This window comes from Lentzea sp. NEAU-D7, assembly GCF_026242055.1.
In the GTDB taxonomy this organism is placed as follows: domain Bacteria; phylum Actinomycetota; class Actinomycetes; order Mycobacteriales; family Pseudonocardiaceae; genus Lentzea.
Genome location: NZ_JAPJDL010000012.1, coordinates 99,064 through 154,549, shown reverse-complemented (window position 1 = coordinate 154,549; position 55,486 = coordinate 99,064). Strand labels below are relative to the sequence as shown.

The 55,486-nt window shown below is 71.1% G+C and carries 56 protein-coding genes; 31 read left to right on the top strand and 25 right to left on the bottom strand.

Features of this window, described 5'->3' with window-relative positions:
- The first annotated feature begins 492 nt into the window (after positions 1–492).
- From ORI60_RS44630 to ORI60_RS24535, 3 genes are all read left to right on the top strand, one after another.
- Positions 493–1,725, top strand: a complete 1,233-nt coding sequence (locus ORI60_RS44630; protein WP_323055936.1) for an AfsR/SARP family transcriptional regulator — start codon at positions 493–495, stop codon at positions 1,723–1,725.
- A complete protein-coding gene (locus ORI60_RS44625; protein ID WP_323055937.1) occupies positions 1,644–3,332 on the top strand; it encodes a tetratricopeptide repeat protein in 1,689 nt (562 codons plus the stop codon). Before ORI60_RS44630 ends, ORI60_RS44625 begins: the two co-directional genes overlap by 82 nt.
- Before the next feature lie 87 nt (positions 3,333–3,419).
- Positions 3,420–3,992: a hypothetical protein gene (locus tag ORI60_RS24535; RefSeq protein ID WP_266040159.1), complete on the top strand. Its 573-nt coding sequence runs from the start codon at positions 3,420–3,422 to the stop codon at positions 3,990–3,992.
- 9 nt (positions 3,993–4,001) lie between these two features.
- On the opposite strand, the gene ORI60_RS24530 is transcribed toward ORI60_RS24535, so the two are convergent.
- Positions 4,002–7,514, bottom strand: coding sequence for an AAA domain-containing protein (locus ORI60_RS24530; protein ID WP_266040158.1), 3,513 nt, complete (start codon positions 7,512–7,514; stop codon positions 4,002–4,004).
- A 213-nt stretch (positions 7,515–7,727) separates the two neighbouring features.
- On the opposite strand from ORI60_RS24530, the gene ORI60_RS24525 reads away from it, so the two are divergent.
- Complete coding sequence (locus tag ORI60_RS24525) at positions 7,728–9,884, top strand: tetratricopeptide repeat protein (RefSeq protein ID WP_266040156.1); 2,157 nt, start codon at positions 7,728–7,730, stop codon at positions 9,882–9,884.
- Here the strand turns inward: ORI60_RS24525 and ORI60_RS24520 are convergent.
- A complete protein-coding gene (locus ORI60_RS24520; protein ID WP_266040155.1) occupies positions 9,833–10,222 on the bottom strand; it encodes a MerR family transcriptional regulator in 390 nt (129 codons plus the stop codon). The genes ORI60_RS24525 and ORI60_RS24520 overlap by 52 nt on opposite strands.
- Before the next feature lie 52 nt (positions 10,223–10,274).
- Here ORI60_RS24520 and ORI60_RS24515 point away from each other — a divergent pair, with 52 nt between their 5' ends.
- Positions 10,275–11,069 (top strand): SDR family NAD(P)-dependent oxidoreductase, encoded by a 795-nt coding sequence (locus ORI60_RS24515; RefSeq protein ID WP_266040153.1) that lies wholly within the window; start codon positions 10,275–10,277, stop codon positions 11,067–11,069.
- Between the two features lie 3 nt (positions 11,070–11,072).
- Here ORI60_RS24515 and ORI60_RS24510 read toward each other — a convergent pair whose 3' ends face one another.
- Positions 11,073–13,178: a beta-L-arabinofuranosidase domain-containing protein gene (locus tag ORI60_RS24510; protein ID WP_266040151.1), complete on the bottom strand. Its 2,106-nt coding sequence runs from the start codon at positions 13,176–13,178 to the stop codon at positions 11,073–11,075.
- Between the two features lie 18 nt (positions 13,179–13,196).
- Between ORI60_RS24510 and ORI60_RS24505 the strand changes: the two genes are divergently transcribed.
- Entirely contained in the window at positions 13,197–13,895 is a 699-nt protein-coding gene (locus ORI60_RS24505; RefSeq protein WP_266040150.1) for an SDR family NAD(P)-dependent oxidoreductase, read from the top strand.
- Between the two features lie 45 nt (positions 13,896–13,940).
- Here ORI60_RS24505 and ORI60_RS24500 read toward each other — a convergent pair whose 3' ends face one another.
- The 3 genes from ORI60_RS24500 to ORI60_RS24490 all read right to left on the bottom strand — a co-directional run bounded on the left by ORI60_RS24500 (position 13,941) and on the right by ORI60_RS24490 (position 16,072).
- On the bottom strand, positions 13,941–14,819 hold the full coding sequence (locus tag ORI60_RS24500) for a helix-turn-helix domain-containing protein (RefSeq protein WP_266040149.1): 879 nt from the start codon (positions 14,817–14,819) through the stop codon (positions 13,941–13,943).
- Positions 14,820–14,903: 84 nt separating this feature from the next.
- A complete protein-coding gene (locus ORI60_RS24495) occupies positions 14,904–15,911 on the bottom strand; it encodes a TerC family protein (RefSeq protein WP_266040147.1) in 1,008 nt (335 codons plus the stop codon).
- 20 nt (positions 15,912–15,931) lie between these two features.
- The gene (locus ORI60_RS24490) at positions 15,932–16,072 is read right to left on the bottom strand and encodes a hypothetical protein (protein WP_266040146.1); all 141 of its coding nucleotides are present in this window, start codon (positions 16,070–16,072) and stop codon (positions 15,932–15,934) included.
- A 122-nt stretch (positions 16,073–16,194) separates the two neighbouring features.
- On the opposite strand from ORI60_RS24490, the gene ORI60_RS24485 reads away from it, so the two are divergent.
- Together ORI60_RS24485 and ORI60_RS24480 are read left to right on the top strand one after the other, a co-directional pair.
- Positions 16,195–16,686 (top strand): hypothetical protein, encoded by a 492-nt coding sequence (locus ORI60_RS24485; protein WP_266040145.1) that lies wholly within the window; start codon positions 16,195–16,197, stop codon positions 16,684–16,686.
- A gap of 64 nt (positions 16,687–16,750) precedes the next feature.
- Positions 16,751–17,200 (top strand): helix-turn-helix transcriptional regulator, encoded by a 450-nt coding sequence (locus ORI60_RS24480; protein ID WP_266040143.1) that lies wholly within the window; start codon positions 16,751–16,753, stop codon positions 17,198–17,200.
- A 43-nt stretch (positions 17,201–17,243) separates the two neighbouring features.
- Here the strand turns inward: ORI60_RS24480 and ORI60_RS24475 are convergent, their stop codons facing one another.
- Positions 17,244–18,464, bottom strand: coding sequence for a hypothetical protein (locus ORI60_RS24475; RefSeq protein WP_266040141.1), 1,221 nt, complete (start codon positions 18,462–18,464; stop codon positions 17,244–17,246).
- Positions 18,465–18,701: 237 nt separating this feature from the next.
- On the opposite strand from ORI60_RS24475, the gene ORI60_RS24470 reads away from it, so the two are divergent.
- From ORI60_RS24470 to hypE, 7 genes are all read left to right on the top strand, one after another.
- Positions 18,702–19,295 (top strand): lipocalin family protein, encoded by a 594-nt coding sequence (locus ORI60_RS24470; RefSeq protein WP_266040140.1) that lies wholly within the window; start codon positions 18,702–18,704, stop codon positions 19,293–19,295.
- Positions 19,292–19,690 (top strand): hypothetical protein, encoded by a 399-nt coding sequence (locus tag ORI60_RS24465; RefSeq protein WP_266040139.1) that lies wholly within the window; start codon positions 19,292–19,294, stop codon positions 19,688–19,690. The genes ORI60_RS24470 and ORI60_RS24465 overlap by 4 nt, the downstream gene beginning before the upstream one ends.
- A 37-nt stretch (positions 19,691–19,727) precedes the next feature.
- Positions 19,728–19,937, top strand: a complete 210-nt coding sequence (locus tag ORI60_RS24460; RefSeq protein WP_266040137.1) for a hypothetical protein — start codon at positions 19,728–19,730, stop codon at positions 19,935–19,937.
- A gap of 354 nt (positions 19,938–20,291) precedes the next feature.
- Positions 20,292–22,484, top strand: coding sequence for a carbamoyltransferase HypF (gene hypF, locus ORI60_RS24455; protein ID WP_266040135.1), 2,193 nt, complete (start codon positions 20,292–20,294; stop codon positions 22,482–22,484).
- Positions 22,484–22,729, top strand: coding sequence for a HypC/HybG/HupF family hydrogenase formation chaperone (locus ORI60_RS24450; protein ID WP_266040133.1), 246 nt, complete (start codon positions 22,484–22,486; stop codon positions 22,727–22,729). Before hypF ends, ORI60_RS24450 begins: the two co-directional genes overlap by 1 nt.
- On the top strand, positions 22,726–23,823 hold the full coding sequence (gene hypD / locus ORI60_RS24445; protein ID WP_266040132.1) for a hydrogenase formation protein HypD: 1,098 nt from the start codon (positions 22,726–22,728) through the stop codon (positions 23,821–23,823). The genes ORI60_RS24450 and hypD overlap by 4 nt, the downstream gene beginning before the upstream one ends.
- A complete protein-coding gene (hypE, locus tag ORI60_RS24440; protein ID WP_266040130.1) occupies positions 23,820–24,845 on the top strand; it encodes a hydrogenase expression/formation protein HypE in 1,026 nt (341 codons plus the stop codon). The genes hypD and hypE overlap by 4 nt, the downstream gene beginning before the upstream one ends.
- Before the next feature lie 21 nt (positions 24,846–24,866).
- Here the strand turns inward: hypE and ORI60_RS24435 are convergent, their stop codons facing one another.
- Positions 24,867–25,277 (bottom strand): Hsp20/alpha crystallin family protein, encoded by a 411-nt coding sequence (locus tag ORI60_RS24435; RefSeq protein ID WP_266040128.1) that lies wholly within the window; start codon positions 25,275–25,277, stop codon positions 24,867–24,869.
- Between the two features lie 155 nt (positions 25,278–25,432).
- On the opposite strand from ORI60_RS24435, the gene ORI60_RS24430 reads away from it, so the two are divergent.
- The 7 genes from ORI60_RS24430 (at position 25,433) to ORI60_RS24400 (ending at position 30,792) form a co-directional block, all read left to right on the top strand.
- Positions 25,433–26,506 carry a 4Fe-4S dicluster domain-containing protein gene (locus tag ORI60_RS24430; RefSeq protein ID WP_266040126.1) on the top strand — a complete coding sequence of 358 codons (1,074 nt, stop codon included), beginning with the start codon at positions 25,433–25,435 and terminating at the stop codon, positions 26,504–26,506.
- Complete coding sequence (locus tag ORI60_RS24425; RefSeq protein WP_266040124.1) at positions 26,503–26,964, top strand: cyclic nucleotide-binding domain-containing protein; 462 nt, start codon at positions 26,503–26,505, stop codon at positions 26,962–26,964. The genes ORI60_RS24430 and ORI60_RS24425 overlap by 4 nt, the downstream gene beginning before the upstream one ends.
- Positions 26,961–27,743, top strand: coding sequence for an FAD/NAD(P)-binding protein (locus ORI60_RS24420; protein WP_266040122.1), 783 nt, complete (start codon positions 26,961–26,963; stop codon positions 27,741–27,743). Before ORI60_RS24425 ends, ORI60_RS24420 begins: the two co-directional genes overlap by 4 nt.
- Positions 27,743–28,495 carry an oxidoreductase gene (locus tag ORI60_RS24415; RefSeq protein WP_266040120.1) on the top strand — a complete coding sequence of 251 codons (753 nt, stop codon included), beginning with the start codon at positions 27,743–27,745 and terminating at the stop codon, positions 28,493–28,495. The genes ORI60_RS24420 and ORI60_RS24415 overlap by 1 nt, the downstream gene beginning before the upstream one ends.
- Positions 28,492–29,787, top strand: a complete 1,296-nt coding sequence (locus tag ORI60_RS24410) for a Ni/Fe hydrogenase subunit alpha (protein WP_266040118.1) — start codon at positions 28,492–28,494, stop codon at positions 29,785–29,787. Before ORI60_RS24415 ends, ORI60_RS24410 begins: the two co-directional genes overlap by 4 nt.
- Positions 29,784–30,209 carry a hydrogenase maturation protease gene (locus ORI60_RS24405; RefSeq protein ID WP_266040116.1) on the top strand — a complete coding sequence of 142 codons (426 nt, stop codon included), beginning with the start codon at positions 29,784–29,786 and terminating at the stop codon, positions 30,207–30,209. Before ORI60_RS24410 ends, ORI60_RS24405 begins: the two co-directional genes overlap by 4 nt.
- A gap of 241 nt (positions 30,210–30,450) precedes the next feature.
- Complete coding sequence (locus ORI60_RS24400) at positions 30,451–30,792, top strand: spore germination protein GerW family protein (protein WP_266040114.1); 342 nt, start codon at positions 30,451–30,453, stop codon at positions 30,790–30,792.
- 117 nt (positions 30,793–30,909) lie between these two features.
- Here ORI60_RS24400 and ORI60_RS24395 read toward each other — a convergent pair whose 3' ends face one another.
- Positions 30,910–31,506 carry a hypothetical protein gene (locus tag ORI60_RS24395; RefSeq protein WP_266040112.1) on the bottom strand — a complete coding sequence of 199 codons (597 nt, stop codon included), beginning with the start codon at positions 31,504–31,506 and terminating at the stop codon, positions 30,910–30,912.
- Positions 31,507–31,931: 425 nt separating this feature from the next.
- Between ORI60_RS24395 and ORI60_RS24390 the strand changes: the two genes are divergently transcribed.
- Positions 31,932–32,630, top strand: coding sequence for a calcium-binding protein (locus ORI60_RS24390; protein WP_266040109.1), 699 nt, complete (start codon positions 31,932–31,934; stop codon positions 32,628–32,630).
- A gap of 121 nt (positions 32,631–32,751) precedes the next feature.
- On the opposite strand, the gene ORI60_RS24385 is transcribed toward ORI60_RS24390, so the two are convergent.
- The 3 genes from ORI60_RS24385 to ORI60_RS24375 are packed head-to-tail and all read right to left on the bottom strand — an operon-like array spanning position 32,752 to position 34,806.
- The gene (locus ORI60_RS24385; protein WP_266040108.1) at positions 32,752–33,219 is read right to left on the bottom strand and encodes a DsrE/DsrF/DrsH-like family protein; all 468 of its coding nucleotides are present in this window, start codon (positions 33,217–33,219) and stop codon (positions 32,752–32,754) included.
- A gap of 19 nt (positions 33,220–33,238) precedes the next feature.
- A complete protein-coding gene (locus ORI60_RS24380) occupies positions 33,239–33,556 on the bottom strand; it encodes a TusE/DsrC/DsvC family sulfur relay protein (protein ID WP_266040106.1) in 318 nt (105 codons plus the stop codon).
- Positions 33,557–33,567: 11 nt separating this feature from the next.
- Positions 33,568–34,806 carry an NAD(P)/FAD-dependent oxidoreductase gene (locus ORI60_RS24375; RefSeq protein WP_266040104.1) on the bottom strand — a complete coding sequence of 413 codons (1,239 nt, stop codon included), beginning with the start codon at positions 34,804–34,806 and terminating at the stop codon, positions 33,568–33,570.
- 107 nt (positions 34,807–34,913) lie between these two features.
- On the opposite strand from ORI60_RS24375, the gene ORI60_RS24370 reads away from it, so the two are divergent.
- Entirely contained in the window at positions 34,914–36,644 is a 1,731-nt protein-coding gene (locus tag ORI60_RS24370; protein WP_266040102.1) for an aminotransferase class V-fold PLP-dependent enzyme, read from the top strand.
- Here ORI60_RS24370 and ORI60_RS24365 read toward each other — a convergent pair.
- Positions 36,611–36,874: a metal-sensitive transcriptional regulator gene (locus tag ORI60_RS24365; protein WP_266040100.1), complete on the bottom strand. Its 264-nt coding sequence runs from the start codon at positions 36,872–36,874 to the stop codon at positions 36,611–36,613. The genes ORI60_RS24370 and ORI60_RS24365 overlap by 34 nt on opposite strands.
- A 106-nt stretch (positions 36,875–36,980) precedes the next feature.
- Between ORI60_RS24365 and trxA the strand changes: the two genes are divergently transcribed.
- Both trxA and ORI60_RS24355 read left to right on the top strand, forming a co-directional pair.
- Positions 36,981–37,340 carry a thioredoxin gene (gene trxA / locus ORI60_RS24360; protein WP_266040098.1) on the top strand — a complete coding sequence of 120 codons (360 nt, stop codon included), beginning with the start codon at positions 36,981–36,983 and terminating at the stop codon, positions 37,338–37,340.
- Between the two features lie 12 nt (positions 37,341–37,352).
- Complete coding sequence (locus ORI60_RS24355; protein ID WP_266040096.1) at positions 37,353–37,751, top strand: DUF302 domain-containing protein; 399 nt, start codon at positions 37,353–37,355, stop codon at positions 37,749–37,751.
- Here ORI60_RS24355 and ORI60_RS24350 read toward each other — a convergent pair.
- Both ORI60_RS24350 and ORI60_RS24345 read right to left on the bottom strand, forming a co-directional pair.
- Positions 37,735–39,030: a HAMP domain-containing sensor histidine kinase gene (locus ORI60_RS24350; RefSeq protein ID WP_266040092.1), complete on the bottom strand. Its 1,296-nt coding sequence runs from the start codon at positions 39,028–39,030 to the stop codon at positions 37,735–37,737. The two genes, ORI60_RS24355 and ORI60_RS24350, sit on opposite strands and share 17 nt — an antisense overlap.
- Before the next feature lie 22 nt (positions 39,031–39,052).
- The gene (locus tag ORI60_RS24345) at positions 39,053–39,742 is read right to left on the bottom strand and encodes a response regulator transcription factor (RefSeq protein ID WP_266040090.1); all 690 of its coding nucleotides are present in this window, start codon (positions 39,740–39,742) and stop codon (positions 39,053–39,055) included.
- A gap of 144 nt (positions 39,743–39,886) precedes the next feature.
- On the opposite strand from ORI60_RS24345, the gene ORI60_RS24340 reads away from it, so the two are divergent.
- Positions 39,887–40,549, top strand: coding sequence for a DUF2202 domain-containing protein (locus ORI60_RS24340; RefSeq protein WP_266040088.1), 663 nt, complete (start codon positions 39,887–39,889; stop codon positions 40,547–40,549).
- Here ORI60_RS24340 and ORI60_RS24335 read toward each other — a convergent pair.
- From ORI60_RS24335 to ORI60_RS24325, 3 genes are read right to left on the bottom strand one after another with little or no spacing between them, the layout of a single operon-like run.
- Complete coding sequence (locus ORI60_RS24335; protein ID WP_266040086.1) at positions 40,539–41,414, bottom strand: sulfite exporter TauE/SafE family protein; 876 nt, start codon at positions 41,412–41,414, stop codon at positions 40,539–40,541. The two genes, ORI60_RS24340 and ORI60_RS24335, sit on opposite strands and share 11 nt — an antisense overlap.
- A gap of 5 nt (positions 41,415–41,419) precedes the next feature.
- Positions 41,420–41,995, bottom strand: coding sequence for a rhodanese-like domain-containing protein (locus tag ORI60_RS24330; protein ID WP_266040085.1), 576 nt, complete (start codon positions 41,993–41,995; stop codon positions 41,420–41,422).
- Entirely contained in the window at positions 41,992–43,383 is a 1,392-nt protein-coding gene (locus ORI60_RS24325) for an MBL fold metallo-hydrolase (RefSeq protein ID WP_266040084.1), read from the bottom strand. The genes ORI60_RS24330 and ORI60_RS24325 overlap by 4 nt, the downstream gene beginning before the upstream one ends.
- Before the next feature lie 423 nt (positions 43,384–43,806).
- Here ORI60_RS24325 and ORI60_RS24320 point away from each other — a divergent pair, with 423 nt between their 5' ends.
- Positions 43,807–43,929, top strand: coding sequence for a hypothetical protein (locus tag ORI60_RS24320; RefSeq protein ID WP_266040082.1), 123 nt, complete (start codon positions 43,807–43,809; stop codon positions 43,927–43,929).
- Between the two features lie 574 nt (positions 43,930–44,503).
- On the opposite strand, the gene ORI60_RS24315 is transcribed toward ORI60_RS24320, so the two are convergent.
- From ORI60_RS24315 to ORI60_RS24305, 3 genes are all read right to left on the bottom strand, one after another.
- Positions 44,504–45,628, bottom strand: coding sequence for a Gmad2 immunoglobulin-like domain-containing protein (locus tag ORI60_RS24315; protein ID WP_266040081.1), 1,125 nt, complete (start codon positions 45,626–45,628; stop codon positions 44,504–44,506).
- A 182-nt stretch (positions 45,629–45,810) separates the two neighbouring features.
- A complete protein-coding gene (locus tag ORI60_RS24310; RefSeq protein WP_266040080.1) occupies positions 45,811–46,557 on the bottom strand; it encodes an ABC transporter ATP-binding protein in 747 nt (248 codons plus the stop codon).
- Positions 46,554–47,609, bottom strand: a complete 1,056-nt coding sequence (locus ORI60_RS24305) for an ABC transporter permease (RefSeq protein ID WP_266040079.1) — start codon at positions 47,607–47,609, stop codon at positions 46,554–46,556. Before ORI60_RS24305 ends, ORI60_RS24310 begins: the two co-directional genes overlap by 4 nt.
- A gap of 166 nt (positions 47,610–47,775) precedes the next feature.
- On the opposite strand from ORI60_RS24305, the gene ORI60_RS24300 reads away from it, so the two are divergent.
- Together ORI60_RS24300 and ORI60_RS24295 are read left to right on the top strand one after the other, a co-directional pair.
- The gene (locus tag ORI60_RS24300; RefSeq protein ID WP_266040078.1) at positions 47,776–48,975 is read left to right on the top strand and encodes a sensor histidine kinase; all 1,200 of its coding nucleotides are present in this window, start codon (positions 47,776–47,778) and stop codon (positions 48,973–48,975) included.
- Complete coding sequence (locus tag ORI60_RS24295) at positions 48,972–49,613, top strand: response regulator transcription factor (protein ID WP_266040077.1); 642 nt, start codon at positions 48,972–48,974, stop codon at positions 49,611–49,613. Before ORI60_RS24300 ends, ORI60_RS24295 begins: the two co-directional genes overlap by 4 nt.
- Here the strand turns inward: ORI60_RS24295 and ORI60_RS24290 are convergent.
- The 4 genes from ORI60_RS24290 to ORI60_RS24275 are packed head-to-tail and all read right to left on the bottom strand — an operon-like array spanning position 49,597 to position 54,185.
- On the bottom strand, positions 49,597–50,568 hold the full coding sequence (locus ORI60_RS24290) for a carbamate kinase (RefSeq protein WP_266040076.1): 972 nt from the start codon (positions 50,566–50,568) through the stop codon (positions 49,597–49,599). The genes ORI60_RS24295 and ORI60_RS24290 overlap by 17 nt on opposite strands.
- Positions 50,568–51,560 (bottom strand): ornithine carbamoyltransferase, encoded by a 993-nt coding sequence (gene argF / locus ORI60_RS24285; RefSeq protein ID WP_266040075.1) that lies wholly within the window; start codon positions 51,558–51,560, stop codon positions 50,568–50,570. The genes ORI60_RS24290 and argF overlap by 1 nt, the downstream gene beginning before the upstream one ends.
- 13 nt (positions 51,561–51,573) lie before the next feature.
- On the bottom strand, positions 51,574–52,818 hold the full coding sequence (locus ORI60_RS24280; RefSeq protein ID WP_266040073.1) for an arginine deiminase: 1,245 nt from the start codon (positions 52,816–52,818) through the stop codon (positions 51,574–51,576).
- A complete protein-coding gene (locus ORI60_RS24275) occupies positions 52,815–54,185 on the bottom strand; it encodes an APC family permease (RefSeq protein WP_266040071.1) in 1,371 nt (456 codons plus the stop codon). The genes ORI60_RS24280 and ORI60_RS24275 overlap by 4 nt, the downstream gene beginning before the upstream one ends.
- Positions 54,186–54,376: 191 nt before the next feature.
- On the opposite strand from ORI60_RS24275, the gene ORI60_RS24270 reads away from it, so the two are divergent.
- The gene (locus tag ORI60_RS24270; protein ID WP_266040069.1) at positions 54,377–55,414 is read left to right on the top strand and encodes a zinc-dependent alcohol dehydrogenase family protein; all 1,038 of its coding nucleotides are present in this window, start codon (positions 54,377–54,379) and stop codon (positions 55,412–55,414) included.
- Positions 55,415–55,486 lie beyond the last annotated feature (72 nt).

Sequence of the window (55,486 nt, the reverse complement as noted above, 5' to 3'; positions counted from 1 at the left end):
TGAAAGCGGCGAGGAGGCGTTCAAGCCCGTTCAGGCCACACGAATCCACGCCGTGGACGGCGTGGCGATCGCGTGAGCACCGGTCGCGGGCATCATCAGAAGCGACAGCGCGAAAACTGCGGTGACGACAATTCTTCACATCATGTTTCCCCCTTTTTCTCGCTGCGGAAGTAATCAGTGGTAGGGCTTCACCCAGCAGCAACGCGAGTGCGACGACGAACGGCGTGCCGATCATCGTGATCTTCTTGCAGGTTCGGGTGGCGTTGTCCTTCATGCCTATCCCCCTTTCGTCCGAATGCGCATACGCGGTGGAGGTGGAACCGCAGAACCCCCACGTCCTCCTTCGCCGCCGGTCTCGTCGGCTGATGCGGACGTGGTGAACACGATGGGTCCCTGTTGTGTCGTGCCGTCACCCCGTCTGGCAATCGCCTGGTCAGCGGTCGTGAAGCGGTGCGCGGGCGGAGTAGGAAGGTGGCCGGGGAGGTGAGCATCGTGGCAACAGAGCTGCGTGTGCTCGGACAGGTCGAACTGCGGGTCGACGGCCAGCCGGTGGAGGTCGGTCCCGCACGGCAGCGATGTGTGCTGGCGATCCTGGTGGTGGAAGCGAACCGGCTCGTCACGGTGGAGCAGTTGCTGGAGCGGGTGTGGGCGGATCAGGTGCCCCACAGGGCCCGGTCGGTGGCCAGGAACTACGTGTCGCGGCTGCGACAGGCGCTGACGGGTGAGGTCACCGTCGTGCGGCGGGGCGGCGGCTACGTGCTGGAGGTGGATCCGGAGGCAGTGGACCTGCTCCGGTTCCGCCACCTCGTGCAGCAGGCCCGCAGCGCGGACGACGCGCGGGCGCTGACGCTGCTGGAGGAGGCGGCGGGGCTGTGGCGGGGTGAGCCGTTCGCCGGGTTGGACACCCCGTGGCTGGCCGCGGTGCGCACCGGCCTCGAGCAGGAACGCATCGCCGCCCGGCTGGACCACGTCGACGTCGCGTTGCGCTGCGGCCGGCACACCGAGGTCCTGCCCGAGCTGTTCGCACTGGCGGAGCAGGAAGACGTGGACGAACGCGTCGCCGCCCAGTTCATGCTCGCGCTGCACCGCGCCGGACGCACCACCGACGCGCTGGCCCACTACCGGCGACTGCGCGCCCGGCTGATCGACCAACTCGGCACCGGGCCCGGTACCGAGTTGCAGGACCTGCACCAGCGCATCCTCGACGCCGACCCCGCCCTCGTCCCACCCTCGGCAGCGACCGCGCGAGAGACAGCGGCGAAGGCGGAACAGCCGGTACCCCGGCAACTGCCCGCACCACCGCGGTGGTTCACCGGCCGCAGCGACGAACTGGCCCGCCTGGACCACGCCCTGTCGGACGGTGCGAGAACACCGGCGGCGACAGTGGTGATCTCGGCGATCGGAGGGGCGGGCGGGATCGGCAAGACCTGGCTCGCGCTGACGTGGGCGCACCACCAGGCCGGGCGGTTCCCCGACGGGCAGCTGTTCACCGATCTGCACGGTTCAGCCCGACGCAGGAGCCGATGGCTCCCGAGGTCGCGGTGCGTGGCTTCCTCGACGCCCTGGGAGTGGAGCCCGGCCGCATTCCGACCGACCTGGACGCGCAGGCGGCGCTGTACCGGAGCTTGGTGGCGGGAAGGCGGATGCTGGTCGTGCTGGACAACGCCGCCACCGCCGAGCAGGTGGTCCCGCTGCTGCCGGGCAGCCCGACCTGCACCGTGTTGATCACCAGCCGCGTCAGGCTCGCCTCCCTGATCGACCGGCACGGCACCAGCCATCTGCAACTGGACGTGCTGTCGCGGCAGGAGGCTCGCGCCCTGCTGTCCGCACGCCTCGGCACGGGTCGCGTCGCCGCCGAATCCGACACCGTCGACGAGCTGGTCGAGCTGTGCGGCGGTTACCCACTGGCCCTGTCCATCACCGCCCGTGTCGCTGCCACCCGCCCCGGTCTCCCCCTGGCCGAGGTCGCCGCCGAGCTGCGCGAGCTCGGCTTGGAGATGCTCGACCACCACGCCGACCCGGCCGCGAGCCTGCCCGCGGTGCTGTCGTGGTCGCTGCGCCGGCTCACCGACGAGCAGCGCACCACGTTCGAGCTGCTGGGTGTCGCGCCCGGCCCTGACACCACCCTGCCCGCCGTGGTCGCTCTCACGAGCCTGTCCTCGGCCCTCGCGCGCAAAGCGCTGTCAGCACTGGAGGAAGCGTCTCTGCTCGAACGGCGACCGGGCGGCCGGTACGTGATGCACGACCTGGTCCGGGCGTATGCCGCCACCTCCGCCGCCCACGACCTGCCCGGTGACGGGATGGAGGCGGCATTGGTGCGGGTGATGGACTTCTACCTGCACACCGCCTTCGCCGCGGACCGCCTGCTGTATCCCGAACGGCCACTCGTACAGCCCGACCCGTCCGCACCCGGCGTGCACCCACATCCGCTGCCCGACCCCGTGGCCGCGGCGAGCTGGCTCCAGGCCGAGCACCCCACCCTGCTGGCCGCCCAGCACGCCGCCGCAGCCCTGGGCCGCCACCACGTCGTCTGGCACCTGGCCTGGACACTGCACACCTTCCTCTTCTGGCGGGGGCACCTGCGCGACGCGGTCGCCATGTGGCAAAGCGCGCTGGACGCCGCCGTCCACCTGCCCCAGCCCGCCACCCGCAGTCGCGCTCACCGGCTCCTCGGTACCGTCTGCGCCATGCTGGGCCTGCACGACGAGGCCACCGGGCACCTGGACCAGGCCCTCGCCCTGGCTGTGCGCCACCACGACCTCACTGAACAGGCACACACCCAGGAGACGCTCGCACGCGCCTGGGAGCTGCGGGGAGACGACCGGCGGGCGCTGGACCACGCCCGGGACGCCCTCGACCTCCGCCGCGCACTCGGCCAGCCGGTGTGGGAAGCGAACACGCTCAACACCGTCGGCTGGTACGCGGCGCGCGTAGGCGACTTCGACACCGCCCGCGATCACTGCCAGGCCGCCCTCGCACTGAACCGGCAGCACCACGACTCACGGGGTGAGGCCGGCACCCTGGACAGCCTCGGGCTCATCGCGCACCGCACCGGCGACCACCGGCAGGCCGTCGACCACTACCAGCAGGCCGTCACCCTGTATCGCACGCTCGGCAACACCTACTCCGTCGCGGACTCCCTCGACAGCGCGGGCCGTCCCCACGCCGCACTCGGACAACACGACCAGGCCCGCGCGGTCTGGCAGGAGGCACTGGCGCTGTACCAGGACCAAGGCCGCGACGACGACGCCGCGCGGGTGCAACGACAGCTCGACGGCCTTGGTCCAGCACTGGAACCGATCAGGCCGTCAGGCGCGGTCGAGACGACATAGCGCGCTGCGTGCCGAAACCGCGGCCAGCCAGGGCGAGCGGCCGATGCCTGTCGTGGCGCCGCGTCGCAGCACGGGCATACTCGCGGCATGGTGGAGGATCTTTCGCTCACCGACTACCAGCTCGGGCTGCGCGCGCGGTTCCTCGCGGCGCCCGTGGTGGCGCCGCCGCAGCCTTGGCGGCCTGCCGAGTCCCCTGTGGTCGCAGTGGGCGGGCTGCTCGGAGTCGGGTTCGGCGTCGATCCTGGTGGTGGGCGCGATCTGGTGCTGGTGGCGTCCTCGCAGGGGCTCGGGTTGCTCGACGGCGTGACCGGGGAACGGGTGGCCCGGGACCGCGAGGCTGATCTGGGATGGCCTGACAACGACCTGACCTGCCAAGGGATCGGGGTGCTCGCAGGGCGTCGCGTGCCGATCGCCGGGCTGGCAGGCGGTGGGTTGCACAGCGGGGCCGACAGGTGGTCGGTGGACGTGGTCAGTCCTGACTGGCCGCACGACAGGGTGTTGTTGTCGAGCGGAAGTCTGCACAGCGGTGAGCACGGCGTGGACTGGTGGCACATCTTTCATTCACGCCACTCCGAGTTGCGCGCTGCTGGGTTCTCACCTTCCGGGAGGACGTTGGTGGTGGCCACCAGCAGCGACGTCACCCTGTGGACCCGGGCCTGACCTCACCGCTCAGGCCGGGTCGGTGCGGTCCAGCTTCGCCGCCAGCACCCTGAAGTGGGGCAAGGTGGACCACGCCTCGTGGTCGCCGATGACGTACAGGCGGTGCTTCGCCCGGCTGACCGCCACGTTGAGCAGGTTGGGTTTGGACGCCGCCCACCTCCGGGCGCCGGGCCGGTCGGGCGCGCCGCCCAGTACGAGGACGACGACGTCCGCCTGCTTGCCCTGGACGGCGTGCACCGTGCCGGCCACCAGGCCCCGGTGCCTCTCGGTCCGGGTCGCCACCTGGCGGGCGATGTCGCGGAACGGGCCAATCACCAGGACGTCGGACATGTCGAAGTCCAGTTTCGCGAGCGTGTCGAGGACGCGGTCGAGCCGAACGCCTTCGCCGGGGATCCAGTGGCCCTGGGCGGCGTCGCCCGGTACGTCGATCCACTTCGACTCCGGCAGGCTCGGGTACTTCTCGGCGAACCGCCTGCCCGGCGCCGGTGCGGTGCCGTCGATCATCAGGCCGTCGTAGGCGACGGCGTTGACGATCTCGAACATCGGCTGGTCGCAGCGGCGGTGCACGGTCAGCGGAATCCCGACCCAGGTGGGGGCGTCGTCACCGGGCAGCGAGGTGCCGAGCTGGGTGAGCCGGTCAGCCAGTCGCTGCACGGAGGTGTGGCTGGTCAGCCACTGCTCGTCGACGCCGAACTCCTGCCGGATTGCCTGTTCCGCGCGGAACGGGAGGGCGTTGATCGGCTCCAGCTGGAGGGGATCGCCCACGACGACGGCCCGCCGCGCCCGCCACAACGCGCCCGCGGCGTTCTGCGGCGCCGCCTGGCCCGCCTCGTCGATCAACAGCCACCCCAGCGCCTCCCGGCCGAGGTGGCCGAACAGCCGAGCGTAGGAGGCGAACGTCGTCGACACGACCGGGACCACGAAGAACAGGCTCTGCCACGCGGCGAGCACCGCGTCGGGGTCGACGTCGCGGGGTACCTCACCGCTGACCACGTCCACGGCCGCCTGGAGGCTCTGCCGCATCTCTGTGGGCCTGTGGCGCAGGAACGCCTTGTGCAGAGCCAAAGCCGCTATGAACAGGGCGCTTCGCGCGGTGTTCCACTCGGCATCGGTCCACAGGGCGGCGAGCTCCCGGCGGTCGCGGTCGTGCCACCACGTGGTGTCGGGGTAGTGCCGGCCGAGTGCCGCGGCGGCGTCGGAGAGCCGGCCACCGAGAACGCCGAGTTCCTCCTCCAGTGCCTGCAGTTTCGCCTCGGCGTGGGCCTGGGCGTGTTCAGCCGAGGTCCGTTCCCGGTTGGCGGCCGCGACCGCGCGCCGTGCCGTCTCCAACGGCTCGTGGTGGACCTCCGGCACGGGTATCCCGGCGGCCAGCTTTCGCCGCACGGATTCCGCGTCGTGCGCGGCGGCGTCGAGGTCCCGCAGGGCTGCGTCGATCTCCCACTGGACCGCGGCGAGCTCCTGGTGCGCGGAGGCCAGGTCGTGTTGGGCGGCGACGACCTGCTGAGCCAGCCATCTGTCCTTTGTGGACCACGTGCGCTTCGCGCCGCCCAATGTGCACAGGGTCGCCAGCCATCCCGGCCGGGTGTCCTGGTGGGCGCCGTGAGCGTTCCAGCGCTCGGTGGTTTCGCGCTCGTGCGACTGGACTTTGCGTTCCGCGGCGGCACGGCGCCCGGACCTGAGCCGCTCGACGACGCCCTTCCGGTCGCGGGCGACGTCCTCGGCGGCGGCCAGGCGGTCACGTGCCGACTGTTCGTCCTTCGCCTGCTGGAGCAACGCGATGCGGTCGGCCTCCGCTTCGCGCACGCGTTCGGCGGCGGCCGACTCGGCACACCGCGCCCGCGCCGCGTCGAGGCGCCGCCCGGCTTCAGCGACCGCTTCCCGCTGGTCCGCCACCCCGGCCGCCAGAACGCCGTGGCGTTCGAGCGCCTGGTGCACGGCGGCGCGCTCGGTCCGCAGTTCCTCGACCCGCGCCTCAGCGTTCCTGAACTCCTCGACGGCGGCCGCCCACGTGGTGTCCGGCGTCTCCAGCTCGTACTTCTTCAGCACCAGCATCATCCCGCACCAGTCGTCGGGCTTCTTGTCGTCCGGCTTGTGGAACCAGAAGCTGTCGACGAACCGGCCGCGGTTCTTCTTGTTGCCCAGCTTGGCCGCGACCAGTGCCCAGCCCACGGGATCCTGGCCGGCGGCGGACGTGTCCTCCGGCTCGCTCTCCGCGTCTGGCGCGAGCAACGCGGTGGCGATGTCCGCGAAGTAGTCCACCTCGGCGGCGCGCTCCCGCCAGGAGTCGTCGATGGCGTCCGCGGAGGGGATCTCGTCGGTCACGTTCTCCACGGCGACGTTGTTCGTCGAAGCCAGGACCATCTCGAACCCGGTCAGCTCGGGATTCCACTGGTGGATCACACGTTTGCGTTCGCCGGTGCGCCAGTTGAACCGGCGGCCGGTGAAAGCCTTCCCCGGTTCCGGCAGGGCCGCGAGACGCTGCGCCCTCGTCACGACCAGGTGCGCGACGAGGTCGCGGAGCATCGTGGTCTTGCCCGTTCCCGGCGGCCCGTTGACCCCGATGAGCCCTTCCTCGTCCTGCAGACCCGAGGCGGTGATCACGGCCAGCTGCTGGCTCAACGCCAGCGCGTGCGCCGCGTTGCTCGGCCATCGACCGCCCGGGACCCGTTGCGGCGCGGTGCTCGCCAGCACGTGGTCCAGCCGCTCGCGCACGTCGATCCGACGGCCGACTGAGATCTCCGCCTCGGGCCGCAGGTACTCCCGCAGCGCCCCGCCGGCATCGCCCTTCTCCGCCTGTTCGGCGACCAGGGCCAGGTCGCTCATGACGAAGCTGTTGAGGAAGTCGTGTCCGCCCGGGTTGTCGGCCTTGCGGCGGGCCACGATCTGGCTGCTGATCCGGATGTCCGCCGCCGCGAGGACCCCGGACGTACCTGTCACACCGACGGCGATCTCCAGGCACCGTGCGAGGTCGGCGAAGTCCAGCACGCGCAGCACGTGCTGCGGTGACGTCTTCTCGTCCCCCGGTTGCACCGAGTCGGTGACGAAGTCCCGCCATTCCGCGGTGAAGTCGAGCATGGCGTCCTGCAACCGCGACAACCAGTCGGGTCCGCAGCCCTGCGACCGGTGCACCTCGCCGGTGGCCCAGGCACAACTGGACAACACCTCGGAGTTGAGCAGCGCCCGGCCGTCCTCGCCGACCAGGAACGCGGCGACCGCGCTGTCCCCGCCGGGACGTTCGTCGTAGCTCTCCTGGTCCGGCTCGAAGACCTGCGACAGCACGTCGAACACCTCGGTGCGGCGGTAGATGCCGAGGTACACCGTGTGGCGCCAGGCCTGCTCCGGCTTGAGCTGCCACTGGGCGAGCTCGTGCTCCGGTTGCCAGGGCAGCGGCTGTCCCGGTCGCGCCACGAACATCCGCTGCTCCCGGTCGGGCTTGTCGACCTTCTGCGGACTGAACATCTCGACCGTCCGCCAGAACTCGACCACCCGCGCCCGCGTGACGTCCGCCCTCGGCCCCAACACGTACTCCGATCGTCGCTGTCCAAACGAAGGCGATCAGACTAGCGCTCCTGATCATGTCGGTCCCGCCGATCGGAGAAGTCCGGCCGGAGTGGAAACTTCCGGGGGCAGCCTCGCGGCACGGCCGGTCGGGTGATGTCTCGTACGGGGCGGCTGGACGACCCCTCGACTGGACACACTGGAGAGGTGAGCCGTGGAAGGCGTACCCACAACGACGTGGCGGGCACTGTCGCCGGCGCGCTGATCCAGACCGGCACCCTCACGGGCGGGGTGCACGTGCATCCACCGAGCGACTCCCCGCTCGTCCCCAGGCAACTGCCCGCACCACCGCGAATGTTCACCGGTCGCGCCAACGAGCTCACGGCTCTCACCGCCGAACTGGACGCCAACAACGAGCCCGGTGCGACGGTCGTGATCTCCGCGATCGGCGGGACAGGGGGAATCGGCAAGACCTGGCTCGCGCTCCACTGGGCTCACCAGCACCTCGACCGGTTCCCCGACGGCCAGTTGTACATCGACCTGCGGGGGTTCGCTCCGGGTGGCGTCCCGGTCTCCTCCGCGGCGGCGTTGCGCTGCTTCCTCGATGCGCTGGGGGTCGGCCCGGCCGCGATCCCGGTCCAGCTGGACGCGCAGATGGGCCTGTACCGCAGTCTCGTCGCGGGCAGGCACATGCTGATCCTGATCGACAACGCACCCGACACCGAGCACATCGTCCCGTTGTTGCCGGGCAGCCCGACGTGTGCGGTGCTGGTCACCAGCCGCCGGTCGCTCACCGGGTTGATCACCACGCACGGTGCGCAGTCGCTGAACCTGGACGTGCTGACCGGTGGCGAGGCCCGGGAGCTGCTCGCGCGTCACCTCGGTGAGGACCGGTTGGCCGCGGAGCCTGTCGCGGTGGCCGATCTGGTGGACTGCTGCGCCGGTCTGCCGCTGGCGCTCAAGCTCGTCGCCGTCAGGGCGGCGCGTCACGGCGACTTCCCGCTCCGCGTCCTCGCCGAGGAGCTGCACGACCACGCCGCTCGCCTGGACGGGCTGAACAGCGAGGACACGAACTCGGGCATCAGAGCCGTCTTCTCCTGGTCGTACGACGCCCTGCCCGCCCCGGCCGCGGCGCTGTACGGGCTGCTGGGCCTCGCCCCGGCGTCCGACATCAGCCTGCCCGCCGTCACCAGCCTCGCGGCGATGCCGGCCGCCGACGTCGCGGGGTTGTTGCGCGAACTCGAGGACAGCCATCTGGTGACACAGCGGGCACCTGGCCGCTACCAGATGCACGACCTCATCCGCCTGCACGCCGCCGAACGGTGCCCAGCGGCCGCCCGTGCTCCGGCTCTGCGCAGGTTGGTGGACTACTACCTGCACGGCGCCTATGCGGGTGACCGGATGCTCTATCCCCACCGGCAGCCGATCAACCTCGCCCCGCCCTCGTCCGGCGTCTGCCTGACCTCGTTGCGAGACGAGGCCTCGGCACTGCGGTGGTTCGACGCGGAACGTCCCTGCATGCCTGCGATCCAGCGACTTGCAGCCGACCAGGGCTGGCACGACGTGGTGTGGCAGCTGGCTTGGGCACTGCACACCTACTACCTGCGTCGCGGGCACCTGCACGAGCAGGTCTCCGCGTGGAGGTTGGGCCTGCGCGCGGCCGCCGAGATCGACGACACGGCGGTTCTCGCGCTGGCGCACCGACGGCTCGGGCAGGCCAAAGCGCGGATCGGGGAGCACGACGAGGCGTTGCGCCACCTGCGGGACTCGCTGCGCCTCGCCGAGGAAGCCGGTGACGTGCCGGGCCAGGCGCACACCCACCTCGCGCTCATGCGCTCCTGGGAACAGATGCACGACGACTGCCAGGCGCTGGCGCACGCCTCGCAGGCCCTCCGGCTGTACGAACGGGACGGAACACCGGTCTGGCAGGCCGAGGCGCTCAACGCGGTCGCCTGGTTCGAGGCCCGGCTGGGAAACCACTCGGAGGCCGGGGCGCACTGCCGCGAGGCGATGCGGGTGTTCGACGAACACCACTACCTCGAAGGAACGGCCAACTCGTCCGACACCTTGGGCTACATCGCCTACCAGGCCGGTCGCTACGCCGAAGCGCTGCACTCCTACGAGCACGCGATAGCGCTGTACCGCGAGATCGGCCACATCTACTTCGAGGCCGACACCCTCGCGCACCTCGGCCAGGCGATGCTGGCGGCTGGACGCCGGGCCGACGCCGAGAGGACCTGGCGACGGTGCCTGGAGCTGTACCAGACGCAGCACCGCGTCAGCGCGGCCGACCTGATGCGGGAGCGGCTGACCGCGGCCTTCACCGGCTCGTCGAACGGCGCTCAGCCGGCGGCGCGCTGCGGCGCGGTCAGCCGGCCGGACGGGGTCTCGTAGCCCTCGGCGAGATAGGCGTCCAGTCGCCGGCGACGCTCCGCGATCTGCTGTTCCTGCCGCAGGAGTTCGTCGCGGACCTTCTGGACGCGCGCCAGGAGTGCGGCGCAGTCGCCACGCGGGTGCTCGTTCTGGGCGCACGGCAGGACGTCCCGGACCACGTCGGACGACAGACCGGCGTGGAACAGGTCCTGGACGAACGCGACGACCTCGACCGACTCGGGAGGGTACTCGCGGTAGCCGTTGGGCCGGCGCTCGCTGCGCAGCAGGCCCTGCTCCTCGTAGTAGCGCAGTGCCCGGCTGCTGACGCCGGTCGCCTTGCTCAACTCGCCGATGCGCATGGGCCAGTTCACCTTGACCTTGACGTCAACGTCAAGGTTTAGCGTCGAGACCATGACCACTGCAGCGCAGATGCGCGACAAGTTCGCCGTCGTCACCGGCGCCTCCACCGGCATCGGGGCGGCTGTCGCCGAGCGGCTGGCCGCCGCCGGAATGCACCTCGTCCTGGTCGCCCGCGGCGCCGACAAGCTCGATAAGGCGGCCGAGCGGCTGACCCGGCGTCACGGGGTGACCGTGCGCACCGTCCCGCTCGACCTCGCCACCGCCGACGCGCCGACGCGGCTGGCCAGGACGTTGGCCGATCAGGGAATCGAGGTGGAGGTGCTGGTCAACAACGCCGGTGTCAGCTCGCGAGGGCCGGTGATCGACGGCGATCCGGCCCGGTTCCGGTCCCTGATCGACGTCAACGTCACCGCGTTGACCGAGCTCACGGCTCTGCTGATGCCCGCGATGGTCGCCCGTGGCCGCGGAGCCGTCGTCACCATCGCGAGCACCGGGGCGTACATGCCCGCCCCCTACCTGGCGGTGTACGCGGCGACGAAGGCGTACGTCGTCTCGTTCACCCGCGCGCTGTGGGCCGAGACCCGCGGCACCGGTGTCCGGGTGGTGGCGGTCAGTCCCGGCCCCACGAGGACGCCGATGAACACCCGCGCCACGCGGAGCCCCGAGACCGTCGCCGACACCGTGTTCCGCGCTCTGTCAGGCAACGGACCGGCGGTCATCGACGGCAGGGCCAACGCGCTGATCGCGTTCTTGTTCGGCAGGGTTCTGCCGACGCGCGTCGGCCTCGCCGTCGCGCGTCGGATCATGGCCAGAGGCGGTGTCCAGCAGGACACCGTTCCCGCCTGACGTCTACAGCTCCCGCTCGGCCTCGGCCGCCTTGGACACGACCGCGGCCCGTTCGGCCGCGGTGAACCTGCCCGCGCTGACGAAGGCGTCGGCGAGGGCCGTGACCGCGCTGACGAACCGCCCGTGGTCGGGGAAGGGCGCCTGGTCCCAGAGCAGGTCCAGGAAGGTCGGGCCGTCGGTGCCGGGTGAGACGACGCCTTCGACGGGGACGTCGTAGCGCGGCAGGCCGTCGTTCCGCTTGCGGTTGGGCACGCCGGTGTCGACGGAGCCGAAGACGACCGTCGGTTCGACCCGCCGGAAGTACGAGGACGCGGGCCGGCTGTCGCTGATGTGGTAGGGCCGCAACGTGAACCCGCCCGCGGTGAACGTCGGGTCGCCGGCCGCCGTGACCGCGCCGGCCCTGATCGCGGCGCGGCCGTAGTCGCCGTCCCGCTTGAGGTGGCGGTACAGCGACAGCTCGGGGAACGCCCCGCCGCCCAGGAACTGCAGCAGCACCGGGCCCCAGAAGACCGCCTGGGTGTCGGGGCGGTCGGGTGCCCGCTCGATCCGCAGGCCGAACGGCATCCGGATCCCCACCACGTCGCCGCGCCGCCAGTCCCGGCTCAGCGTCACGTAGGTGCCGGGCCGCGCGTCGACGTCCTGCGCCTGGCCGTTGACGGTCACGGTGAAGCCGAGTCGCGCCCACGCTGGCACCCGCAGCTCGAGGTCCAGCCTGCCCGCACCGTCCACGGTGAGCTCCGCGTGGTCCTGGCGCGGGAAGGAGGTCCGCTGCGTGACGGTGAAACCCCGCTCCGGCCAGGTGAGCGTGGCGGGGACGTAGAGGTTGACCCACAGCGCGCCGCCGTCGGCCGAGCGGAGGAAGACCGTCTCCTGGTACTTCGTGTGGTTCTCCAGGCCGGTGCCGCCGCAGCACGTTCCCGTGTTGCCGTAGCTGCGCACGACGCCCGGGCTCACCGGCTGGAAGTAGGTCACCTGCGGGTCGCCGGTGGCCGTGGTGTCGGCGCGCGACCCCGTGATCATGTTGAACAGGCCGCGCTCGTAGTAGTCCATGTACGCCGGGTCGTGCTCGTGCAGGAACAGGTTGCGGGCCAGCTTGAGGAGGTTGTAGGTCGTGCAGGTCTCCGCGCCGCTCGTGGCGATGGCGTTCGCGACGTTGCCGCGGTTCTGGAACAGCTCGAGGTTGTTGTTGGAACCGGGGTAGTTCCCGCCCACGCCACCGTGGGCGAACATGCGGCCAGGGACGACCTTGCCGAAGAAGTTCTTCGCCGCGGTGAAGTACTCCTGGCCGCCGCCGCGCTCGTAGACGCTGAGGTAGCCGACGAACTGCGGCACGTGCGTGTTGGCGTACAGCCGCTCGGGGCGAAGGCGGCCGGGACGGTTCTGCGGGGTGACGACGAGGGTGTCCCGGTTCTGCACGCAGGCGCCGAACAGCGACTCCCGGTTGTCGAAGCACCGGGCGGTCTCCAGGTGCTTGCCGTCGCCGGTGAGGTGGCCGATCTCCGGGAAGACCTCGTTCGCGCCGCCGAACTCGCCGCCGATGTAGAGGTCCCACATGCGGTTGAGGTCGTCGCGGGTCAGCGGGCCGGCGTAGCCGGGGTGGTTCTTGTCGCCGACGGTGAGCGCCAGGTGCGCCCAGTCCGCCATCTTCGTCACGACGTCGAGGGCCTGGGCGTTGCCGGTGTTGTAGTACGCGTCGAGCAGACCGCGCATGATCTTGTGCTGGGTGTACCAGGGCGCCCACGTGTTCGTCTGCGCGTTGCCGCCGTAGACCGCCCAGCGCGGCGGGCCCAGGCGCAGCACCGCGTCCTCCGGGATCGCGCCGAGGTAGCCGGGGAAGGTCGGGACCCAGTCCGCGGGCCCGCCGGAGGGGGCGGCCACGACACCCGCGTCCCGGTTGTTGGGCGAGGCGTCCTCCAGCGTCGTGCCTTCCGGCGTGGTCCGCCAGCCGTGCCGCCTGGTCGTGCGCGAGTCGACCTCCGCCCTCGGCCGCTCCTGACCTCGCGCCGCCCGGAAGGTATCGCCGCACCGCCGACTCCAGCCGGTGGCGACAACGCGAAGGTGGCACTCCCGTTCCCACCGAAAACTCGTCCCTGGCAGGCACTTCGCCACCGGACGACGATCGGTCGCATGACCACCATCTTCATCACCGGCGCCAACAAGGGCCTCGGCCGCGAGGCCGCCCGGCGTCTCGTCGATCTCGGCCACACCGTGCTGACCGGTGCTCGTGATCCCGAACGGGGCGAGGAAGCGGCCGCCGCCGTCGGGGCGAGGTTCGTCCAGATCGACGTCACCGACGACGCGTCCGTCGCGGCCGCGGCGGCGAACGTCGCCGAGCACGAGGGCCACATCGACGTCCTGATCAACAACGCCGGCGTGAGCGGCGCGCACGGTGCGTCCGCCGAGACCCTCACCGGGACCGACGTGCTGGACGTCTTCGACGTCAACGTCGCCGGGGTCGTCCGCACGACCACCGCCTTCCTCCCGTTGCTGCGCAAGTCGACGGATCCCGCCATCGTCAACGTCAGCAGCGGAATGGGTTCGTTCACGCACACGCACGACCCGGAGCGCGCGGAGGGCAGGACCGTCGCGCCGATCTACACGGCGTCCAAGGCGGCGCTGACGATGCTCACCACCCAGTACGCCAAGGCGTTGCCGGACATCCGGGTCAACGCGGCCGACCCCGGCTACACGGCGACCGACCTCAACGGTCACAGCGGCCCGCAGACGGTCTCCGAGGGGACGGACGCCATCGTCCAGCTCGCCACCGAGGAACGCGGCTCCGGAACCGGACGCGTCATCGACCGGTACGGCTCCGTCGCCTGGTGATCAGCACGGGCGGCCCTGCCGAACCGGACGGGCCGCCCGCACCGGTCAACGAGCCACGTCGTGCTCCGGCCGGACCTGCCCGTTGCCCGCGACGAACGCGAGTCGAAGCCGGGTCTCGTCCTCGCTGCCCGGCGCGGCGGACAACACGACGATCTTCAGCTCCAGATCCCCGTCGGTCAGCACGTCGCAGGTCACGTCCACCGGCCCGACGCAGCGATGGTGGATCGTCTTGCTGTCCTCGCGATGAGCTCCGACCGTGCCCAGCGCCCACAGCTCGGCGAACCTCCGGTTGCCCTCGATCAGGTCCGCGACCAAGGCACGCAGCCTGACGTCAGCGGGATAGCGGCCGGTGGCACGCCTCAGGTCGGACACGACCGCCACCTCGGTCGCGGCGGCGTCCGAGGTGGCCACGGGCCACCCGCGAAGCAGCGGAGCGTCCGGCCGCACAGGAAAGGTGTCGCGGGCGAAGTTGCGCTGTCCCACCGGTATCGGCGCAGGGTCGCCGACCAGCGCTGCCCAGCCCCGGTTCCACCAGAGCAGCTGCCAGTCCGCCGCGAACACCGCCGTGGCCGTGTGCTCCAGGCCGGCGAGCACGCGCCGCACTCCTGGCGGGATGTGGTCGGAGATCGCGTCGTGCGCCGGGACGGCCAAGCGCACCAGCCGGTACAGGTGGTCGCGCTCGGCCACGCTGAGCTGCAACGCCCTCGCCAGCGAGGCGACCACCTGCTCCGACGGACTCGCCGACCGTCCCTGCTCCAAGCGGGTCAGGTAGTCGACGGAGATCCCGGCCAGCTCGGCGAGCTCCTCGCGGCGCAGGCCGGCCGCCCGCCGCGTCCGCCGGGCGGGGAGACCGGCCGCTTCCGGTCGCAGCCGGTCCCGCCACGCCCGGATCGTCGAACCCAGCGCAGCGTCGTCGTTGCTCATCACTCCAGTCTCGCGTGTCCGGCGCTCCTCGAGGTGGTACTGGTTGTCCTACCGTCGAGCGAGTCAGGTGCGGGTGGAGCCGGATCAGCGGTGCTGCTGAGCCTGGTGACGTTCCCGATCAGCCGTGTCGCGACCGACGCCGGGTTCCACCGGGTCGGGAGAGACGGCGGTCGCGTCGACGGATGTGGTGCGGGTGCGGATCCAGCTGGCGGTGACCGCGACCGCGAGCAGGGCAGCGACCACGCCGAGCGAGAACCAGGTGGGGATCTTGTAGAGGTCCAGCAGCAGCATCTTAACGCCGACCCACACGAGCACCAGGGCGAGTCCGAGCTTGAGGTAGACGAAGCGGTGCATCAGGTCGGCGAGCAGGAAGTACATGGCGCGCAGGCCGAGGATGGCGAAGGCGTTGGAAGTGAACACCAAGAACGGCTGCTGGGTGACGGCGAAGATCGCCGGGATGGAGTCGACGGCGAACACGACGTCGGTCACCTCGACCAGCACCAGCACCGCCAGCAGCGGGGTGGCCACCCAGCGACCAGCCTGGCGCACCAGGAACTTCTGCCCGTGGTACTGGTCGGTGACCGGGACGAGCTTGCGGAACAGCCTGAGCACCACGCTGCGTTCGGGATCGATGGTCTCGTTGCGGTGCATCGCCATCCGGATGCCCGTGGCCACGAGGAACGCGCCGAACACGTACAGGACCCACGCGAAGGACGCGATCAGCACAGAGCCCGCCGCGATGAACACCGCCCGGAACACCAACGCGCCGAGCACCCCGTAGAACAGCACCCGGTGCTGGTACTCCCGCGGCACGGCGAAGTAGCCGAAGATGATCGCGAAGACGAAGACGTTGTCCACGGCGAGGGACTTCTCGATCACGTAGCCGGCGAAGTACTGGGCGGCGAACTCGGCACCCCAGGCCCACCACACGACCGCGCCGAACCCGAGGCCGAGCGCGACCCACACCGCCGACCAGACGGCGGCCTCGCGCACACCGACCACGTGAGCGCGGCGGTGGGCGAACAGGTCTACCGCGAGCATCGCCAGGATCGCACCGAGCACCGCGGCCCACGCCCACAGCGGAACAACCACGACAAGCACCTCCGGTCACGTCAGGTGAACCGGAGGTCTCCCCGACCACCGGCCGAGACGCACTCGGAACGCAGCGCGTCGTGCACGGTGGCACCGGGACCGGACAACCGCGGAGCTGTCGTGATGACGATCCCGGACGAGGTGGGTACTCCCCTCCGCACGGCCAGAATGACGAACCACAGTTCGCCTGTCAAGGCTTGACCGACGAAGCAGGCTTCGTCAATCTCGAAGTGAGGCCTGCTCGCGGTCTCACGGGTCCCCACTCGCGGAACGCTGGTCTTCAATGCCCGCCCGCTGCGCAAAACTCCTCTACGCCATCGACGCCACCGATCCCTCGCCCGCCACCGAACTTCCCGCGGCGGCCCACCTGATCGCCGACCACGGCCGGCTCGTGCTCGCCGTGCTGCACCCACCACCAGGCTTGACGCTCAACGCCCGGCTGATCGCCTGGCAGCAGGCCCGTCGCCACCAGATCACCGCCACCGTGCTCGCTCCCCTCCTGTCACACCCCGCGACCGCGGGGCTCAGCGAGCGGAACGTGCGGATCCACACCGCCGCGTGGACTCACCGTCGCGGGCCGGGCAGCCGGCATCGTCGCGTGGCCACCGCCTTGCTGCGGCTGTGCCGCAGCCACGACGCCGACTTGCTGGTCCTACCCGCTCACAGTCGACTCCTCACCCCTCCGGCTCACCGGTACCTGCTCGGCCGCGCACCGGCGGGGCTGCGGATCCGGCGCGCCGACGAGCACGTCGCGCCCACCGCCTTGCTGGTGTGATCACGCCCGATCGAGCAGCCCCGGAACCGGTGTCGGCGACGCGCAGATGGCCTATGGTCGGCGCATGCGGTCTGCCGAGCCTCCGATCGATCCCGCCGTCCCCGCCATCGCGGAGACCACCCCGGCAGAGTCCGACCCCGCGACCTCCGGCACGGCGGACCAGCGGACCGGACCGCAGGCGCCAGGGGGGTCGTGGACCTTCCTGAGCAACCACGCGCACGTGCTGCTGTGCCTGTCCGCGGACCCTCACCAGACCCTGCCCGTGATCGCCGAGCAGGTCGGCATCACCAGCCGGGCGGTCCAGCTCATCCTCACCGACCTCATCCAGGGCGGCTACGTCGAGCGCACGAAGGTCGGGCGCCGCAACCACTACCGCATCAACGCCGACGGCCACCTGCGCCACCCGTTGGAAGCCCACCACCGCATCGCCGACCTCATCGCCGCCGTCGGCCCCGCGAGCACCGGCACCGACAGCGGCACCGCCCCGGCTCCGTCGCGCCGCCGCACCGGCTGATGCCGGACATGCACCTCACCGCGTTTCCGGCGTAGCGCTCACGTCAGGGCCGGGACACGTCGGGCCACAGCACGGCACGCGACCGGATGCCGTCGCTGCCGAGCACGAAGCCGGCAGCGGCTCCGGTGTTGTTGATCGCGCGCGCGTAACTGCTGCTGGCGGGATCGGCCGGCAGCGTGCCCAGATCTGCGATCCGGCCCTTGGCGTCCCACCGCACCGCGTGCGTCGCGCCGCTCGGCACCCCGGCGATGCCGATGATCACCCCGGAGCGGTTGATCCCGACCGGCGCGCTCCATCCCCTGTCGAAGAGCGCGCCGAGATCGGTGGCGCCGGACGAAGGATCCCAGCGCAAGGCGTGACCCGCACCGCCGTCGACCGCGGAGCCGTGGGCGATCACGGTGCCCGCGTCGTTCATCCCGACGATTCCGTTCGAGCGCATGCCCGGCGGGTCGGAGAGGACCGTGAGACGACCAGCCAGGTCCCAGCGCACGGCCTGGATGTCCCCTACCGGACCGGAGGCGTAGCCGACGACCACTCCTGCGTTGTTCAACGCGTACGCCATGCTGTAGGGAAACCCAGGCGTCGGGTTCAGCGCGGTGACACGGCCCGACCGGCTCCACCGCACGGCACGAAACGTGCCGTCCGCCTGCGGCATGGTCCCGATCGCCATCCCGGCGTCGTTGACAGCTCGAGCGGTGCTGTAGGCACTGCCCGGCAGGTCGTCGAGATCGAGGACGCGCCCCGCGGCGTCCCAGCTCACCGCCCGCACCTCGTTGCCGGCGAGTGTGGCCTCCCCGAGGACGAGGCCGCCTTCGTTGATGCCGACCGGTGACGTGGCCACGCCTCCCGGCGGGAGGGCCAGTGCGGTCACACGTCCGGCCCGGTCCCAGCGCACCGCACGTTGCCGGCCGTCGACGGTCATCGACCCCACGACGACGCCGGCGTCGTTGATCCCCACCACCGAACTGGCCGTGGCGCCGGGCAAGAGGCCGAGCGCGCTGATGCGTCCGGCGCGGTTCCAGCGCACCGCGCGCGGCTGCTGATCAGCACCCACGACCACACCGGCGACCACACCGGCGTCGTTGATCAGCGACGCCTGGCTGCTGCCGTATCCGGGCAGTGTGCCGAGCTCGACGATCGTCGGCCTCGCCGCGGCGCCGGCGGAGCCGTCCGCCATCAGCGCACCGGCCAGCACCGCCGACGTGAACAGCGCCAGCGGTTTCCGGTTGGACGAACCGAAGACCTGCTTCCAGGAACCGTGCATCGCCGCCCCCTAGTCCTCACCGTTGCTCCGACTGTCCAGCGCGGCGCGGGGTCGGAGCCAGTGCCCAACGGGCCAAGGCTTCGAGGGAGAAGGTCACCCCGCGCGCCTGCCGCCCGAGGTCGTGCGGCAGGCGGTTTTGGAACTCACCTCACCGACCCTGCCGTCTCGCCGTCATGCAGGCCTTCGTCGTCGGCCATAGCGTTGAGTGCGCAGCGTTCACAGGCGAAAGGTGCTCCCATGCGCTTCACCGCGGCAACGGCGATCGTCGCTCTCGGACTGGGCGTGGTTCCCGCCCCGGCGTCCGCGGAGGAGACCACCGAGGTGCGGCCTGTCCGCTCGGTCGACCTCGAGCGCTACGACGGCCGCTGGGTGCAGGTGGCGGCGATTCCCCAGCCCTTCCAGGCGCAGTGCGTCCGCAACGACAGCGCGGACTACACGGTGCTGCCGGAGGGGCAGGTCAAGGTGGTGAACTCGTGCACCCGTGCGGACGGCGTGACGACGTCGCTGGAGGGCAGGGCACGACAGGCCGACCCGGCCTCCACCGCGAAGCTCGAGGTGTCGTTCGTCAGGACGGCCGACGGGTGGAGCTTCGACGAGCCGGGGACGTACTGGGTGATCGGCCTCGACCGCGACTACCGCTGGGCCGTGGTGGGTGCACCGGACCGCAGGTCGGGGTTCGTGCTGGCGCGCACCCCCGTTCCGTCCCGCAAGGACGTTCGCGGCATGGCCCAGGCGCTCGTCCGCAACGGGTACGACCTCTGCGACTTCAGGATCACCGCGCAGGACGGCGGCGCCCCCGACTCCGCACCTCTCTGCGAGGGACAGCCGTGAAGCCGGCGTCCGCCGGCGAGCTCATGACCGCAGTCGCCCGAGGTGACCGGACAGCGTTCGGCCAGGTGTACGACCTCCTGGCGGTCGCGGTCTTCGGCCTCGTCGTCGACATGATCCGGGCGGAGAACGGACAGGTCGATCCGGACGTGGCCGAGACCGCCGCGCTCGACGCGTGGACGCACGTCTGGCGCAAGGCGCCGGCCCTGACGGACCGACCGCTGAGTTCGGCGGAGGCGATCAGCTGGGTCTTGAGCCAGGTGCGGGAGCGGTGTTCCCTGGTGGCGGCCGATCGAGGTCCTGCTCATGAGCCACGCACGGTGGCCGCGCAGTTCCCTCGAGGATCGTCTGCCAACGGGAAGCGCGGTTCGATGGCGCCCGCAGGAAGGGTCAGCTGATCGAGTTCCGCCAAGCCCGTTAAGGCTAGGCGGGGAGGTGACGGCCGTCGCCGACCGCGGCGGCGGGGTCGTCGAACGACGCTGCGCCGGCGGGTCACGGCGACGGGACCACCGGCACGACCGCCTGGTCGGCCTGGTCCCGTCCGCTGACGGCGGACCGTCGTTCGCGCTCGGCGTGAACGACCACGGCGCGGTAGTGGGTGGTGCGAACGACGCTTCCACCGGGCGGGCGGTCGTCCGCCCGTGACATCGCAACGGCTGACGCCGCGCCGGAGAACGCAGAACACGCCGTTCAACGACGGCCTGTGCATGCACCCGTCCGGTGCCACCTGCCCCGACGCGTTCCGCCGCCTGTTCGCGGTCGACCCCCAGGACCGGCGTACCGCTCGCCGATCTGTTACGCGTCGAGAACGTGTTGGTGCGCAACGGTTTCGTGCCCGGCGGCATCGGTGAGGCGCCTGCGGGCTGGCGAGTGCTGTCACGGCCCCGCCCGGCATCAGCGTCCCAACGGTCCCGGCTCGCGCGGGACCTAGGCCCCTCACGGCAGGGTGCCGCCGATGCCACGTTCGTGAGACAGACCATCGCCAGGGGTGGGAGAACCGTGACCACGACCGAACGCATCGAGGTGCACGGCACCGTGCAGGGTGTCGGGTTCCGGCCGCAGGTGCTGCGGCTCGCGACCGAGCTCGGCATCCGGGGCGACGTGCGCAACGTCGGCGGGCACGTCGTGATCACGGCGTGCGGGACGCCGGACACGCTCAGCGCGTTCCGGCTGGCTCTGCGCGAGCGTGCGCCACGCCACGCACGCGTCGACGACATCACCGTCACGCCGCACGAGGACATCGGGCGGACCGGGTTCGTCGTGCTGGACAGCGGGTTCGCGGCTGGACCGCGCACGATCGTGCCCGATCTCGCGACCTGCGACGCCTGCGTGGCCGAGCTGTTCGACCCCGATGACCGGCGCTACCGGTATCCGTTCATCAACTGCACCGACTGCGGACCGCGCGCCACGATCGTCAAGTCGTTGCCCTACGACCGGTCACGCACGTCCATGCGCGGATTTCCGCTGTGCACCTGGTGTTGCGCGGAGTACCACGATCCGGCCGACCGCCGCTTCCACGCGGAGCCGGTGGCCTGCCCCGACTGCGGCCCTCGACTGCGCTGGGGAGACGTCCGGGGCAACGAGGCACTGCACGTGTCCGCCAGGGTGATGGCGCGGGGCGGCATCGTCGCGGTCAAGGGCGTCGGCGGCTACCAGCTGATCTGCGACGCCGCGGACGAGGACGCGGTCGCCCGGTTGCGCAAGCTCAAGCACCGGCCGCGCAAACCGCTGGCGGTGATGGTCCGCGACCTCGCCGAGGCTCGCACGCTGTCCGCCGTGGACGGAGAAGCGGCCGAGCTGCTGCAGTCGCCCGCCGCCCCGATCGTCGTGCTGCCTTCGCACACCGGAGGGCTGGACGTCGGGCTCTTCCTGCCGTACAGCCCGCTGCACCACCTGCTGATCCGCGGCCTCGGCCGGCCGCTCGTGGTGACCAGCGGCAACCGGTCGGGCGAGCCGATCGTGATCTCCGACGAGGAGGCCGCGGCCAAGCTCGGTCCGATGGTGGACGGCATCCTCTCGCACGACAGGCCGATACTCGAGCGCTACGACGACTCGGTCGTCCGCGCCGGACGAATGGTGCGCAGGGCACGGGGATTCGCGCCGAGCCGCCTGCCGCTGCCCGTGGCGTCACCGGCTCCGGTGCTGGCGTTGGGCGCTCAGCTGAAGCACACCGCGGCACTCGCCGTCGGCGACCACGCGGTGCTCGGACCGCACACCGGTGATCTGGAGAACGCCGAGACGCTCACGGCTTTCGAGCGCACCGCGGACGCCCTGTGCCGGTGGCAGGACGCGAGCCCGGAGTACTGCGCGCACGACCTGCATCCCCGCTACCTCTCGACCGGGTACGCCACGCGGTGGTCGCGCGAGCGACGGATCCCCGTTCAGCACCACCACGCCCACGTCGCGGCGACCGCGGCCGAGCACGGTGTGCGGGGGAGGTTCATCGGTGTCGCGTACGACGGCCTGGGACTCGGCGACGACGGCACGCTGTGGGGCGGCGAGATCCTCCTGGCCACGTACCGCGACTACCGGCGGGTCGGCCGGTTCGGCCGCGCGCCGCTGCCCGGCGGGGAGGCCGCGGTGCGGCGACCGTCCCGCATGGCGCTCGGGTACCTGCACGGAGCCGAGGACTTCGGCGCGGAGTCCATTCCGGACACCCGACGGGCGGCGGAGACCGTTCTGGTGCGGCGCATGATCGAACGGCAGGTCAACAGCCCGCTGGCGTCGAGCGCCGGCAGGTTGTTCGACGCGGCGTCGGCGTTGCTGGGGTTGTGCGAGGAGAACTCCTACGAGGGTGAGGCGGCCGTGCTGCTGGAGGCCGCTGCCGCCGGGCACGACGGTCCGTCGTTCGACTGGAAGCTGCACCGGCGCGACGGGATGTGGGTGTACGACCCGGTGCCGACCCTGCGCGACCTCGTCACCTGTGGCGACCCGACCGGCGTCGCCGCCGCCCGGTTCCACACGACGATCGCCGAGGTCACCGCGGCACTCGTGCGCGAGGTCGCGGATGGCGTCACGACGGTGTGCCTGGGCGGCGGGGTGTTCCAGAACCGCAGGCTCGTCGACGCCGTCACCCGTGAGCTCGGCGACTTCCAGGTGCTCGTCGGCGAGCGCGTACCGGTCAACGACGGCGGGATCAGCTATGGACAGGCCGCCGTGGCGGCGGCCCGGCTGGCGGGAGGGGAAAGCTGATGTGCCTGGGGATTCCTGGACGGATCGTGACGCTGGACGACGCAGAGCCCCGGTCGGGGACCGTCGACTTCGACGGGCTGCGCCGGCCGGTGTGCCTCGCCTACACACCGGAGGCCGAGGTCGGCGACTACGTGATCGTGCACGTCGGGTTCGCGATCACCCTGGTCGACGAGGAGGAGGCGGCCAAGACGCTCGCCGTGCTGCGCTCGATGCCGGACGCGATCGAGACGGAGCTGGGAGCGTGAAGTACCTGCAGGAGTACCGAGATCCCGTGCTGGCCCGGCGCCTGCTCGCCGAGTTGCGGTCCACGGCCACGGCGCCGTGGACGATCATGGAGGTCTGCGGCGGCCAGACGCACACGATCGTGCGGCAGGGCATCGACGAGCTGCTGCCCGCCGGCGTCCGGATGATCCACGGCCCTGGCTGCCCCGTCTGCGTGACACCGCTGGAGACCATCGACCGGGCCCTCGCGATCGCCGCCCGGCCGGACGTCGTCCTGACCAGCTACGGCGACATGCTGCGCGTGCCCGGCACGTCGGACGACCTGCTCGCGCTCAAGGCCCGCGGCGCGGACGTGCGGGTCGTCTACACGCCGCTCGACGCCGTCCGCATCGCCCGGGAGAACCCGGACCAGGAGGTCGTGTTCCTGGCGGTCGGGTTCGAGACGACCGCTCCCGCCAACGCGATGGCGGTGCTGCACGCCGCGTCGACGGGGGTGGCGAACTTCAGCGCGCTGGTGAGCCATGTGCTGGTGCCGCCCGCCATCACGGCGCTGATGGACGAGCCGGACACTCAAGTCCAGGCGTTCCTCGCGGCCGGCCACGTCTGCGCGGTCATGGGCTGGACCGAGTACGAGCCGATCGCGCGCAAGTACGGCGTGCCGATCGTCGTGACCGGGTTCGAGCCGCTGGACCTGCTCGAGGGGATCCTGATGGCCGTGCGGCAGCTCGAAGAGGGCCGCACCGAGGTCGAGAACCAGTACGCCCGCGCGGTGCGCCGGTCCGGCAACACCGCCGCGCAGGACGCCGTGCGACGCGTCTTCCAGGTCACCGACCGGACGTGGCGCGGCATCGGCCCGATCCCGCGCAGCGGCCTCGCGCTGCGCCCCGAGTTCTCCCGGTATGACGCGGAACACCGGTTCGCCGTCGGTGACCTCGTGACCCGAGAGTCGCCCGACTGCATAGCGGGCGACATCCTGCGCGGCACCCGCGTGCCGACCGACTGCGCCGCCTACGGGCGCACCTGCACCCCCAGAACGCCGCTGGGCGCACCGATGGTGTCCAGCGAGGGCACCTGTGCGGCGTTCTTCAACGCCGGCCGAACCCTGGAGCACCGATGACACTCTCGTGCCCTGTCCCCCGCGTGGAGACCGAACGCGTCCTGCTCGGCCACGGTTCCGGCGGACAGCTGATGGCCGAGCTGATCGCCGAGGTCATCAGCCCCGAACTCGGCCTCACCGGCCCGCTGGAGGACGCCGCTCTGATCGGGCTGGACCAGGTGTTCAGCACCGACAGCTACGTCGTGACGCCGCGGTTCTTCCCCGGCGGCGACATCGGCTCGCTCGCCGTGCACGGCACCGTGAACGACCTCGCCATGCGCGGCGCCCGCCCGATCGCGCTCAGCCTCGCGTACATCATCGAGGAGGGCCTGCCGATCTCGGAGTTGCGCGACATCACGCACTCCGCGGCGGCCGCCGCCCGCGCGGCAGGCGTCCCGATCGTCACCGGTGACACGAAGGTGGTGGGACGCGGCGCCGCCGACGGCCTCTACATCACCACGACAGGCGTCGGGGTGCGGCTGCGCGACGCCTGGCCGTCCGCGGCGAGCGCCGTGCGGGGCGACGTCGTCCTCCTGTCGGGAGCGATCGGCGGGCACGGCATCTCGATCCTCAGTGCCCGCGAGGGACTCGGTTTCGAGGCCGACGTCCTCTCGGACAGTCAGCCGCTGCACGAGCTGGTGGCCGCGATGATCGCCGCCGGCGGCGCGGACGTGCACGCGTTGCGCGATCCCACGCGTGGAGGGCTCGCCGGATCGCTCAACGAGATCGCCACGGCGTCCGGGGTGTGCGTGGAGATCGTCGAGTCGGCCGTGCCGGTGCCGGTCCCGGTCGCCGCCGCGTGCGACCTGCTCGGCCTGGACCCGCTGCACGTCGCCAACGAGGGCTGCCTGGTGGCGTTCGTGGCTCCGGCATCTGTCGACGCGGTGGTCAAGGCGATGCGCGCGCTGCCGGAGGGCGCGGAGACCACGATCATCGGCGAGGTGACGCACGGCATGCCCGGCCGCGTCCTCGCGCACACCCTGGTCGGCTCGTCACGCGTCGTCGACGTGCTGGTCGGCGAGCAGCTGCCCCGGATCTGCTGATCCGGGGCAGTGGTGGAGAGGTCAGTCCTCCTGGACGTCGATCTGGATCTTGCGCTCCTCCGGCGGCGCGGCGATCGGCACGCGGACCTCGAGGATGCCCTTCTTGTACTCCGCGGAGATCTTCGAGGTGTCCGCGCCCGAGGGCAGCGTCACGGTGCGGGTGAACGAGCCGTAGCGGAACTCGGAGCGCTGCTGTTCCTTCTTCGTCTCCTCCCTCTTGGCGGTGACCGTGAGAGTGCCGTCCGTCGCGCTCACGTCGATGTCCTTCGTGGCGTCCAGGCCGGGCAGCTCCGCGCGCAGCACGTAGGAGCCCTCCTCGACGAAGTCCTCGATGTGCATCGGGTGCCGGGTGCCGAACGGCCAGGTCGCGTCGAACATCTCCCAGAGATCGGGCAGGAGGGAACTTGCCTGACGGCGAGCCAGCGAACTCATGTCGTCTCCTTTCCTGTCGCCTTGCGGCAACTCCAGCTCACCACCGGGGCTCCCCGCCGGACAGAGACGGAAGCGCTCCACCGCACGGGTACTTCGTCACTGGGGGCGTGCCGGGCACCTCGCGACCATGGGAGAAGACCCAGGAGGTGGCGGAAATGAACGTCGTGCTCGGCCTCGACGGCCTCGACGCCCTCGTCGGCGTGCTGCGGGAGGAGGGCCACGTGGTCATCGGCCCGGTCCTGCGGGACGACGCGATCACCCTCGCCGAGCTGAGCTCCGCGGCGGACCTGCCGAGCGGATGGGGCGTCGAGACCGGCCCCGGCCACTACCGGGTGCGCGAACGGGAGGACGCGGCGGTCTTCGGCCACTCGGCGGGCCCGCAGTCGTGGAAGCGGTTCCTGCACCCGCCGCGCCGCACGCTCGTCTCCAGCGACAGCACCGGATTCCACGCAGCGCGGGACGACACGCCGGACTACGCGTTCCTCGGCGTGCGGCCCTGCGACCTCGCCGCCATCGCGAAGCTCCGCCAGATCGTCGCCAGCAAGCTCCCGTTCGTCGTCGCCGCCCAGTGCACGGAGCCCGGTGAGGTGTGCTTCTGCACGTCGATGGGCTGCGGCCCCGGAGCAGGAGACGGTTACGACATCGCGCTGACGGAACGCCTCGACGCCGACGGGCACCGTTTCCTCGCCACGCCCGGCACCGAGGCAGGGGCCGCAGTCCTCGACCGCCTGCCCGGTCGCGTGGCCACGAAGCAGGACGTCGCCCTGGCCGAGCAGGACGTCGCGACCGCCGCGCGCCGCATGGGCCGCGCATTGCCCGAGGTCGACCTGCGCGACCTGCTCGCCGCCAACCGGGACTCCGCGCACTGGGAGGCCGTCGCGCAGCGGTGCCTCACCTGCGGCAACTGCACGATGGTCTGCCCGACGTGCTTCTGCGTCTCGGTCGAGGACACCACCGACCTCGACGGGAACGCGGAGCGCGCGGAGCGGTGGGCGTCGTGCTTCGAGATCGACTTCTCCCACCTGCACGGCGGTGCGGTCCGCACGTCCGGTGCCGCGCGGTACCGGCAGTGGATGACGCACAAGCTCGGCACCTGGCACGACCAGTTCGGCACGTCGGGATGTGTCGGTTGTGGACGGTGCATCGCCTGGTGCCCGGCGGGGATCGACATCACCGAAGAAGCAGCAGCACTCAGCCAAACGACGGAACACGGCGGTGAGCGACGATGACCACCCCAATGACCGGCCTGGACACGCTTCCACTGTTCACGAACCTGTCCCACACCCAGCGCGCGGCGGTCGCGGGAGTCAGCCGGATCGAGACCTACGAGGCCGGCACCCGGCTGTTCGACGAGGGCGGGCTCGCCGACCAGTGCTGGGTCGTGCAGACCGGATGCGTCACGGTCGACACGGTCGTGCCCCAGCGCGGCCGGGTCGCGGTGCAGAGCATCGGGCCGGGCGAGCTGCTGGGCTGGTCGTGGCTCGTGCCGCCGTACCGGTGGCACTTCGGCGCGACGGTGGTGTCGCCGACGCGGGCGGTGGTGGTGGACACCGCGGCGTTGCGGCAACTGGCGGGCGAGGACCCGGCCCTGGGCTACCAGCTGTCCCTCGTTCTGCTCGAAGCGCTGCTGAACCGGTTGCAGGCGACCCGGATCCGGCTGCTCGACCTCTACCGGAATCCCTCATGACCTGGGTGCCGACGCCGTACCGGGTGGCGACGCGCACCGTCGAGACGCACGACTCGGCGACTCTGGCGCTGCGGCCGGTCGCCGAGTCGTTGCCCGCGTTCCGGCCCGGCCAGTTCGCGATGCTCTACGCGCACGGCGTCGGCGAGGTGCCGATCTCGGTCAGCGCGATCCCCGGTGACGGCACGCTCGTCCACACGGTTCGTTCCGTCGGCGCGGTCAGCCGTGCGCTGCACGACGCCGCGCCCGGCACCGTGATCGGGGTGCGCGGCCCGTTCGGCACGGCGTGGCGGCTCGACGACGTCGAGGACCTCCTCGTGGTCGCGGGCGGCATCGGACTCGCCCCGCTGCGGCCGGTGCTCGCCCACCCGAGCAAGCGCACCGTGTTCATCGCGGGCGCCCGGACTCCGCAGGACCTGTTGTACACGGCCGAACTCAGCCATCTGTCCGGTGTGGACACCGTGCTCACCGTCGACCACGGCGACCACGACTGGAACGGGCGCATCGGCTTCGTCACCGAACCACTCGCGTCCATACCGCTCGACCCGGACCGCACCACGGCGCTGCTGTGCGGTCCCGAACCGATGATGCGCTTCTGCGCCAGGACCTTGCTCGGCCGGGGTGTGCCGGCCGAGCGGATCCAGGTGTCGCTGGAACGCAACATGCAGTGCGGCATCGGTCTCTGCGGTCACTGCCAGCTCGGGCCGTTGCTGCTGTGCCGTTCGGGGCCGGTCGTCGGTTACCCGGTCGCGGAACCGCTGTTGCTCACGAGGGAGCTCTGATGCCCACTCCAAGCAGAACCTCGGTCGCCGTGTGGAAGTTCACCTCGTGCGACGGCTGTCAGCTCACGTTGCTGGACTGCGAGGACGAGCTGCTGCCGTTGACCGAGCAGGTCCGGATCGCGCACTTCCTGGAGGTCACGAGCGTCAGCGAGCCGGGTCCGTACGACATCTCGATCGTCGAGGGATCGGTGACCACGCCGGAGGAGGCCGAAAGGATCCGCTGGATCCGCGAGCAGTCGGCGGTGCTGGTCGTCGTGGGCGCGTGCGCGACCTCGGGCGGCATCCAGGCGTTGCGGAACTTCGCCGACGTCGACGAGTTCCGCTCGATCGTCTACGCCCGGCCCGACCACATCGCCGCGCTGGGCACGTCGACCCCCATCTCCGCGCATGTCACCGTGGACCACGAACTGCGCGGGTGTCCCATCGACAAGGGGCAGTTGCTGGAGGTGCTGACGGCGTTGCTCGCGGGGCGAAAGCCCGACCTCCCGGACACCAGCGTCTGCACCGACTGCAAGCGCCGCGGGCTCACCTGCGTGATGGTCGCGCACGGCACACCGTGCCTCGGGCCGGTGACGCACGCCGGGTGCGGCGCGTTGTGCCCGGCGGTCAACAGGGGCTGCTACGGCTGCTTCGGTCCGATGAACCAGCCGAACGTGCCCGCCCTCGTACCGCTGCTGCGGCGCAGCGGCATGGGCGACGACGAGCTGCATCTGGTGTTCCGCACCTTCAACGCGAACGCGGAGTGGTCATGACCCATCGCCCGAACCGCACGTTGCAGGTGGCCGGACTCGCACGGGTCGAAGGCGAGGGCGCACTGCACGTGCGCACCGTCGGCGGCGAGGTCGACCGCGTGGAGCTGAACATCTACGAACCGCCGCGGTTCTTCGAGGCGTTCCTGCGCGGCAGGAACTTCCGCGAACCACCGGACATCACCGCCCGCATCTGCGGCATCTGCCCGGTGGCGTACCAGATGAGCGCCTGCCTGGCGATCGAGGACGCGTGCGGGGTGCACGTCAGCGGACAGCTGCGGGCGCTGCGCCGGCTGCTGTACTGCGGTGAGTGGATCTCCAGCCACGCGTTGCACATCTACCTGCTGCACGCTCCGGACTTCCTGGGGTTCCCGGACGGCATCGCACTCGCCCGGGAACACCGCGCCGTGGTCGAACGAGGGCTGGCGCTCAAGAAGGCGGGCAACAGGATCATGGACGTGATCGGCGGGCGCGCGATCCACCCCGTGAACGTCCGCGTCGGCGGGTTCTACCGCGTTCCGGCACCGGACGACCTGCGTCCCTTGGCCGAGACGGTGAGGCAGGCGCTGCACGACGCGCTGGCCACGGTCGAATGGGTGGCCGGGTTCGACTTCCCCGACCTCGATGTACCTCACGATCTCATGGCGCTGCGCGAGGACGACGGCTATCCGCTCGACGGCGGCACACCGCACGTCAGCACCGGACTGGACTTCCCCGTGGCCGAGTTCGGGGATCACGTGGTGGAGCACCAGGTTCCGCATTCCACGGCACTGCACGCGCGGCTGGACGACCGGTTGTTCCTGGTCGGCCCGCTCGCCCGGTACAGCCTCAATTCCGATCGCCTCTCCCCCGCCGCCCGCGAGGCCGCGACCGCGGCAGGTCTCGGGCCGGTGTGCCGCAACCCGTTCCGCAGCATCGTCGTGCGAGCCGTCGAGATCGTGTACGCCGTCGAGGAGGCGTTGCGGATCATCGAGTCGTACGAACGCCCGGACCAGCCCAGCATCGAGGTGGTGCCGCGTGCCGGGATCGGGCACGGCGTGACGGAGGCACCGCGGGGCCTGCTCTACCACCGCTACGGGCTCGACGCGGCCGGCCGGATCCTCGACGCGGACATCGTGCCGCCCACGTCGCAGAACCAGTCGGCGATCGAGACCGACGTGACGTCCGTGGTCCGGTCGCACCAGCACCTGGACGACCACGCGCTGCAGTCGTTGTGCGAGCAGACGATCCGCAACTACGACCCGTGCATCTCCTGTTCCGCTCACTTCCTCGACTTCAACCGGGAGCGGCTGTGAGCGCCGTGGTGATCGGAGTCGGCAACGAGTTCCGGCGCGACGACGGAGTCGGCCCGGCCGTCGCCCGCGCGGTAGCCGCCTCCGGTGTCCACGCGGAGATCAGCGACGGCGACCCGGTCCGGCTGATGGAGGCGTGGGACGGTGCCGACGTCGTCGTGATCGTGGATGCCGTGCGCTGCACACCTGCGGTTCCAGGTCGCTGGCATCGAACCACGTTGCCGCACACCATCCCCGCGGCGAGCTCGCACGGACTCGGGGTGCCCGAGGCCGTGGAACTCGCCGAGGCGCTCGACCGCAGGCCGGAGCACCTGGTGATCTACGCCGTGGAAGTGGCTGACGTCGGCTTCGGCACCGGGCTGACGCCCGCCGTGGCGGCAGCTGTGGCGGACCTGACCACCTCGGTGCTGGCGGAGTTGCCCTGAGCGGGCGCCCGGCACGCAACGCCGTCGTGGTCTTGCCCGCGTCGTCGAGCCCGAGGAACCCGTGGACCTCACCGGCACGGACGGTCGGGTCATGACTCGACGGTGGGGAGCCTCACTGCCAGCTCCGGGTGCACCGGCGGACGAGACCCGGTCCCTCCCCCGCGAGGACCTGTGACCCTGTCCCGCAACGGCACGTCGGCCCGACCCTTCGAAGCGGACACCCCGACTTGGAGGAGAAGTCATGAAGGTCGACGAGCTGATCGCCAAGACCAAGGAATCCCTGGAGGCGAAGAAGGTGTACACCGAGCCTTACGAGAAGGACGGCATCACCGTCATCGCCGCCGCCACGCTCTCCGGTGGCGCGGGCGGCGGCACCGGCCGCGACGAGAAGAACCAGGAGGGAGAGGGCGGCGGCTTCGGCATCACCGCGAAGCCCACCGGCGCCTACGTCATCAGCGACGGCAAGGTCCGCTGGGTGCCGGCGGTCGACGTGAACCGGCTGGTCGCCACGGCGGGCGTGGTGGCCGTCGCCGCGCTCGTCGTGGCGCTACGCCTCGCCAAGGCGAAGGCTCACCTGCAGTGAGCGGCTGGAACGCCTCTGGCACGGCCTGATCTGGCCGTCACGTTCTTCGTCTCGCTCTTCACCACGACGTGACCATCTACGAGGTCCGCATCAACGGCAACTGCGAGAGCACCGGGATCAGCGGGTGGTCCAGTCGCGTGAAACCCGCTGCCACTCCAGTTCCCACCGGCGCATCCGCAACCTGGTGTGCACGAAGCGGACCAGGACGTGGAGGAATGCGACAGAGGCCGTTGCGGCGGCCCAGAGCAGCAGGGCGACGCCGATCGCGTTGACCGCGGCACCTCCGGCGGTCAGGGGCGGCTCGGTCAGGTCACCGCTGTACCGGTCGATCCAGATCGGCACGGCGGTGCCGGCTTTCGCTCCTCGGTTCACCCGCACGTCGCCCTCCCGGGCCTGACCGCCGGGTCCGAGCCACGTCGCCCGCACAGGAACCTTCTCCGGAACCGTGCCGCGATCGTCCACCGAGACGGGTGGCGAGGCGTCTTCGGCGAGAACGGCTTCGGCGCGCTCGCGCGTCTCCTGCTGGCTTTCCACCTGTGCCCGCTGTCTCGCGTGCAGCTCCGAGCCGACGGCACCCGCGACGGGCATCGCCAGCAACGCGACCGCCACAGCTGCCGCCAGCACGGCTCCTTCGAGCCGATCTCCCGCGGTGGCGAGCTGGTTGCGGCCGGGAAACGCCTGGCGAACGACTCGGCGGAGAAGCTTCAGGGCCATGGTCCACCTCCATCAGGCAGGTTGCCCCTGACGAGCGGCGCGTCCCAGGGTCCTCGGTCTCCTCGCGACCGGGCAAGTGGGCCGGTCGAATACCGCCGGTACGGGCCAGAAGTCTCTGGTGGAGTGAGTTCCCCGGCGCGGAAGCTGGGCTCCGCGCTGGCGCGCCGAACGCCGTTGTCACGATCGAGCACCAGCGCGCCGGCGTCCCTCTTCCTCAGTGGACGGCGTTGGTGCGGCCACCATTGCCGTGCCTGAAACGCTCCTCGTCGCGGGCGGCGTGTTGCTCACCACCAGCCTCGTCAGCACCTGGCTGCGCTGCAACCGTTGAGCCACCTGGGGTTTGGCCCCTTGGCGAACACGTTGTTCGGGCACAAACTTCTAGGATGAGCGATAGCCGCAGAGCAGTGGTACCGGTACTTCTTCTGATGAGCGCAGGGCTGGTGCTGTGGCCCTCGGGCACGGCTGCGGCACAACCGCAACCGATGTGCAACGGACTGGCCGCGACGCAGGTCGGGACCAACGGCAACGACGTCCTGTTCGGCACCAACGGTCCGGACGTGTTCGTCACGCACGGCGGCGACGACGTCGTGTTCGGTCTCAACGGCAACGACACCGCCTGCCTGGGAGCGGGGGCGGACGAGTTCTTCGGCGGCAACGGAAACGACTGGGCCGCCGGTGAGGACGGCGCCGACACGCTCAACGGTGAGGCGGGCAACGACACGCTCACCGGAGGCCAGGGTCCGGACCGCCTCGACGGTGGTGCGGGCAACGACACCCTCAACGGCGGCGCGGCCGCCGACACCGTCGAAGCCGGCGCGGGTGACGACACCGTCAACGCGGGAGCGGGCGCGGACTCCGTCAGCGGTGGCGACGGCACTGACACGCTCAACGGGCAGAACGGCGCCGACCGGATGAACGGCGACAACGGCAACGACACCCTCAACGGTGGCGCGGGTGTCGACGACCTCGACGGCGGTGCCGGCAACGACATCGTCAACGGCGACGCGGGCAACGACACGCTGACCGACCCGGCAGGCCTCGACGTCGGTGACGGCGGCGCGGGCCAGGCCGATCGCTGCGACTCCCGCTTCGAGTCGCTGTCCGGCTGCGAAATCATCTTCTGACCGGCATTTCCGGTTCGGTGCGAGTCCCGGCGCGGCCGGGAGACCGCGGCGCCCACGTCCCCGACCGCAGGCGACTGCTCTCCCGGTCGTGCCGATCCAGGCCGTCGTCAGGCAAGCCCCGTCACGTGAAGATGATCTGGCCGCCCGCCGCGAGCTCGTAGAACTCACCGACCGTGATGACGCCCTGCACCTGGTCGATGAAGTCCTCCTTGGACAGACCGAACAGGTCCACGGACGCCTGGCACGCGTACAGGCCCGCTCCGGTGTCCGCGATCATCTCGACGAACTCGGGGATCGGCGGGATGTCCAGCTCCTCCATCTTGTGCGACAGGTAGCGCGTCATCACCGAGGACACACCGGGCAGGCCGCCCGCCCAGGTCGCCAGGTGCAGGCCGGGGTTTCCGACGGTGGCGAGCTTGATGTGCTCGTGCCGCGCCTTGTGCACGGCGTCGAGCCCGAAGAAGGTGAAGAACAGGTTGGCCTCGATGCCTTCCGCACGGGCGCCGTTGGCCATGATCAACGCGGGGTAGATCCCCTCCAGGGATCCCTTGGAGACGACGATGGAGACCTTCTCGATCTTGTCCGACATCGCTGGCGGTCCTTTCGAGTCAGATGCAGCCGCGGGGTTTCGGGATACCGGCGATGCGGGCCGCGAGTTTCGCCGGACCCTTCGGGAACAGCTGGTAGAGCTCCTTCACGCTGACACCGGAGGTCTTGCCCAGGGCGCGAACCGTCGGGCCGGTGCCCTTGTCCGCGAACTCGGCGCGCATGAACCTGATGACCTGCCAGTGGCGATCGGTCAGGTCGCCGACTCCCGCCTCGTGGGCGATCTCGGGCGCCATGTCCTCACGCCACTGCACGGGGTCGAGGAAGAAACCCTCGTCGTTGACCGGCACCTCGGTCCCGGCATACACCTTTGTGGACATTCGGATTCCCCTCAGCGGGCTTCGAACCGCTTGCCCGCGCGGGGCATGGCGGTGGACACGCCGGGCAGGTCCCGGCCGGGCAGGAGGCTGTGCCAGTACAGCCAGGAGAACATCAGCTTGCCGAGGTGGTTGAGCCGCGACTCCGCCAGCAGCGGCAGTCCCACCGGCGACGGGTAGTGGCCGGGCAACGGCTCGGTGTCGTAGTTGAAGTCGATCAGCAGGGCCTTGCCGAAGCCGCTCTCGATGAAGCAGTTGGTGTGGCCGTCGAAGCTCGCGTCGAGTTCTTCACCCGCGAGGAACCGGACGACGTTCCGGGTCAGCACCTCGCCCTCGAAGTGGGTGACCGACCCCGCCTTGGAGGTCGGGATCGCCGCGGCGTCCCCGATGACGAAGACGTTGTCCCTGGCCTTGGATTGCAGCGTGCGCTCATCAGCGGGCACGAACCCGAGCGCGTCACCCAGGCCCGGGGAACGTTCGACGCATTCGGCACCGCCGTGCACCGGCACCACGACCGCCAGGTCGAACTCGACCTCGCGCTCGTCGTACGAGATCAGCTTCCCCGCCGCACCGTCGACCTCGCCGGTGTTGAACTCGGTCACCAGTTCGATGCCCTTGTCCTGCAGCATTCCCGCGAGTGCGCTGGAGGCGACGGGCTTGGTGAACGCCCCGTCCAGCGGTGTGACGTAGGTCAGCCGGACCCGGTCGCGGATGCCGCGCTCCTGGAAGTACCAGTCGGCCAGGAAGCAGAACTCCAACGGTGCGACCGGGCACTTGATGGGCAGGTCCACGACGTCGACCACCAGCCGGCCACCGTCGAACTCCTCCAGCGCCCGCGCCAGTGCCGTCGCACCCTGCAGGTCGTAGAAGCTGAACACCCTGGTCATCCAGCCCGGCCCGGTCAGACCGTCGGTCTCCTCCGGCACCAGCCGGGCACCGGTCGCGATGATCAGGACGTCGTAGTCGAGCACACCGCCGTCGGCGAGGTGCACCCGGTCGGCCTCGGTGTCGACGTGGTCGACTCCGCTGCCGCGGTAGCCGATTCCGTCGCGCAACTGCCGGTGCCGGGACCGGACGAGGTCGTCCGCGTGGGCGAGCCCGAACGGGACGAACAGCAGGCCCGGCTGGTAGACGTGGTCGTCGTCGCGATCGACCACGGTGATCTCGCACTCCGCGCCCAGGACACGGCGCAGTCTGTTGGCCGCGAGCGTGCCGCCCGTGCCACCGCCGAGAACCACGATGCGCTTGGTCATGGCCTCAGTCTTCGGCGCGTCGAGACCCGCACCCAGGGGCCTTCGTCCCCGCACGCGCGGGTCCATCGACCGCGTCCACGGGCGAACGCCCGATCCACGATGGACAGGTGACCGCCACCGTTCGCGGCGCAGGGACCTCATCCCTGCTGGACCGCATCCGGCGTGGCCTCATCGGCGACGACGAGGTCCTCGACGGACCCTACGGCCCGCGCCGGATCATCTACGCGGACTACTCGGCGTCCGGCCGGGCGCTGGACTTCGTCGAGGACTTCATCCGCGCGCAGGTGCTCCCCCGCTACGCCAACACCCACACCGAGAGTTCCGGCACGGGCCTGTACACCACGAGGCTGCGCGAGCAGGCCCGGCGGCTCATCCGCGACTCGGTCGGCGGCACCGAGGACGACCTGGTGATCTTCTGCGGCTCCGGTGCGACCGCCGCGATCGCCAAGCTGGTCGCCGTCCTCGAACTGCGGCTTCCGGCAGGGCTCGACGAGAGGTACTCGTTGACGGACCGGATCCCGCCGGATGAGCGACCCGTGGTGTTCGTCGGCCCGTACGAGCACCACTCCAACGAACTGCCGTGGCGCGAGTCCATCGCGGACGTCGTGGTCATCGGCGAGGACGCCCGCGGCCACATCGACGTCGCCGAGCTCCGCCACCAGCTGGTGCGGTACGCCGGCCGTCCGCTGCGGATCGGCAGCTTCTCCGCCGCCTCCAACGTCACCGGCGTGCTCACCAACACCGACAGCATCGCCGCCCTGCTGCACGAGCACGGCGCGCTGTCCTTCTGGGACTACGCGGCCGCCGCCCCGTACGTGTCCATCCGCATGTGCGAGAGCGCGCCGGGCCGCGGCGACCACAAGGACGCGATCTTCCTGTCGCCGCACAAGTTCGTCGGCGGCCCGCAGACCCCCGGAGTGCTCGTGGTCCGCCGGGAACTGGTCACCAACGCGGTGCCGACCGTTCCGGGTGGCGGCACGGTGGCGTTCGTCCACCCGCTCGGACACCGCTACCTGGACGACCCGGTCGCCCGCGAGGAAGGTGGCACACCCGCCATCGTCGAGTCGGTCAGGGCCGGTCTGGTGTTCGCGCTCAAGGACGCCGTCGGCACCCGGACGATCCAGGCCCGCGAGGAACGGCTGTGGCGGCACGCCCTCGCCACGTGGGAGGACGAGCCCGGCATCGAGATCCTCGGCAACCACGACGCGGCCCGGCTCTCGATCGTGTCGTTCCGCATCCGCTGCGGAAGCCGGTTCCTGCACCACAACTTCGTGGTCGCCCTGCTCAACGACCTGTTCGGCGTCCAGACGCGCGGCGGCTGCTCCTGCGCCGGACCGTACGGGCACCGGCTGCTCGCCATCGACACCGCGCACTCCCGCGGCTACGACCACGAGGTCGCCGTGGGCTGCGACGGGGTCAAGCCGGGCTGGGTGCGGCTCAACTTCAACTACTTCATCACGGACGCCGTCCGCGACTACCTCGTCGAGGCCGTGCGACTGGTCGCCCGGTACGGCCATCGGCTCCTGACCGACTACGTCTTCGACCCGCACACCGGGCTGTGGCGGCACCGCGCCACCGCGACCGTCCCGCCGGGACTGCCCGATCTGCGCTCCGCCGCGGCGGCCGGCACAGCCACGTCCAGCCCTCGCGCCCACGCCGACGACAGCGTCCTAGCCACGCAGCTGGAGGAAGCCCGGCGCCTGCTCACCGCTCGCGCGGACCTCCTCGACGACGGTCCCACCGGGCTGCCCGAGGACTTCGAGTCGCTGCGCTGGTTCGTGCTGCCGCCGGTCTGCCTGCTCGGTCAGGCCAGCGCGAGGAAGAGCTTCTCCAGTTGAGCGCGGTCGGCGACCGACTGCTCGGAGCCGTCGGCGATGCACTGCTCCAGCCCGCTGGCGATCAGCTTGAAGCCCGCCCTGTCCAGCGCGCGCGACGCCGCGGCCAGCTGCGTGATGACGTCCTTGCAGTCACGGCCGGCCTCGATCATCTGGACGATCCCGCCCACCTGTCCCTGCACGCGCCGCAGCCGCTTGACCACGTCGGTGAGGACTTCTTCGTTCAGCTCCACCCGTACCTCCTTCAGTACCCCCCAGGGTACCTGAGAGCGGGAACAACCTGACCGCGAACGACGTTGGAACAGATACCCCCAGGGGTATACGGGAGGAGAGAGCCCCATGGCAGTCGTCAACCTGACCAAGTCCAACTTCACCGAGATCGTGAAACAGCCGGGCACCGTCCTGGTCGACTTCTGGGCGTCGTGGTGCGGCCCCTGCCGGATGTTCGCACCGGTCTTCGAGCAGGCCGCGCTCCAGCACGGCGACATCACGTTCGGCAAGGTGAACACCGAGTCCGAAGTCGAGCTGGCGCGGACGTTCGGCATCTCGTCGATTCCGACGCTGATGGTCGTCCGCGACGGTGTCGTCGTCTACGCGCAGCCCGGCGCGCTTCCCGCGGTGGCACTCGAGGAACTGATCACCTGGGCCTGCGAGCTCGACATGGACCAGGTGCGCGCCGATGCCCGGCCACACCGCTGACAAGGAGCCACCGTGAAGTACGACCTGACCATCACGCTCGACCTGCCCCACGAGGACGCGGTGCCCGCCGTCCGCGCGGCGCTGAAGGAACAGGGTTTCGGCGTGCTGACCGAGATCGACGTCCGGACGACCATGCGCGAGAAGCTCGGCGCCGACGTCGAGCCGTACGTCATCCTCGGCGCGTGCAACCCGTCGCTGGCGCACCGGGCACTGGAGGTCGACCGGACGATCGGTCTGCTGTTGCCGTGCAACGTCGTCGTCCGTGCCGACGGTGACCGGAGCATCGTGCAGGCACTGGACCCCGCTCTGATGGCCGAGGTGCCGGAGCGGGAGGAACTGCGGCCGATCGCCGAGGAGGCCGGCGAACGCATCCAGGCCGCCCTCGACTCGCTGGTCACCACGGCAGGCTGATGGTGAAGGCGGTGCCCTCGGTGTCGGACGTGGCGGTGACCGCACCGCCGTGCGCGGCCACGAGTTCGCGGACCACGGCGAGCCCGATGCCCGTTCCCGCGACGGTGTGACCCGCACGGCCTCGCCAACGCCGTTCGAAGACGTGCAGCAGTTCGTCCTCGGGGATTCCGGGCCCCGTGTCCCGCACCTCCACCACCGCCGTGTCCGCCGAACGGCACACGGCGACGGTGACGACGTCGCCCGGCCTCAGGTACCGGACGCAGTTGGCCAGCAGGTTGCCCAGCGCTTGGTGCAGGCGATCAGGGTCCGCCCGCACCACGACGCCGTCCGCGAGTTCGAGCCGCACCCGCAGACCCGCGGCCCGCAGATGTGCGGTGTGGGCCGCCACCGCCGTCCTGGCCACCGCGGCGAGGTCGACTTCCCGCCGCCGCAGCGACAACGCCGCCGCCTCCGCGTCGGCGAGCTCGGTGAGGTCCTGCACGATCCGCCCCAGCCGCTGTGCCTGGTCGTGCAGACTCGTCAGGCGGCCGGGGTCCGGCGGGACCAGGCCGTCGCGCAGCTCCTCGAGGCCCGCCTGCAGGGTGGCCAGCGGGGTGCGCAGCTCGTGCGCGACGTCGCCGGTGAGGTCGCGCAACGCCTGGTCGGACCGGGCGACCTCGCCTGCCATGTGGTCGAACGCGTTCGCCAGCTCGCCGAGCTCCCCCGGCGCCTCCACCCCGGCACGCGCCGAGCGGTCGCCGGCCGAGATCCGCCGCGCGGCGCGGGTGAGGCGGGTGAGCGGCACGACGATCCGCCTGCCCACGAACCAGCTCGTGAACGTGGCGACCACCAGGGCGACCACGGCGGCCAGCACGATCCAGCCCCAGGCGATCTCCCTTGCCGCGGACGCGGTCGGCCCGCCGAACGCCAGGTGCACCGAGCCGACCACCTCGCCGGACACCACCACGGGAGCCTCGGTCCACCCCGCGCCGCCGGCGGCGTTCATCGGCATGCCCCGGCCGTGACCGGAGACGACGCGGCCCTCGGAGGCGTGCACGACGAGACGGGCGCCCGCCCCCGCGGCGAGCGTCGACGCGGAACCCAGATCCACGCCGTCCCAGCCACCCGCGGCGGCGTGTGCGGCCGCGACGGCGTCGGCGACCCGCGCGGCGGCCTGCTGCCGTGCGTGTGCCTGCGCGGAGGCCAGCCCCTGCCCCGTCCCCCACCACGCGGCTCCCGCGAGCACCACCACGGCCGACAGCGCGGCCAGCACGAACGCCGCGAAGAGCCTTCTGCTCAACGGTCCCCAGGCGGTCGTGCGCTCACCGGTCACGGCGCAGCCCCAACCGGTAGCCGACGCCGTGCACCGTCTGCACGACGTCCGGCCCGCACTCACCGAACTTGTGGCGCAGGTTCTTCACGTGCGAGTCGACGGTTCGCTCGTATCCCTCGAACTCGTACCCGCGCACCTGGTTGATCAGCTCGTAACGGGAGTAGACACGTCCCGGCACGGCGGCGATCACGGCCAGAAGCCCCCACTCGGTCGGTGTCAGCTCCAGCAGCTCACCGTTCCAGTGCACCTCGTGCCGCGACTCGTCGATCAGCAGACGACCGTCCGAGAAGGACGTCGCGGCGGGGACGGCCGCCGCGTTCGCCCGGTGCAGGACCGCCTGCACCCGCAGCACCAACTCCGTGGGGCTGAACGGCTTGGTGACGTAGTCGTCGGCGCCGAGCTCAAGCCCTCGGATCCGGTCCTCCACCGCACCGCGCGCCGTCAGCACGACGACCGGCGTCGCACCGGTCTCCCTCGCCGCACGCAACACCTCCACGCCGTCGACGTCGGGAAGGCCCAGGTCCAGCACCACGAGCGAGGCCACCCGGTCCGCCACCATCGTGAGCGCCTGCGCCCCGGAACCCGTGGTCAGCACGGCGAAACCGGCTCGCTCCAGATAGCGGCGCAGCAGTTCGCGGATCTCCTTCTCGTCCTCGACGACGAGCACCGTCTCAGCCACGAATCCCTGTCTACGCGGACGAACCGGCCCGTTCGAGGGTCCAAGTACCCCGCCGCGACGGGCTCCACGTCATCTTCACACGACCTGCACGTGACCTCCTCCGCCCGGCGGGACGATGAGGTCGTCACGAGGAGAGGAGGAGCCATGAAGACCCAGACCCGGATCGCCGCGGTCACGGCGGCCGTGATCGTCACCGCGGGCGCGTTCGCCGGAACTCTCGCACTGGCGAGCGGTCCTCCGCCGATGCCCGGCCCCGGCCCCGGCTTCGGCCCCGGCCCCGGCTTCGGCCCCGGCGGGATGGACATGCCGCGCGGCGGGCCGCGTGACGGCGGATGCCTCGGCATCCCCGGAGTCGTCGACCCGAGCGGCACGCTCACCGAGGCACAACGCACGGCGCTCGCGGCCAACGCCGAGGAGGAGAAGCTGGCGCACGACCTGTACAGGGCGTTCGCCGACCGCTACGACCTGCCGATCTTCGACCGCATCGCCGCGGCGGAGACCACGCACCTCGACGCGGTCCGGACCCTGATGACCCGCTACGGGATCACCGATCCCACCGCGAACCAGGCACCCGGTCGCTTCACCACCCCGGCCGTGCAGGCGACCTACGACCAGTTGCTGGCGCAGGGAACCGGCAGCCAGGACGCCGCGCTCGAAGCGGGCCGCACCGTGGAGACAGCGGACATCGCGCTGCTGCGCAAGTCGCTCGACGGCCTCACCGCGCCCGACGTCCAGCGCGTCTACGGCCACCTGCTGACCGGTTCGCAGCACCACCTGGCCGCGTTCGACCGGTGGCTCAAGCGGTGAAGCGAGGGTGGCGGCCCTGCTCGGGGCCGCCACCTGCCGTCACTTTGCGGCGCTTGCGTTGCACGAGCCAGACGCCACCGCCCACGGCGATGAGCACCGCCGCGACGATCCCGTACCAGACGGGCAGCTGCTGGGCGAGCACGAAACCGCCCATCACGAGGACGAACCAGCCGAACCCCTTGCGCAGCACCGTCTCCGGGATCCGTCCTGCCAGCCTGCCGCCCGCCAGGCTGCCCGCCACCGCGGCCGCGGTGACCAGCGCGGCCAGCGTCCAGTCGATGTGGACGGTCGCCAGGTAGCCCGCCAGTCCGGCGAAGGACTTCATCGCGATCACCACGAGGGACGTGCCGACCGCGACCGCCATCGGAAGTCCGCCCAGCAACGCGAGCGCCGGCACCACGAGGAAGCCACCACCGGCACCGACCAGACCGGTGATCGCACCCACCGCGACGCCTTCGGCGACGACCCGTCCGACCGGCAGCTCTCCGTGCGGCTTCTCCTGGACACCCTCACGGCGTCCGCGGATCATCGCCACCGCGGTCGCGATCATCATCAGCGCGAAGCCCGCCAGCAGCCACGTACCGGGGACGAACTGCGCGAGAAGGCCGCCGCCGTACGCCCCGGCCATGCCCGCGGCACCGAACACGAGTCCCGTGCGCCAGCGCACGCGTCCCGCCCTTGCGTGCGACACGGCACCTACCGCGCTGGTGACACCCACGACGAACAACGACATCGCGATCGCCTGCTTGGGTTCCTGCCCGGCGAGGTAGACCAGGATCGGCACGGTCAGGATCGACCCTCCGCCGCCGAGCACCGCCAGAGCGACTCCGACGAGCACCGCGGCGAGCAGCGTCAGGACGATCATGGTGCTCACCCCCTCCCGTCACCCAGTGCGGCGACCACGGCCTCGACGGTGGTGCGCGGGCCGCGGTTGTACGGCAGCTTCGCCAGCAGCAACCCGAGCAGGCAGGTGTTGCTCAGCGCGGCGACGACGAGCCCGGCGCCCACGAGGCCCGCGAGCCACGTGACGGGCGGCACGAACACCCCGGCGAGCACCGCGCTGACCACGATCGCGCCCGCCACCAGCCGGACCTGGCGTTCGAGGTCCCAGCGCGGCCTGCCGTGCCGCACCGGGCCGCCCGCCGCCTGCCAGGCCGTCATCCCACCGGCCAGCAGCCGGAGGTGGGGCAGACCGGCCGACGCCAGCGCCTGCTCCGCCTGCCCCGCCCGCTGCCCGGACCGGCAGATCAGCACCACCTGCTCGTCCAGGTGGTGGCGCAGCTCGTCGCGGTGCTCGCGCAGCAGGTCCAATGGCACGTTGTAGGAACCGGGGATGTGCGCGCCCTCGAACTCGCCGGGGGTGCGCACGTCGATCAACCGCGGAGCGCTCCCGGACTCGACCAGTCGCTGGAGCTCCGCCACGTCCAGGATCACCGGAGTGCTCACCGCTGCTCCCCCGTCACGAGCAGGCCCGTGTCCCGGGCGGTGTCGAAGTCGTCGTCGACGTGCACGACCGCACGGCCGGCGCGGGCGAGCACACTCGCCGCGATGGACGCCCGGTAGCCGGACTGGCAGTGCACCCACACGACACCGCCGGGCACGTCCGACACCCGCTGCGGCAGATCGGGCAACGGGATGTGCAGCGCTCCGTCCAGGTGGCCCTGCCGCCATTCACCGCCCATCCGGACGTCCAGCAGCACGTCGGCGGGAGGCAGTCCGTGCGGCGGCTTGCCGGTCCGTGCCGCCGCCAGGTCCGTGAACGTGGCCACCGCCAGCTCACCCAGGTGCGCCTCGTCGCCGGCCCACTGTTCAGGGGTTCCGGTCGCCGCGGCCGCCGGCCGGTCGATCCCGATCCGCGCCAGCTCGCGCTGGGCCTCGGCCACCTGCTCGGCGGACTCGCCCAGCAGCGTGATGGGCGAGCCCCACGGCGCCATCCAGCCCAGCCAGGTGGACATCGGCCCGTCCAGGCCGAAGCTCAGCGTGCCGGTCAGGTGCCGATGGGCGAACGCCTTGCGTGACCGCAGATCCACCACCCACTCCTGGGCGTCGATCCGGCTCCGCAGTTCGACGGGGTCCGCGATCCGCACCGGAGTGAGATCGACCAGTTCGGCTCCCTCGGCGTTGCGCACGCCCATGTGGGCGTAGTACGCGGGATAGGCGTCCAACCCGGCCAGCATCTGAGCGACGAAGTCGTCGGCCTCCAGCACCAGCGCCGGGTTCGCGGTCTTCTCCCTGCCGATCGTCGAGGACGGCGCGTCCGCCTGGGAAGCCGAGCAGAAACTGCCAAACCCGTGCGTCGGCCACACCTGCGCGCCGTCCGGCACCAGATCGGCGAGCCGCCGCACAGAGGTGTGCTGGTGGTGAGCCAGCGTTTCGGCGTGCTGCTTGCCGAGCAGGTCCGTGCGGCCGGTCGTGCCGAACAGCAGCGAACCGCCGGTGAACACACCCACCGGACCGTCTGGGCCGTGCAACACATACGACACGTGGTGGAACGTGTGCCCAGCCGTGGCCACCACGGTCAGCCGCATACGGTCGGACAGCACGATCTCGTCCCCGTCCCGCACCGGTGAGCGTTCGAACCCGACGTCGTCCGCCGCCGCCACCGCGTACACCGCTCCGGTCAGCTTGGCCAGCGCCAGTCCACCGGACACGTAGTCGTTGTGCAGATGGGTCTCCACGACGTGCGTGATCCGCACGCCACGACGGCCTGCCAGCGCCACCACCCGATCGATGTCGCGCTGCGGATCCACCACCACCGCCACCCGTCCGTCGTGGGCCAGGTAGCTCCGGTCGCCCAAAGACGAGGTCGCCACGACCTCGACTTCTGTCGTCATGATCATCTCCTCGTGTCACATCGCCTGAGGATCAGAGGATTCCCCGGCGGCACGCATACCCCTGGGGGTATCTGCACCTCCACCATACGTCCCGCGCGCGGCCGTCGACAACTACCCCCGGGGGTATGCAATCGGAAGGTCCCGTCCGCAGCCCGGCAGGGGCGGAAGACGGCTGGCGGTGAGGACCATCGGCACTGCACAGCAGGATGCGGCGGGCCGGGTGCTTGAGCCGTGAGGCGACGTAGCGGCCGGTTGAGCTTGGAGCGCGGCTTCCGCCATCAGGACATCAAGCGCATCGTCCGCGAGCAGCTGCCATGACACGGGTGCCTGCCGGGCGGGACCGACGGTTCCAGTACCGCCGTCACGGTCTCGCGGCCGGCGTCAGAACGGCCGGCATCGCCGCTGACCACGCGATGGCGCTGCGTGAGCTGTTCGGTCACCGCCGCCATCCCGGACGCCAGGCTGGTTCTGTTCCCCCGCAGGGGACATCTCGGTGTCGGCCCGTCGGTAGCGCGCCTCGTGCTCGGCTTCCTCGACGAGTCCTGAGAAAGCAGGTGCCATGTCAACTTCGCGCGAGGTTTTGCTCGGCGGTGATGCGCGCAAGCCCGGCGCTCCGCCGTTCGGGGATCACGGGGACGTCCTGACGTGGCCATCCGCTGGCAGGTGATGCGCGACCTTCAAGACGCGCCGGAGGCGGTGTGGAGGGCGGAACTTCGGGATCGCGGACACGCGCCGGGAACGGCTCGTCGACTACCTGATGCGCGAGCAAATGCCGGACGGCGGCTGGAACTGCCGACGGGACCAGGGCGGGGCGGAGGCACGCGGCCGGGAGTTCCTGCTGGCCCACCGCCCCTACCGCTCCCACCACACCGGCGCCGTGGTCGACCCGGCGATGCTCCGCCTGACCTTCCCACCGCCATGGCGCTACGACGTGCTCCGCGCGCTGGACCACTTCCGCTCCGCCGGAGCGCACCGGGACGAGCGGCTGACCGATGCCCTGGAACACGTTGCGCGCCCTGCGCGTGCTGAAGTGGTTCGGCGAAGTCTGACGCGCGCCGTCCACGCAGCCGAGTTCGTCGCGCGAAGCGCGCCTGAGCACTTCGACGCCGGGGGACCCTGCTCAGAAGTTGACGCGCACCGCGGTGGTGAGGACGACCTCTCCGTTCGCGGCGGAGTACTCCTGGAACAGCACCCATCCGTTGCCGTTCAAAGGCTGCGGAAAGCTGATCTCCCCCTGGAACGGGCGCAGCGCGTCGCCGCCGCCGGTGACGAAGCTCTTGGCGATCTCGGTGGTGCCGCCGTCCTGCTCGGTCACCACGCGCACGGTCACGTTGCCCTCGAACACGTGGGCCCGGCCGCTCAAGGCGAGTGGCGACGACACCGTCTGCCCGCTCTTCGGCGCGTCGACCTGGATGACCTCCGAGCGAGCACCGGTCACCCACCACTGGCCGCCCGCGCGCTGCAGTCCCACCACAGTCGGGAGCGTTCGCACCGGCTGTGTGCCGTCGTTCGGGGACGGCGGGTAGTACGTGGCCTCGGCGGTGCCGTCCCCGGTCCACCGGAACGGGCCCTCGAACGCCGCCCTCACACCGGCGACGTCGACCAGGAACCGCTTGCCCGCGGCGAGCGCACCGGCCTGGTCGCCCGGTGTTCCCGGTGGTGTCAGCTGCAGCCAGTGGTAGAACGCCGCGACGTCGCCGTCGAACGAGTACACGGTGGACTTGACCGTCGGGAACTGCTTGAGCGTCGAGTCCAGCTCGGCCAGCAGTGCCGCGCTGCCCGCGCTCGAACTCGCGTTCGGGATGACGGTGCTGAAGTTCGTGAAGTCGGCGTGCGCGACGCCGTCCGCGATCCGCACGCTCTTCAGCGTCCTGGCGGTCGCCGGCACGAACATCGACCAGTACCCCGCCTCGTGCTCGGCCGCGGTGGGTCCGGGCAGCAGCTCGTTCAGCGCCGCCGTCGCGACCATCCGCGTCCTGGGCACCGTGCGCGGCACCGCCACGACCTTGCCCGGATCGTCGAGTCCGCCGCGGTGGAAGTACACGGAGACCGTGGTCGACTCACCGCCTGATGGGGCGGTGGTCGCGGACGGGGCGGACGTCGTCGGCGACGTGGTGCCCGTGGCGACCGGAGGTCCCGGCCGGCCCACCTTCAGCGCGACCAGCACACCGCCGAGAAGAACGACCACGCCGATCACCACACTGACCACCAGCCACAGCCGCCGTCTGCTCCCGAACCGCCTCATGGCCTTCTCCCTGTCCCAGCGTCGCGAAGGAGCCTCGCGCCCGCACGGGGCGAGGACCGCCGCCTCCGCGAACAGGTCGTCCGGAGCGGTCAGCTCCGCTCGGGCACTGTGAAAAGCCTGCGCTCAGGCACAGTGCGCTCACAGAATCGAAGGGATCGTCGCCACGGGACCATGTGCCGTCCTCAGGGCCTGACCTCTGCCCCTGCTCGGGCGGGCTCCGAGCAGTCCGGGGGCACGCTGTCCGATGGCGTCCTGCGGTTCGGCTTCCGCAACCGGCCGTCGTGGATCGTGACGACGTCGTCGACGGCCGTGAGGTGGCTCCGGTCGTGGGTGACCAGGACCGTCGCGGTGGCCTGCCGGCGGGTCAGCCCGGTGATGAGCTCGACCACCGCGGCACCGCGGTCGTGGTCCAAGGCGCTCGTGGGTTCGTCGACGAGCAGGACGGTGGGGTTGTTCATCAGTGCGCGGGCGATGTTGACGCGCTGGCGCTGGCCGCCGGAGAGCTGGTGGGGGCGGCGTGCGGCGTGATCCGCGAGACCGACCGCGTCCAGCAGGTCCAGTGCCGTGCGGCGTGCCTCGGCGGGCTTGCGGCCGGTGACGTACGCCATGACCTGGAGCTGCTCGGCGGCGGTGAGGGCGGGCAGCAGGTTGGGTTGCTGGAAGACGATGCCTATCCGGTGACGGCGCAGTTCCGCGAGTCTGCCGCGGTTCAGTCCGGTGGTCCCGGCGCCGTCGATCGCGACGGTGCCGGAGTCGGGGGCGACGAGGGTGGCGGCGACGGCGAGAAGGCTGGACTTGCCGGAGCCGGACGGGCCGATCACCGCCGTCGTGGTGCCCCTGGGCACGTGGAGGGTCACCCGGTCGAGAGCGGTGACCGTGCTGTCGCCGTCGGGATAGGTGAGGGTGACGTCGGTCAGGGTCAGGCTCATCGGGCACTCCCCAGGGCGGTCAGCGGGTCGACTGTGGTGATGCGGCGCACCGCCAGAGCGGCACCGAACGCCCCGAGCACGACCGTGGTGACGGCGGGAGTGAGGACGGTCGCGGGGTCGAGCAGGAACGGGACGGTGTCCCGCACGAGCGTCCCGGCGGCGGCGGCGAGCGCCGTGCCGACCAGGGTCCCGCTGACCAGCAGCACGAGTGCTTGCCCCAGCGCGTCGCGCAGCAAGGTGCCGGTGGAGGCGCCGAGAGCCTTCAGGACGGCGATGTCACCGCTGCGCTGGATCGTCCAGACGGTGAAGAAGGCACCGATGACGAGCGCCGAGATGACGAACAGGAAGCCCCGCATGAGTTGCAGCGAGCCGTTCTCCGAGCGGTAGGAGCCGATGGCGGTCAGGGAGTCGTCCCTCGTGGTGGTGCGAGTCCCGGCCACGGCGTCCGCCGCCTCGACGTCGATGTCCGGACGGGTCTTCAGCGCGATGACCGTCGCCGTGGTGCCGGGAGGCGCGGTGCTGCGCCAAGTGCCGAGGCTCGTCCAGACGACCGGGGTGTGGCTGAAGCAGGCGTCGCCACGCACGGCGGTCACCGTCAGGTCCTGTCCTGCCAGGGTGACGGTGTCACCGGTGGTGGCGCCGAGCTCCTCGGCCGCGGGAACGGACAACACGACCGTCCTGTCGCCGACGTCCCCGACCAGTTCCGAGCCGGGCGACACGCCGAAGACCGACACAGCCGCGTTCCGGCCGCCCGCGGTGGCCCTGGTCGTGCTGATCCCCAGGGGTTCGGCCATTACCACGCCCTCGGTGCCGGCCCAGTGCCGCACCTGCGCCTCCGTCACAGCGGAGTCCGAATAGGACAGGTCCTGCGCGGGCCCGGAGAAGGCGATCCGGTCCACGGGCAGATCGGTGATCGCGGACACGTTCTGCCGTCCGAGTCCGGTGGTCAGCCCGGACAACAAGCCGACCAGCGCGGTGATGAGCACGATCACGACACCCATCAGGGCGAAGCGACCTTGGGCGAACCTGAGGTCTCTCAGTGCGACGAACACGGCGTGAACAGCCTTTCGGGTGGTGAGCGCGATGGCTTCACTGTCGTCGCGAACGCGCCGGGCCGCCTCTGGCGCAGGACGTCACCCGGTGCGTCCGAAGAGGACACGAAGGTTGTGTCTTTCGACAGAGGCCGACCGGGCGCGAGGTGCCTAGGCTGGGAGAACTGTGGACACGACCGCCCCCGCCCTCACACCGACCGGCCGCGTGCTGACCTGGTGCCTGCACCTGCTGGTCGTCTGCCTGCTGGCCCTGACCGCGCTGAGGGCCGTGCTGGGTGACGCGCCGCGCGCGGCGGCCGTCATCGCGGTCGCCACCGCACTGGGCCTGCTCTACGCAGCCGGCCCGCTGCTGCCCGGCGTCCGCACGTCCCGCCGTGCCGCGGCCATGTGGACAGCCGCGGTGGGCCTCGTGTGGCTGACGTTGCTGGCCCTGTCCGCCGACGCGGTCTGGCTGGCGTTCCCGCTCTACTTCCTCCAGCTGCACCTGCTGCCACGCCCGGCGGGCCTGGCAGCGGTGACGATCACGGCGTCGGCCGCGATCACCGGCTTCGCCACCCACACCGGCACCTTCACCCCGGCCGTCGCGATCGGCCCGGCCCTGGGCGCCGCCGTGGCGGTGGCCGTGGTCTGGGGCTACCAGACCCTCCACCGCGAGAGCGAACGCCGCCGCGTCCTGATCGACGAGCTCACCGCCACCCGCGCCGACCTGGCCGAAGCCCAGCACAACGCGGGCGTCCAGGCCGAACGCGAACGCCTGGCGAGCGAGATCCACGACACCCTCGCCCAGGGCCTCTCCAGCATCCAGCTGCTCCTGCGCGCCGCCGAACGAGCCCTGCCCGCCCAGCCCGAGAAGGCCGCCGGCTACGTCGGCCAGGCCCGCCACTGCGCAGTCGACAACCTGGCCGAAGCCCGTCGCTTCGTAGCCGCCCTGGCCCCGCCCGGCCTGGAAGGCACGTCTCTCGCCGACGCCCTGGACCGGCTGTGCACCACCACCTCCGAACGGCACGCGGCAACCGTCGGCTTCCACCTGACCGGTCCGCCCGTGCCGCTGCCCACCGCCCACGAGGTGACCCTGCTGCGCATCGCCCAGTCGGCCCTGGCCAACGCCGTCAGCCACTCGGGGGCCCAGGCCATCACCGTGACCCTCGGCTACCAGAGCGACCAGGTGGCGATCGAGGTGGTGGACGACGGCACCGGCTTCGGCCCTCTCCCGCTTCCCGGCGCGGACACCGGAGGCTTCGGCCTCGCGACCATGCGCGCCCGCGCCCGAGCGCTGGGCGGCACACTCACCGTGGACAGCACCCCCGGCCGCGGCACCGCCCTCGCCGCGCGCCTGCCCCTCACCACTCCCGAGGAGCACCGGTGACCGACACGCCCATCCGCCTCCTGCTGGCCGACGACCACCCCGTCGTGCGCGCCGGCCTGCGCGCCGTCCTGGAAACGGAACCCGGCCTGCTGGTGGTGGCCGAGACGGACACCGCCGAAGCCGCCGTCGCACGAGCATCCGAGGGAGACGTCGACGTGGTCCTGATGGACCTGCGGTTCAAGGGCGGCATGACCGGCGCCGAGGCCACCGCGGCGATCACCGGCCGCCCCGGCGCGCCACGCGTGGTGATCATCACGACCTACGACACCGACGCCGACACCTTGCCCGCGATAGAAGCGGGCGCCACCGGCTACCTGCTGAAAGACGCACCTCCAGAGGACCTGGCAGCCGCGGTGCGCACAGCGGCCGCGGGCCACACCGCCCTGGCGCCCACCGTCGCCGACCGCCTCATGAACCGCCTGCGCACCCCGGCCCCCCCCCCCCCCCGCCGCGCCCCCGCGCCCCCCCCCCCCGCCCCCGCCGCCCCCCCCCCCCCGCCCGCCGCCGCCCGCCTCCACCTCACCGAAGGCACGGTCAAATCCCACCTGGCCCGCATCTACACCAAACTGGGCGTCGGCTCCCGCACCGCGGCCGTGGCCGCGGCCTCCGACCTGGGCATCATCAACTCCCGACGATGACGGGACCTCCTGAACTCGACCCGGTGCAGGAGCCGGACCGTCCACCGCGAGGCGTCAGCCGGCCGACCGTCGTGCCGGCGGTGCCCGCCAGGAGTCCCGCGGCATCGGTCAGCGCTCCGATCCCCGCGGTCGAGCCGGTCGCTTCGACGAACCGGCGGCACGCCTCGATCTTCGGTCCCATCGAACCCGCGGGGAAGCTCAGGTGCCCGAGTTCGGCCACGTCCAGGTGGTGCAGCGGTTCCTCGGTCGGCATGCCGTAGTCGGACATCACCGCGGGCACGTCGGTGAGCAGGAGCAGGTGGTCCGCCTTCAACGCGATCGCCAGCGCAGCCGACGTGAGGTCCTTGTCCACCACCGCCTCGACGCCGCGCAACTGCCCGTCGTCGACGACGGGTGCTCCCCCGCCACCCGCGCAGACCACGATCGTCCCACCGCTCACCAGCTGCTCGACGGACTCCTGCTCCACCAGCCGGAGCGGCTCGGGTGAAGCGACGACGCGCCGCCAATGCGAGCCGTCCGCCGCCATGGTCCATCCGTTCAGCTCGGCCAGCCGGTCGGCCTGGGCGCGGTCGTAGATCGGGCCGATGAACTTCGTCGGCTCGGCGAACGCCGGGTCGGCCGCGTCGACGACGGTCTGGGTGACCACGGCGAGGACGGGTTTGCGAACGCCCGCGTTGCGGAGGGACTGGGCGAGCCAGTAGCCGATCATGCCCTGGGTCTCGGCGCCGAGGGTGTCGAGCGGGTACGGGCGGGTCAGTGACGGGTCCGCCTCGCTTTCCAGTGCCAGCAGGCCGATCTGCGGGCCGTTGCCGTGGCACACCACGAGTTCGTGTTCCGCGGCGAGCGGCGCGAGGGCTCGTGCCGCTGCTTCGACGTGGTGGAGCTGGACGGAGGCGTCGGCTCGTTCGCCGCGCAGGAGCAGGGCGTTGCCTCCGAGTGCGACGACGATGCGCATCAGGAGGCCAGCCCGGCGACGATGACCGCCTTGATGGTGTGCAGGCGGTTCTCGGCCTGGTCGAAGACGACCGACGCGGGTGACGAGAACACCTCGTCGGTGACTTCGGCGCCGTCGAGGCCGTACTGGTCGTGGACCCGGCGGCCCACGGTCGTGGTGCGGTCGTGGATGGACGGCAGGCAGTGCAGGAACTTCGTGCCGGGGTTGCCGGTGGCCTTCATCAGTTCGGCGGTGACGCGGTAGGGCGTGAGCAGGGGGACGCGGGTGTCCCAGGCCTCGGGCGAGTCGCCCATGCTGACCCAGACGTCGGTGTAGATGAAGTCGACGCCGGCGACGGCCTGTTCGGGGTCGTCGGTGACGAGCACGCGGGCGCCGCTCGTGGCGGCCAGCTCGTGGGCCTTGGCGATCACGTCGGCAGGGGGTTGCAGCGCGGCGGGTGCCGCGATGCGGACGTCCATGCCGAGCAGGGCGCCGGTGACGAGCAGGGAGCGGGCGACGTTGTTGTGGCCGTCGCCGACGAAGGCGAAGCTGATGTCCTCGACCCGGTCGGTGGAGTTCTCGGTCATGGTGAGGACGTCGGCGAGCATCTGGGTGGGGTGCCAGGAGTCGGTGAGGCCGTTCCACACGGGCACGCCGGCGTGCTCGGCCAGCGTCTCGACGGTGTCCTGGGCGAAGCCGCGGAACTCGATGGCGTCGAACATGCGGCCGAGGACCTTGGCAGTGTCCGGGATGGACTCCTCGCGGCCCATGTGGGAGCCGGTCGGGTCGAGGTAGGTGACGTGGGCGCCCTGGTCGTGCGCGGCGACCTCGAAGGCGCAGCGGGTGCGGGTGGAGCTCTTCTCGAAGACGAGGGCGATGTTCTTGCCGGTCAGGACCGGGTGCTCGACGCCGGACGCCTTGGCGCGCTTCAGTCCGCGGGCCTGGGAGACGAGGTCGAGGAACTTCTCCTTGGTGAGGTCGAGTTCCTTGAGCAGAGAGCCGGGGTGTCGCATCGAAGATGTCCTTTCAGATGCCGTCGCGCTGGATCGGGCAGGTCATGCAGCGGGCTCCGCCCCGGCCGCGGCCGAGTTCGTTGCCGGGGATGGAGATGACCTCGATGCCGTGGTCGGCGAGCATGGTGTTGGTGACGGTGTTGCGCTCGTAGCCGACGACGACGCCGGGTGCGAGAGCGAGGAAGTTGTTGGCGTCGTCCCACTGTTCGCGTTCGGCGGCTCGGGCGTCCTCGTCCGCGCACAGCACGCGCAGCCGGTCGATGCCGAGCAGTTCGGCGATCGTGGTGAACACCGAGGTCCGCTCCTGCACGCGCAGGCCGGCCGAGCCGCGCTCGACGACCTCCTCCGCGTCGGCGGGGGTGATCACCCACGTCGTGAGCGACTCGGGGTCGAGGCCGGGATAGCGGATGAACGTGGCCGGATCGAGCATCGTCATGACCGTGTCGAGGTGCATGAGCGCGTGCGAGCGGGGCAACTGCACCGCCGCGACGGAGGTGGCCTGCCCGGTGCGGAACAGTTCGCGCGCCAGGATCTCCACTCCCATCGGGGTGGTGCGCTCCCCCATCCCGATCAGCACTGTGCCGCGCCCGAGGACCAGGATGTCCCCGCCTTCCAGCGTCGCGGGCTGGTGACCGGCGTCGTCCGCGCCGTAGTAGATCGGGAACACCGCGTCGGCGAACAGCGGGTGGTAGCGGTAGATCGCCTGGCAGTGCAGGGTTTCGCGACGGCGAGCGGCCTTGGCCATCGGGTTGACGGTGACACCGCCGTAGATCCACGCCGAGCTGTCGCGCGGGAAGAGCGTGTTCGGCAGCGGTGGCAGCACGAAGTCGTCGAGTCCGAGGCTGTTCCACCGCAGGCTCTGCACGCCGAGCGGAGACAGGTCGGCACGGGTCACCCCGCCGACGAGGAGTTCGGCGAGCACCGGGGCGTCGACCTTCTCCGCGAACTCGCGCACCGGGCCGGTCAGCGTCGGGCCGAGCAGTTCCGGTGTGCACACGCGATCGAGCACGAACGCCCGCGCCTCGGGCAGCTCCAGGGTCTCGGCGAGCAGGACGCCGGTGTGGTGCACGACGATCCCCCGATCGCGCAGCACCGCGGCGAACACGTCGTGTTCCTCCTGGGCCTTCGAGGCCCAGAGCACGTCGTCGAACAGGAGCTCGTCGCAGTTGCGCGGGGTGAGCCTGCTCAGTTCCAGGCCGGGGCGGTGAACGATCACCTGGCGGAGCGCGCCGACTTCGGATCCGACGCCGAGGGTCACGACCCGACCTCGCCGTACTCGCGGCGGCCGACCTTCAGCCAGATGTAGAGCGGCACGCCCAGCAGCAGGCACACGACGCCGTAGTAGACGGCCTGGTAGCCGCTGCCGGCCAGGGCCCAGAAGCCGAAGGCGAGAGCGAGGACCGAGACGGTGCAGTCGCGCACGAGGTGCGGCCACTCGGCCCGGCGGCCGCGCACGAGCAGCCAGTACAGCTGTGCGGCGGCGCTGAACAGGTAGGGCACGACGGCGGTGAACACCGACAGCAGCACGAGCGTGGTGAAGACCTGCTCGAAGTTCGTGTAGCTGACGACCACCAGCGCCGAGGCGAGCACGGTGGAGCTGATGATGCCGAAGCTCGGGACGTCGCCGCGGGTGCGCAGGAACGCCTTCGGGAACAGCTTGTCCTTGGCGGCGGCCATCGGCATCTCGCCGACGATCAGGGTCCAGCCGACGAGGCAGCCGATGCCGGACACCACGGCGGCGATCGCCACGGCCTGACCGGCCCACTGGCCGCCGAAGATGGCGTTGGCGGAGTCGGTGAACGGCGCCGAGCTCTCGCGCAGCGTGCCGTTCGGCACGGTGCCGAAGACGGTGAGCGTGCCGAGGACGTAGATGACCGCGCAGCCGATCGTGCCGAGCACGGTGGCCCGCCCGACGTTGCGCTCGGGATCGCGGACACGGCCGGCGGCCACCGACGCGGTCTCGATGCCGATGAAGCTGAACAACGCGATCGCCGCCGCGGCCGAGATGGCGCCGCCGATCGAGGTGCCGCTCGCGTTGAACGGACCGAAGTTCGCCGACTTCACGAAGAGCAGGCCGACCGTGGCCATGAACAGCAACGGCACGATCTTCAGCACCGTGAAGACGACCTGCGTGACGGCCATGCTCCGCAGTCCGGACAGGTTGACCAGAGCCGGAATCCACAGGCCCGCCAGCGCGATCACGATGGACCAGCCGACCTGGTGCTCGGTGTTGACGAACACCTCGACGTACCCGACCAGCGCCACGACGATCGCCGCGTTGCCCGCCCACGCGGTGATCCAGTAGCACCAGGCGTTGAGGAACCCCGCGAACTCGCCGAACGCCTCCCTGGCGTACACGTACGGACCGCCGGAGCCGCTGATGCGCTTCGCCAGCGCGCCGAACGTCAGCGCGAGCGCCAGCGCGCCGATCGACACCAGGACGAACGCCACGAGGCTGACCGGGCCGAACGCCGCCAGTGCGGTCGGCAGGCCGAACACGCCGGTTCCGATCACGGATCCGACCACCAGGGCGGTCGCGGTGGGCAGGCCGAACCTGGACGGCCGTGGCCGGTCGGCCGGACCGGGCCGTGTGGCGGCCTCCGGTCCCGCTACGTCTGTGCTCACAGCGTTCTCCTCACTCCGATGTGGACTCTTCGCTGTGAGCAGCCTGCGCCGGGACGGGGCTGCTCCCCCACCTGCTCACGTCTCGTCGGCACCGGGCACAAGGTCCCCGGCCGTGCGGGACCCCCGTCTCTGCGCACCGCCCCGTCACGCGACAAGCCTGAGGAGAAAGGCGACTCCACGAGGAGGAACAGATGAAGGCGCTGGTCTACGGAGGCCCCGGCAAGCGCGAGTGGAAGGACGTGCCGAAGCCCGAGATCAAGGACCCGGCGGACGCGATAGTGCGCGTCACCGCGGTCACCATCTGCGGCACCGACCTGCACATCCTCAAGGGGGACGTGCCCGAGGTCGAGCCGGGCAGGATCCTCGGGCACGAGGCCGTCGGCGTGGTCGAGCAGGTCGGGGCGTCGGTCACGGGACTCCAGCCGGGCGACCGGGTGCTGATCTCCTGCATCTCCGCGTGCGGACGTTGCCAGTACTGCCGCACCGGCAGCTACGGGCAGTGCCTCGGCGGCGGTGGCTGGATCCTCGGCCACCTGGTCGACGGCGTGCAGGCCGAGTACGTGCGGGTGCCGTTCGCCGACACCTCCACGCACCTCCTGCCCGCCGACGTCAGCGACACCGCGGCGGTCGTGCTCGCCGACATCCTGCCCACCGCCTACGAGGTCGGCGTGCTCAACGGGACCGTGAAGCCCGCGGACACCGTCGTGATCGTCGGTGCCGGGCCGATCGGGCTGGCCGCGATCCAGACCGCGCAGCTCTACAGCCCCGGCCACGTCGTCGCCGTGGACCTCGCGGCGTCGCGGCTCGACGCGGCCAAGCAGTTCGGTGCCGACATCACCGCGTCGACCGCGGAGGAGGCCGAGCGGATCGTCAGCGAGCTCACCGGTGGCCTGGGCGCCGACGTCGCGATCGAGGCGGTCGGCGTGCCGGACACGTTCGAGCTGTGCGCGAAGCTCGTGCGGCCCGGCGGGCACGTCGCGAACGTCGGTGTGCACGGCAAGCCCGCGACGTTGCACCTGGAGAGCCTGTGGATCCGCAACGTCACCATCACCACCGGACTCGTGGACACCGTGTCCACGCCGACGTTGCTGCGGATGGTCGCGGCAGGGCGGATCGACGGAGAGCGGTTCATCACCCACCGGTTCGCCCTCGGCGAGATGGAGCAGGCGTACGAGGTGTTCGAGAACGCGGGTGACAGCGGGGCGCTGAAAGTCGTTCTGCAGGCCTGACTGGAGGGGGGGGGGGGGGGGGGGGGGGGGCGGCGGCGGGGGGGGGGGGGGCGCCCCCCGGGGGGGGGGGGG

Excerpts from the sequence above, each read along its gene's own strand:
- ORI60_RS44625 (WP_323055937.1), top strand. The coding sequence starts at position 1,644 with ATGCTGGTCGTGCTGGACAACGCCGCCACCGCCGAGCAGGTGGTCCCG.
- ORI60_RS24535 (WP_266040159.1), top strand. The coding sequence starts at position 3,420 with ATGGTGGAGGATCTTTCGCTCACCGACTACCAGCTCGGGCTGCGCGCG.
- ORI60_RS24520 (WP_266040155.1), bottom strand. The coding sequence starts at position 10,222 with ATGCGCATCGGCGAGTTGAGCAAGGCGACCGGCGTCAGCAGCCGGGCA.
- ORI60_RS24515 (WP_266040153.1), top strand. The coding sequence starts at position 10,275 with ATGACCACTGCAGCGCAGATGCGCGACAAGTTCGCCGTCGTCACCGGC.
- ORI60_RS24505 (WP_266040150.1), top strand. The coding sequence starts at position 13,197 with ATGACCACCATCTTCATCACCGGCGCCAACAAGGGCCTCGGCCGCGAG.
- ORI60_RS24500 (WP_266040149.1), bottom strand. The coding sequence starts at position 14,819 with ATGAGCAACGACGACGCTGCGCTGGGTTCGACGATCCGGGCGTGGCGG.
- ORI60_RS24485 (WP_266040145.1), top strand. The coding sequence starts at position 16,195 with ATGCCCGCCCGCTGCGCAAAACTCCTCTACGCCATCGACGCCACCGAT.
- ORI60_RS24480 (WP_266040143.1), top strand. The coding sequence starts at position 16,751 with ATGCGGTCTGCCGAGCCTCCGATCGATCCCGCCGTCCCCGCCATCGCG.
- ORI60_RS24475 (WP_266040141.1), bottom strand. The coding sequence starts at position 18,464 with ATGCACGGTTCCTGGAAGCAGGTCTTCGGTTCGTCCAACCGGAAACCG.
- ORI60_RS24470 (WP_266040140.1), top strand. The coding sequence starts at position 18,702 with ATGCGCTTCACCGCGGCAACGGCGATCGTCGCTCTCGGACTGGGCGTG.
- ORI60_RS24450 (WP_266040133.1), top strand. The coding sequence starts at position 22,484 with ATGTGCCTGGGGATTCCTGGACGGATCGTGACGCTGGACGACGCAGAG.
- hypE (WP_266040130.1), top strand. The coding sequence starts at position 23,820 with ATGACACTCTCGTGCCCTGTCCCCCGCGTGGAGACCGAACGCGTCCTG.
- ORI60_RS24435 (WP_266040128.1), bottom strand. The coding sequence starts at position 25,277 with ATGAGTTCGCTGGCTCGCCGTCAGGCAAGTTCCCTCCTGCCCGATCTC.
- ORI60_RS24430 (WP_266040126.1), top strand. The coding sequence starts at position 25,433 with ATGAACGTCGTGCTCGGCCTCGACGGCCTCGACGCCCTCGTCGGCGTG.
- ORI60_RS24425 (WP_266040124.1), top strand. The coding sequence starts at position 26,503 with ATGACCACCCCAATGACCGGCCTGGACACGCTTCCACTGTTCACGAAC.
- ORI60_RS24420 (WP_266040122.1), top strand. The coding sequence starts at position 26,961 with ATGACCTGGGTGCCGACGCCGTACCGGGTGGCGACGCGCACCGTCGAG.
- ORI60_RS24415 (WP_266040120.1), top strand. The coding sequence starts at position 27,743 with ATGCCCACTCCAAGCAGAACCTCGGTCGCCGTGTGGAAGTTCACCTCG.
- ORI60_RS24410 (WP_266040118.1), top strand. The coding sequence starts at position 28,492 with ATGACCCATCGCCCGAACCGCACGTTGCAGGTGGCCGGACTCGCACGG.
- ORI60_RS24400 (WP_266040114.1), top strand. The coding sequence starts at position 30,451 with ATGAAGGTCGACGAGCTGATCGCCAAGACCAAGGAATCCCTGGAGGCG.
- ORI60_RS24395 (WP_266040112.1), bottom strand. The coding sequence starts at position 31,506 with ATGGCCCTGAAGCTTCTCCGCCGAGTCGTTCGCCAGGCGTTTCCCGGC.
- ORI60_RS24390 (WP_266040109.1), top strand. The coding sequence starts at position 31,932 with ATGAGCGCAGGGCTGGTGCTGTGGCCCTCGGGCACGGCTGCGGCACAA.
- ORI60_RS24385 (WP_266040108.1), bottom strand. The coding sequence starts at position 33,219 with ATGTCGGACAAGATCGAGAAGGTCTCCATCGTCGTCTCCAAGGGATCC.
- ORI60_RS24380 (WP_266040106.1), bottom strand. The coding sequence starts at position 33,556 with ATGTCCACAAAGGTGTATGCCGGGACCGAGGTGCCGGTCAACGACGAG.
- ORI60_RS24375 (WP_266040104.1), bottom strand. The coding sequence starts at position 34,806 with ATGACCAAGCGCATCGTGGTTCTCGGCGGTGGCACGGGCGGCACGCTC.
- trxA (WP_266040098.1), top strand. The coding sequence starts at position 36,981 with ATGGCAGTCGTCAACCTGACCAAGTCCAACTTCACCGAGATCGTGAAA.
- ORI60_RS24340 (WP_266040088.1), top strand. The coding sequence starts at position 39,887 with ATGAAGACCCAGACCCGGATCGCCGCGGTCACGGCGGCCGTGATCGTC.
- ORI60_RS24335 (WP_266040086.1), bottom strand. The coding sequence starts at position 41,414 with ATGATCGTCCTGACGCTGCTCGCCGCGGTGCTCGTCGGAGTCGCTCTG.
- ORI60_RS24325 (WP_266040084.1), bottom strand. The coding sequence starts at position 43,383 with ATGACGACAGAAGTCGAGGTCGTGGCGACCTCGTCTTTGGGCGACCGG.
- ORI60_RS24315 (WP_266040081.1), bottom strand. The coding sequence starts at position 45,628 with ATGAGGCGGTTCGGGAGCAGACGGCGGCTGTGGCTGGTGGTCAGTGTG.
- ORI60_RS24310 (WP_266040080.1), bottom strand. The coding sequence starts at position 46,557 with ATGAGCCTGACCCTGACCGACGTCACCCTCACCTATCCCGACGGCGAC.
- ORI60_RS24290 (WP_266040076.1), bottom strand. The coding sequence starts at position 50,568 with ATGCGCATCGTCGTCGCACTCGGAGGCAACGCCCTGCTCCTGCGCGGC.
- argF (WP_266040075.1), bottom strand. The coding sequence starts at position 51,560 with ATGCGACACCCCGGCTCTCTGCTCAAGGAACTCGACCTCACCAAGGAG.
- ORI60_RS24270 (WP_266040069.1), top strand. The coding sequence starts at position 54,377 with ATGAAGGCGCTGGTCTACGGAGGCCCCGGCAAGCGCGAGTGGAAGGAC.